This window comes from Rhizobium sp. RU36D (assembly GCF_900176345.1).
Lineage (GTDB): Bacteria > Pseudomonadota > Alphaproteobacteria > Rhizobiales > Rhizobiaceae > Allorhizobium.
Map to the genome: position 1 here is coordinate 55,310 of NZ_FWXU01000007.1, position 57,671 is coordinate 112,980.

At 61.1% G+C, this 57,671-nt stretch carries 48 protein-coding genes and 1 riboswitch (2 of these 49 running past the window's edge); of the genes, 28 read left to right on the plus strand and 20 right to left on the minus strand.

What is annotated here, in order from left to right:
- Nucleotides 1-110 carry the start of an HAD family hydrolase gene (locus B9A97_RS10740; protein WP_244564180.1) on the minus strand. 583 nt of this gene lie to the left of the window's left edge, so the window shows 110 of its 693 coding nt (coding positions 1-110); the start codon lies at nucleotides 108-110; its stop codon lies off the left edge, out of view.
- A 154-nt stretch (nucleotides 111-264) separates the two neighbouring features.
- Between B9A97_RS10740 and rpiA the strand changes: the two genes are divergently transcribed.
- The 3 genes from rpiA to gor all read left to right on the plus strand — a co-directional run bounded on the left by rpiA (nucleotide 265) and on the right by gor (nucleotide 3,071).
- Nucleotides 265-963, plus strand: a complete 699-nt coding sequence (rpiA, locus tag B9A97_RS10745) for a ribose-5-phosphate isomerase RpiA (RefSeq protein WP_084365332.1) — start codon at nucleotides 265-267, stop codon at nucleotides 961-963.
- Nucleotides 964-981: 18 nt separating this feature from the next.
- A complete protein-coding gene (locus tag B9A97_RS10750; protein WP_084365333.1) occupies nucleotides 982-1,563 on the plus strand; it encodes a DUF2059 domain-containing protein in 582 nt (193 codons plus the stop codon).
- 119 nt (nucleotides 1,564-1,682) lie between these two features.
- A complete protein-coding gene (gene gor / locus B9A97_RS10755; protein ID WP_084365334.1) occupies nucleotides 1,683-3,071 on the plus strand; it encodes a glutathione-disulfide reductase in 1,389 nt (462 codons plus the stop codon).
- Nucleotides 3,072-3,134: 63 nt separating this feature from the next.
- On the opposite strand, the gene B9A97_RS10760 is transcribed toward gor, so the two are convergent.
- Nucleotides 3,135-4,463, minus strand: coding sequence for a TadE/TadG family type IV pilus assembly protein (locus B9A97_RS10760; protein ID WP_084365335.1), 1,329 nt, complete (start codon nucleotides 4,461-4,463; stop codon nucleotides 3,135-3,137).
- Nucleotides 4,464-4,849: 386 nt separating this feature from the next.
- Here B9A97_RS10760 and B9A97_RS10765 point away from each other — a divergent pair, with 386 nt between their 5' ends.
- A complete protein-coding gene (locus tag B9A97_RS10765; protein ID WP_084365336.1) occupies nucleotides 4,850-6,229 on the plus strand; it encodes a class II 3-deoxy-7-phosphoheptulonate synthase in 1,380 nt (459 codons plus the stop codon).
- A 144-nt stretch (nucleotides 6,230-6,373) separates the two neighbouring features.
- On the opposite strand, the gene B9A97_RS10770 is transcribed toward B9A97_RS10765, so the two are convergent.
- Together B9A97_RS10770 and B9A97_RS10775 are read right to left on the minus strand one after the other, a co-directional pair.
- A complete protein-coding gene (locus B9A97_RS10770; protein ID WP_244564181.1) occupies nucleotides 6,374-7,126 on the minus strand; it encodes a hypothetical protein in 753 nt (250 codons plus the stop codon).
- A gap of 279 nt (nucleotides 7,127-7,405) precedes the next feature.
- On the minus strand, nucleotides 7,406-7,927 hold the full coding sequence (locus tag B9A97_RS10775) for a DUF1003 domain-containing protein (protein WP_084365337.1): 522 nt from the start codon (nucleotides 7,925-7,927) through the stop codon (nucleotides 7,406-7,408).
- Nucleotides 7,928-8,099: 172 nt separating this feature from the next.
- Here B9A97_RS10775 and B9A97_RS10780 point away from each other — a divergent pair, with 172 nt between their 5' ends.
- The 3 genes from B9A97_RS10780 to bluB all read left to right on the plus strand — a co-directional run bounded on the left by B9A97_RS10780 (nucleotide 8,100) and on the right by bluB (nucleotide 11,662).
- Nucleotides 8,100-9,776, plus strand: coding sequence for an NAD+ synthase (locus tag B9A97_RS10780; RefSeq protein ID WP_084365338.1), 1,677 nt, complete (start codon nucleotides 8,100-8,102; stop codon nucleotides 9,774-9,776).
- A 32-nt stretch (nucleotides 9,777-9,808) separates the two neighbouring features.
- Nucleotides 9,809-10,636, plus strand: a complete 828-nt coding sequence (locus B9A97_RS10785; protein WP_084365339.1) for a TolB family protein — start codon at nucleotides 9,809-9,811, stop codon at nucleotides 10,634-10,636.
- A gap of 44 nt (nucleotides 10,637-10,680) precedes the next feature.
- Nucleotides 10,681-10,889: riboswitch (cobalamin riboswitch) on the plus strand.
- Nucleotides 10,890-10,972: 83 nt separating this feature from the next.
- Nucleotides 10,973-11,662: a 5,6-dimethylbenzimidazole synthase gene (bluB, locus tag B9A97_RS10790; protein ID WP_244564182.1), complete on the plus strand. Its 690-nt coding sequence runs from the start codon at nucleotides 10,973-10,975 to the stop codon at nucleotides 11,660-11,662.
- A 15-nt stretch (nucleotides 11,663-11,677) separates the two neighbouring features.
- On the opposite strand, the gene B9A97_RS10795 is transcribed toward bluB, so the two are convergent.
- The 4 genes from B9A97_RS10795 to B9A97_RS10810 all read right to left on the minus strand — a co-directional run bounded on the left by B9A97_RS10795 (nucleotide 11,678) and on the right by B9A97_RS10810 (nucleotide 16,948).
- A complete protein-coding gene (locus B9A97_RS10795; RefSeq protein ID WP_143530410.1) occupies nucleotides 11,678-12,778 on the minus strand; it encodes a DUF2865 domain-containing protein in 1,101 nt (366 codons plus the stop codon).
- A 166-nt stretch (nucleotides 12,779-12,944) separates the two neighbouring features.
- Nucleotides 12,945-13,589, minus strand: coding sequence for an acyl-homoserine-lactone synthase (locus B9A97_RS10800; protein WP_084365342.1), 645 nt, complete (start codon nucleotides 13,587-13,589; stop codon nucleotides 12,945-12,947).
- Between the two features lie 120 nt (nucleotides 13,590-13,709).
- A complete protein-coding gene (locus tag B9A97_RS10805) occupies nucleotides 13,710-14,438 on the minus strand; it encodes a helix-turn-helix transcriptional regulator (RefSeq protein WP_179145266.1) in 729 nt (242 codons plus the stop codon).
- 197 nt (nucleotides 14,439-14,635) lie between these two features.
- Entirely contained in the window at nucleotides 14,636-16,948 is a 2,313-nt protein-coding gene (locus B9A97_RS10810; RefSeq protein WP_084365344.1) for an NADP-dependent malic enzyme, read from the minus strand.
- A 322-nt stretch (nucleotides 16,949-17,270) separates the two neighbouring features.
- Here B9A97_RS10810 and B9A97_RS10815 point away from each other — a divergent pair, with 322 nt between their 5' ends.
- The 6 genes from B9A97_RS10815 (at nucleotide 17,271) to B9A97_RS10840 (ending at nucleotide 23,680) form a co-directional block, all read left to right on the plus strand.
- Nucleotides 17,271-18,119, plus strand: a complete 849-nt coding sequence (locus B9A97_RS10815) for a UDP-2,3-diacylglucosamine diphosphatase (protein ID WP_084365528.1) — start codon at nucleotides 17,271-17,273, stop codon at nucleotides 18,117-18,119.
- A gap of 149 nt (nucleotides 18,120-18,268) precedes the next feature.
- Entirely contained in the window at nucleotides 18,269-19,507 is a 1,239-nt protein-coding gene (locus tag B9A97_RS10820) for an MFS transporter (RefSeq protein ID WP_084365345.1), read from the plus strand.
- Nucleotides 19,508-19,702: 195 nt separating this feature from the next.
- Complete coding sequence (locus B9A97_RS10825; RefSeq protein WP_244564193.1) at nucleotides 19,703-20,779, plus strand: ABC transporter permease; 1,077 nt, start codon at nucleotides 19,703-19,705, stop codon at nucleotides 20,777-20,779.
- An 8-nt stretch (nucleotides 20,780-20,787) separates the two neighbouring features.
- Nucleotides 20,788-21,612, plus strand: coding sequence for an ABC transporter ATP-binding protein (locus B9A97_RS10830; RefSeq protein WP_084365347.1), 825 nt, complete (start codon nucleotides 20,788-20,790; stop codon nucleotides 21,610-21,612).
- Between the two features lie 5 nt (nucleotides 21,613-21,617).
- A complete protein-coding gene (locus B9A97_RS10835) occupies nucleotides 21,618-22,988 on the plus strand; it encodes an MlaD family protein (RefSeq protein ID WP_084365529.1) in 1,371 nt (456 codons plus the stop codon).
- Nucleotides 22,989-23,122: 134 nt separating this feature from the next.
- Nucleotides 23,123-23,680, plus strand: coding sequence for an ABC-type transport auxiliary lipoprotein family protein (locus B9A97_RS10840; protein ID WP_084365348.1), 558 nt, complete (start codon nucleotides 23,123-23,125; stop codon nucleotides 23,678-23,680).
- Nucleotides 23,681-23,976: 296 nt separating this feature from the next.
- Here the strand turns inward: B9A97_RS10840 and B9A97_RS10845 are convergent, their stop codons facing one another.
- Nucleotides 23,977-29,706, minus strand: coding sequence for an apolipoprotein A-IV repeat region-like domain-containing protein (locus B9A97_RS10845; protein ID WP_084365349.1), 5,730 nt, complete (start codon nucleotides 29,704-29,706; stop codon nucleotides 23,977-23,979).
- Between the two features lie 475 nt (nucleotides 29,707-30,181).
- Between B9A97_RS10845 and B9A97_RS10850 the strand changes: the two genes are divergently transcribed.
- Both B9A97_RS10850 and B9A97_RS10855 read left to right on the plus strand, forming a co-directional pair.
- Nucleotides 30,182-30,550: an Hpt domain-containing protein gene (locus tag B9A97_RS10850; protein WP_084365350.1), complete on the plus strand. Its 369-nt coding sequence runs from the start codon at nucleotides 30,182-30,184 to the stop codon at nucleotides 30,548-30,550.
- Nucleotides 30,551-30,794: 244 nt separating this feature from the next.
- Nucleotides 30,795-31,115 carry a 2Fe-2S iron-sulfur cluster-binding protein gene (locus tag B9A97_RS10855; RefSeq protein ID WP_084365530.1) on the plus strand — a complete coding sequence of 107 codons (321 nt, stop codon included), beginning with the start codon at nucleotides 30,795-30,797 and terminating at the stop codon, nucleotides 31,113-31,115.
- Between the two features lie 291 nt (nucleotides 31,116-31,406).
- Here B9A97_RS10855 and B9A97_RS10860 read toward each other — a convergent pair whose 3' ends face one another.
- The gene (locus B9A97_RS10860) at nucleotides 31,407-32,012 is read right to left on the minus strand and encodes a DUF922 domain-containing protein (RefSeq protein ID WP_179145267.1); all 606 of its coding nucleotides are present in this window, start codon (nucleotides 32,010-32,012) and stop codon (nucleotides 31,407-31,409) included.
- A 100-nt stretch (nucleotides 32,013-32,112) separates the two neighbouring features.
- On the opposite strand from B9A97_RS10860, the gene folP reads away from it, so the two are divergent.
- The 3 genes from folP to folK are packed head-to-tail and all read left to right on the plus strand — an operon-like array spanning nucleotide 32,113 to nucleotide 33,873.
- Nucleotides 32,113-32,985, plus strand: coding sequence for a dihydropteroate synthase (gene folP, locus B9A97_RS10865; RefSeq protein ID WP_084365352.1), 873 nt, complete (start codon nucleotides 32,113-32,115; stop codon nucleotides 32,983-32,985).
- An 11-nt stretch (nucleotides 32,986-32,996) separates the two neighbouring features.
- Complete coding sequence (folB, locus tag B9A97_RS10870; RefSeq protein ID WP_084365353.1) at nucleotides 32,997-33,365, plus strand: dihydroneopterin aldolase; 369 nt, start codon at nucleotides 32,997-32,999, stop codon at nucleotides 33,363-33,365.
- Nucleotides 33,349-33,873, plus strand: a complete 525-nt coding sequence (gene folK, locus B9A97_RS10875) for a 2-amino-4-hydroxy-6-hydroxymethyldihydropteridine diphosphokinase (RefSeq protein ID WP_084365354.1) — start codon at nucleotides 33,349-33,351, stop codon at nucleotides 33,871-33,873. Before folB ends, folK begins: the two co-directional genes overlap by 17 nt.
- 15 nt (nucleotides 33,874-33,888) lie before the next feature.
- Here folK and B9A97_RS10880 read toward each other — a convergent pair whose 3' ends face one another.
- The 4 genes from B9A97_RS10880 to B9A97_RS10895 form a co-directional block, all read right to left on the minus strand.
- Nucleotides 33,889-34,434, minus strand: coding sequence for a hypothetical protein (locus tag B9A97_RS10880; protein WP_084365355.1), 546 nt, complete (start codon nucleotides 34,432-34,434; stop codon nucleotides 33,889-33,891).
- Between the two features lie 119 nt (nucleotides 34,435-34,553).
- Complete coding sequence (locus tag B9A97_RS10885) at nucleotides 34,554-35,633, minus strand: YcjF family protein (protein ID WP_084365356.1); 1,080 nt, start codon at nucleotides 35,631-35,633, stop codon at nucleotides 34,554-34,556.
- Nucleotides 35,630-37,099 (minus strand): YcjX family GTP-binding protein, encoded by a 1,470-nt coding sequence (locus tag B9A97_RS10890; RefSeq protein ID WP_084365357.1) that lies wholly within the window; start codon nucleotides 37,097-37,099, stop codon nucleotides 35,630-35,632. The genes B9A97_RS10885 and B9A97_RS10890 overlap by 4 nt, the downstream gene beginning before the upstream one ends.
- A 69-nt stretch (nucleotides 37,100-37,168) precedes the next feature.
- Nucleotides 37,169-37,678 carry a SixA phosphatase family protein gene (locus B9A97_RS10895; protein WP_084365358.1) on the minus strand — a complete coding sequence of 170 codons (510 nt, stop codon included), beginning with the start codon at nucleotides 37,676-37,678 and terminating at the stop codon, nucleotides 37,169-37,171.
- A gap of 286 nt (nucleotides 37,679-37,964) precedes the next feature.
- Between B9A97_RS10895 and dksA the strand changes: the two genes are divergently transcribed.
- The gene (dksA, locus tag B9A97_RS10900; protein ID WP_027489173.1) at nucleotides 37,965-38,384 is read left to right on the plus strand and encodes an RNA polymerase-binding protein DksA; all 420 of its coding nucleotides are present in this window, start codon (nucleotides 37,965-37,967) and stop codon (nucleotides 38,382-38,384) included.
- Between the two features lie 268 nt (nucleotides 38,385-38,652).
- On the opposite strand, the gene B9A97_RS10905 is transcribed toward dksA, so the two are convergent.
- Nucleotides 38,653-39,822 (minus strand): flagellar biosynthetic protein FliO, encoded by a 1,170-nt coding sequence (locus tag B9A97_RS10905; protein WP_084365359.1) that lies wholly within the window; start codon nucleotides 39,820-39,822, stop codon nucleotides 38,653-38,655.
- Nucleotides 39,823-40,191: 369 nt separating this feature from the next.
- Here B9A97_RS10905 and B9A97_RS10910 point away from each other — a divergent pair, with 369 nt between their 5' ends.
- Nucleotides 40,192-42,813: a cell cycle histidine kinase CckA gene (locus tag B9A97_RS10910; RefSeq protein ID WP_084365360.1), complete on the plus strand. Its 2,622-nt coding sequence runs from the start codon at nucleotides 40,192-40,194 to the stop codon at nucleotides 42,811-42,813.
- A 204-nt stretch (nucleotides 42,814-43,017) separates the two neighbouring features.
- A complete protein-coding gene (locus B9A97_RS10915; protein WP_179145268.1) occupies nucleotides 43,018-43,710 on the plus strand; it encodes a helix-turn-helix transcriptional regulator in 693 nt (230 codons plus the stop codon).
- Between the two features lie 53 nt (nucleotides 43,711-43,763).
- Here B9A97_RS10915 and B9A97_RS10920 read toward each other — a convergent pair whose 3' ends face one another.
- Genes B9A97_RS10920 through B9A97_RS10935 form a run of 4 tightly spaced genes read right to left on the minus strand, consistent with a single transcriptional unit; the run spans nucleotide 43,764 to nucleotide 47,805 of the window.
- Nucleotides 43,764-44,687, minus strand: a complete 924-nt coding sequence (locus B9A97_RS10920) for a pseudouridine-5'-phosphate glycosidase (RefSeq protein ID WP_084365362.1) — start codon at nucleotides 44,685-44,687, stop codon at nucleotides 43,764-43,766.
- Nucleotides 44,688-44,715: 28 nt separating this feature from the next.
- On the minus strand, nucleotides 44,716-45,660 hold the full coding sequence (locus B9A97_RS10925) for a carbohydrate kinase family protein (RefSeq protein ID WP_084365363.1): 945 nt from the start codon (nucleotides 45,658-45,660) through the stop codon (nucleotides 44,716-44,718).
- Nucleotides 45,661-45,718: 58 nt separating this feature from the next.
- A complete protein-coding gene (locus B9A97_RS10930; protein WP_084365364.1) occupies nucleotides 45,719-46,885 on the minus strand; it encodes a DegT/DnrJ/EryC1/StrS family aminotransferase in 1,167 nt (388 codons plus the stop codon).
- Nucleotides 46,882-47,805: a GDP-L-fucose synthase family protein gene (locus tag B9A97_RS10935; RefSeq protein WP_084365531.1), complete on the minus strand. Its 924-nt coding sequence runs from the start codon at nucleotides 47,803-47,805 to the stop codon at nucleotides 46,882-46,884. Before B9A97_RS10935 ends, B9A97_RS10930 begins: the two co-directional genes overlap by 4 nt.
- Before the next feature lie 363 nt (nucleotides 47,806-48,168).
- Between B9A97_RS10935 and recA the strand changes: the two genes are divergently transcribed.
- The 3 genes from recA to B9A97_RS10950 all read left to right on the plus strand — a co-directional run bounded on the left by recA (nucleotide 48,169) and on the right by B9A97_RS10950 (nucleotide 53,645).
- Nucleotides 48,169-49,257 carry a recombinase RecA gene (gene recA, locus B9A97_RS10940; protein WP_084365365.1) on the plus strand — a complete coding sequence of 363 codons (1,089 nt, stop codon included), beginning with the start codon at nucleotides 48,169-48,171 and terminating at the stop codon, nucleotides 49,255-49,257.
- A gap of 153 nt (nucleotides 49,258-49,410) precedes the next feature.
- The gene (gene alaS / locus B9A97_RS10945; protein WP_084365366.1) at nucleotides 49,411-52,071 is read left to right on the plus strand and encodes an alanine--tRNA ligase; all 2,661 of its coding nucleotides are present in this window, start codon (nucleotides 49,411-49,413) and stop codon (nucleotides 52,069-52,071) included.
- Nucleotides 52,072-52,397: 326 nt separating this feature from the next.
- The gene (locus tag B9A97_RS10950; RefSeq protein WP_143530411.1) at nucleotides 52,398-53,645 is read left to right on the plus strand and encodes a GGDEF domain-containing protein; all 1,248 of its coding nucleotides are present in this window, start codon (nucleotides 52,398-52,400) and stop codon (nucleotides 53,643-53,645) included.
- 234 nt (nucleotides 53,646-53,879) lie between these two features.
- Here B9A97_RS10950 and B9A97_RS10955 read toward each other — a convergent pair whose 3' ends face one another.
- On the minus strand, nucleotides 53,880-55,094 hold the full coding sequence (locus B9A97_RS10955) for an NADP-dependent isocitrate dehydrogenase (RefSeq protein WP_084365368.1): 1,215 nt from the start codon (nucleotides 55,092-55,094) through the stop codon (nucleotides 53,880-53,882).
- Between the two features lie 230 nt (nucleotides 55,095-55,324).
- On the opposite strand from B9A97_RS10955, the gene B9A97_RS10960 reads away from it, so the two are divergent.
- The 4 genes from B9A97_RS10960 to B9A97_RS10975 form a co-directional block, all read left to right on the plus strand.
- Nucleotides 55,325-55,852, plus strand: a complete 528-nt coding sequence (locus tag B9A97_RS10960) for a hypothetical protein (RefSeq protein WP_084365369.1) — start codon at nucleotides 55,325-55,327, stop codon at nucleotides 55,850-55,852.
- 34 nt (nucleotides 55,853-55,886) lie between these two features.
- Nucleotides 55,887-56,429, plus strand: a complete 543-nt coding sequence (locus B9A97_RS10965; protein ID WP_084365370.1) for a hypothetical protein — start codon at nucleotides 55,887-55,889, stop codon at nucleotides 56,427-56,429.
- 47 nt (nucleotides 56,430-56,476) lie between these two features.
- Nucleotides 56,477-57,031: a hypothetical protein gene (locus B9A97_RS10970; protein WP_084365371.1), complete on the plus strand. Its 555-nt coding sequence runs from the start codon at nucleotides 56,477-56,479 to the stop codon at nucleotides 57,029-57,031.
- 78 nt (nucleotides 57,032-57,109) lie between these two features.
- A protein-coding gene (locus tag B9A97_RS10975; protein ID WP_084365372.1) for an RNA methyltransferase crosses the window boundary here: on the plus strand, nucleotides 57,110-57,671 show its 5' portion. Its footprint extends 281 nt past the window's final position; only the first 562 of its 843 coding nucleotides appear in the window; its start codon is at nucleotides 57,110-57,112; its stop codon lies beyond the right edge, outside the window.

Below are 57,671 nucleotides of genomic sequence, written 5' to 3' on the forward strand. Positions count from 1 at the left end.
ACGGGCTCAAGGCTGGCCGCGGCAATCGTGTGGTTCAGGCTGGCCATCAGGTCGGGGGCGGTGTCCACCAAGGTGCCGTCGAGGTCGAAAACGATGATCGGATCAGCCATTTGCCTTTGGTCTCCTGGACGTTTGCACGGGGCTTCGGCGTTAGGGTATGGCCGGAAAAAATGCAACGGCTTTGGCGTCATCAAAGGGGCTTTCGTTTGCGTCGGGAGCCGTGTAAACAGCATCACGATCAAAACAGACGGGAGTTGCAGGCGCATGGACGCCCGCCAAATGAAGATCAAGGCCGCAGAGGCGGCACTCAATTACGTTGAAGATGGCATGAGACTGGGCATCGGCACCGGATCGACCGCCGAGGAATTCGTCCGTCTCCTCGCGGAGAAGGTGGCGGCTGGCCTCAAGGTCGAGGGCGTTCCGACATCGGAGCGCACCGCGCGGCTGTGCCTGGAACTCGGTGTGCCGCTGAAGTCGCTGGACGAACTTCCCGAGCTCGACCTGACGATCGACGGCGCCGACGAGGTTGACGGAGCGCTGCGCCTGATCAAGGGCGGTGGCGGTGCCTTGTTGCGTGAGAAGATCGTTGCTGCGGCCTCGTCGCGGATGATCGTGATCGCCGACGAGTCCAAAGTCGTGCCGACGCTCGGCGCATTTGCCCTGCCGGTGGAGGTCAATCCCTTCGGTTTGACATCCACCCGGATCGCCATCGAGAAGGCCGCGGAAAAGCTCGGACTTTCCGGCGAACTGCGCCTGCGGGGAGGGGATGACGAAGTCTTCACCACCGACGGCGGCCATTACATAATCGACGCATCTTTTGGCCGCATTCCTGATGCAGAGGCCTTGGCAATCGCATTGAATTCCATACCCGGCGTCGTCGAACACGGGCTGTTCATCAACCTGGCCACGCTTGCCATCATCGCCGGTCCGGCGGGAGCGCGCGTGATCGAGGCAAAGCACTAGACAGGAGCACTGAGTTTCATGTTCAATTCGAAGCGTTTCGGCGGCGTTGCGACGGCCGTCATCGTTGCCGGTGGGCTGTTGTTTGCCGCTGCCGCCAAGGCTCAGGAAATTCCGGAAGCGCATCTGCAGGCGGCCCGCAGTGCAATCACCGCACTTGGTGTGACCAACCAGTTCGACGGCATCCTGCCGAACCTGGCTGAAGGTTTGAAGGCGCAGCTGATCCAGGCCTATCCGAATTTCCAGGACGAGATCTTCAAGACGGTTGACTCCAAGGCCCTGGAACTTGCCGGCCGCCGCGGCGATCTGGAGCGGGAAGCCGCTTTGGTCTATGCCAAGGCCTTTACGCCGGAAGAACTCAACGCAATCGCAGCCTTCTACACCAGCGATGCCGGCAAGAAGCTTCTGACGGATGGACCGATCGTAACCCGCGAACTGGTTCGTGCAGCTGAAATCTGGGCATCCGGCATTCGCCGCGACCTGGAAAACAGCACGAACCAGGCGATGCTGGCGATTGCTGGCGCAAGTGCCCCGGCCGATGCAGCGGCCGGTGCCGGTCAGGCGCCTGCTGCTCCGGCCGAAGCGCCCGCACCGAAGCCCTGATCATCATAGCTTCAGTATTTTGAAAGCCCGGAACGCCCTTCCGGGCTTTCGCATGTCTGCTGCAGCGCCTATATGCGTTGCTATTGCATCCCCGTTACGAATTATCCCAGGAGCCTCCCATGCCGACATTCGACTATGATCTCTTTGTCATCGGCGGCGGATCTGGCGGTGTCAGGGCAGGGCGCGTCGCGGCGTCGCTCGGAAAGCGCGTGGCGATTGCCGAAGAATACCGGTTTGGCGGCACCTGCGTTATCCGCGGCTGCGTACCGAAGAAGCTATTCGTCTATGCCTCCCAGTATCACGAGCATTTCGAGGATGCCGCCGGCTATGGCTGGACCGTCGGTGAAAGCCAGTTCGACTGGAAGGCACTGGTCGCAGCCAAGGACCGGGAAATTACCCGGCTGGAAGGCCTGTATCGCCGCGGTCTTGAGAATGCGGGCGCCGAAATCATCGAAAGCCGCGCGGAACTGGCTGGTCCCAACAGCGTGCGCATCGTGAAGACGGGCCAGATCGTGACGGCCGAGCGGATCGTGATCGCCGTCGGCGGCGGACCTAATCCGCATGCATCGCTGCCGGGCTATGAACTGTGCATCTCCTCCAACGAGGCCTTCCATCTGGAGAGCCTGCCGCGCTCGATCCTGATCGCAGGCGGCGGCTATATCGCCGTCGAGTTCGCCAATATTTTCCATGGGCTGGGCGTCGATACGACGCTGATCTATCGCGGCAAGGAGATCCTTTCGCGCTTCGATCACGACATGCGCCAGGGCCTGCATGAGGCGATGGAAGCCAAGGGTATCCGCATCATCTGCCAGGATGTGATCACCAAGGTGGAGAAAATGGCGGCCGGCGGATTGCATGCCGAGACCAAGAACAGCGGCACGCTCGCGGTTGACACTGTCATGCTAGCACTGGGTCGCGATCCCCATACCGTTGGGCTCGGCCTTGAGACGGCCGGCGTGAAGCTCAACGAGCGCGGCGCCATCATCGTCGACGAGTATTCGCGAACCAATGTGCCGAATATCTTCGCGCTTGGCGACGTGACCGATCGGGTGCAGTTGACGCCGGTGGCCATTCACGAGGCCATGTGTTTCATCGAGACCGAATACAAGAACAACCCGACCTCGCCTGACCATGACCTGATTGCCACGGCCGTGTTCTCGCAGCCGGAAATCGGCACGGTCGGTCTTTCGGAAGAAGAGGCCGCCAAGCGCTACCCTGAAATCGAAGTCTATCGCGCGCAGTTTCGTCCGATGAAGGCAACGCTTTCGGGTCGTGCGGAGAAGATGATCATGAAGCTGGTCGTGAATTCCGCCGACCGCAAGGTGTTGGGCGCCCATGTGCTGGGCCATGATGCCGGCGAAATGGCGCAGCTTTTGGGTATTACCTTGAAGGCCGGTTGCACCAAGGATGATTTCGACCGCACCATGGCCGTTCATCCCACGGCGGCCGAGGAACTGGTCACCATGTACAACCCCAGCTACCGCATTCGCAACGGCGAACGGGTCTGAGGACAAGATGACGAAACCGAAAACGGGCGCCGCGGCGCCCGTTTGAATTTGGTCTGTCGAAACTCAGCTGGAAATGCGCGGGGTGCTGACGATCTTCTGGAACAGCGCCGTCATCGCATCCGAGATACCCTCGCTCGGGCTCACCTCGAAATAGAAGCCGGGGCTGGCGCAGGATTCCATGTTCTTGGCGATCTCGCTCTGGAACGGCTTGATCCAATTATTGTACCAACCGTTCTTCGGCAGCGGCAGGTAGGTAGTGTAAAGCACCGCGACCTTGATGCCCGCATCCTTCAGCGGCTGGCAGAAGGAGTAATCGATCGGCTCCTGGCAACGGGTGCCGTTGGTGGTCTTCTTTGTGCATTTGCCGGCCTTGGCGCTGTCCGTAAGACCATCCGACACGAAGAAGACGACCTTTTGCGGATCGGATTTGCTGGCGCCACCGCCACCCTTCTTGATGATCGTCTTGAGGCTGGTCATGGCTTCGTCGATGTCGGTCGCCATGTCATTGTTATAGTTCTGGTACGGGATCGTCATCAGGTCGATGGCGTCAGCCGACTTTCGTACCGCCGCCATATCGGTGGACATGGATGCCACCTGGGTCAGCTTGGTGCTTTCGGCAGAGCTACCGAAGGTATAGACGGCCATGCGGTACTGGCCGGGATAGCGCATGGTGTCGGCGGCGGTGTAGGTCAACTGCTGGGTTGCCTGGCGCACGACGTCAATGCGCATCTGCACTTTAAGGCTTTTCGCCAATGCATAGTAGTTGTTTGACTTGTCCAACTGGTGGCAGGCAAAGGCGCAGCTGTCCGACGTGTTGCGTTCCATCGTCGCGATGTCGCTGTCGGTGGCGCCAACGCCCATGGACGGCGTGTTGTCCAAAAGCATGTAGAAGTCGATATAGGTGCCGGTGTTGTACACCGCCGTAGCAGAGCCTGAGATCGTGATGTAGTTCTGGTTGATCAGCCGGAGGAAGGTCGTGGGAACCTTCGCCGTGAATTTGACCTCGGACTTGAGATCCGCACCTTTTTTGGTGACGCTGACATCAAGGCCCGAAAGGCTGACGCCCTCCGTGTCCTCGTTCTTTCCTTGGCCTTCGGCCGCAACCTGCTTGGCGGTCTGTCCCTGGAAGAACTTGCGCGCATCTTCCTCGCCAACCTTGATGACGCCGTCCTGTTCCATCTGCAGGGCAGCCAGAACGCCGACCGACTGGCTTGCGAGCGCGCCAACCGCGGCGGCATCGGCAGCCGCAAGCAGGTCGTTGCGTTGGTCTATCGCATAGCCAAAGTCGAGCGCCATCCCGACGGCGGTCAGGAGAGGCACGGTTACGAGAGCCGTGATAATGCCGAAATTGCCCGAGCGATCACGGGCGAACCGGTTTGCAGACATACGCATGCCGAAGCCTGTATTCGTTGTGATGACGATACGTCTTCATGACGTGCTACGGTCGCATCATTCGACCCATGGTCTCAGCCATATCAGGCCGCGCGTTTAGTGGAAATTAACGGGAGACATTCGGTCAAGTGGTCTTGTCATTTTGGTTAACGCATTGACTTCACTGCGTTTCCATTTGAACCATATTTTGCCCTCGACGATGCGCGACCAGCTTGGCGGTGGGCGGCCCAAAGAGCCTATAAGAAAATCCCATGTACGGACTGGTACGTGCATCCGGGAATCAGCAGCAATCTGGAAGTTCGACTTTGCAAGGTAAATATTAGGAGCTATAAGCCCCCATCCAAAACGGCCCCTTGACGGCCGCACGACGAGAGCAGGAAGAGAAGATGGCACAGAATTGGAACCCGTCCAGCTGGCGGCAAAAGCCGATCAAGCAGGTGCCGGCCTATCCGGATCAAGCCGCGCTGGCGGCAGCGGAAGGTCGTCTTTCCAAGTTTCCGCCGCTGGTTTTTGCCGGCGAAGCACGTCGCCTGACAAAGGCATTGGGACAAGTGGCCGACGGCAATGGCTTCCTCCTGCAGGGCGGTGACTGTGCCGAAAGCTTTGCGGAACATGGCGCGGACACCATCCGCGACTTCTTCCGCGCCTTCCTGCAGATGGCCGTCGTCCTGACCTTCGGTGCGCAGTTGCCGGTGGTCAAGGTCGGGCGTATTGCCGGACAGTTCGCCAAGCCCCGTTCATCCGATTTCGAGCGCCAGGGCGATGTCGAGCTTCCGAGCTATCGCGGTGACATCATCAACGGCATCGAGTTCAATGAAGAGTCGCGCATTCCGAATCCGGAGCGGCAGATCATGGCTTACCGCCAGTCCGCCGCGACGTTGAACCTGCTGCGTGCTTTCGCGATGGGTGGCTATGCCAACCTGGAAAACGTGCATACCTGGATGCTGGGCTTCGTGAAGGACAGCCCGCAGGCCGAGCGCTATCGCAAGCTTGCCGACCGTATTTCCGAAACCATGGACTTCATGAAGGCCATCGGTATCACCTCGGAAAACAACCCGAACCTGCGCGAAACCGACTTCTTCACCAGCCACGAGGCGCTGCTTCTGGGCTATGAAGAGGCTCTGACCCGCGTCGATTCGACGTCTGGCGATTGGTACTCCACATCAGGCCATATGATCTGGATCGGCGACCGCACGCGCCAGGCGGATCATGCGCATGTGGAATATTGCCGCGGCATCAAGAACCCGATCGGATTGAAATGCGGTCCGTCGCTCCAGGCCGACGATTTGTTGAACCTGATCGATATCCTGAACCCGGCCAACGAGTCCGGACGCCTGACGCTGATCTGCCGCTTCGGTCATGACAAGGTGGCCGACCATCTGCCGCGCCTGATCCGTGCGGTCGAGCGGGAAGGGCGCAAGGTCGTCTGGTCCTGCGATCCGATGCATGGCAATACGATCACGCTTAACCAGTACAAGACCCGTCCGTTTGACCGGATCCTGTCGGAGGTCGAAAGCTTCTTCCAGATCCATCGCGCGGAAGGGTCGCATCCCGGCGGCATTCATATCGAGATGACCGGGAATGATGTGACCGAGTGCACCGGTGGTGCGCGTGCGGTGACGGCCGAGGCTTTGCAGGATCGCTACCACACCCATTGCGACCCGCGCCTCAATGCCGATCAGGCGCTCGAATTGGCCTTCCTGCTGGCAGAGCGGATGAAGGGCGGTCGTGATGAAAAGCGCATGATGGCGGCCGCAAACGGCTAAGCATGATGTGGTCGCGGCGATCGAAAAGGTCGCCGGACCTGGTGCAGCTTAGAAATACTTTCTGGAACGGGTCGGCAATCTCAGCCGGCCCGTTTTTCAATGCCGGCTCTTTGACGTGCTAGTGATCAGCCTATATCGGGCGTATCAGGCTGATTGCCAGCTTCGGAGCCCGGGGTTTTCAATCCTGGCGATGGCGTAGTGATAGGCTTCGTCCAGGGCGGCAAACTTTGCGGCCTGCCAGTTAAAATAATCATGCAGAAACTGCCGGGATAGCCACATGTTGCCGCGACGACGCGGCAGTTCCCAGCCGATCAGCCCTTCCGATTCCGCCTTCTGGAACATGCGTTTCAGATTGGTTGCCGACAGGGTGTATTTTTCGCTGATCGTTGAAAGAGCAAATGGCGCGATCTCGACGCGTTCTGCATTGGGGTCATAATGCTCGATGCGGGTGATCAGGTCGTGGAGCACCATTCCACCAAAGTCCGACCAGAGGAAGTGCCCGATGGTTTCCGCCGGCTCCAGCCAGACGTCATCGTTCATCAACATGGCCGCAGCGCGCGGTTGGGCAATGCGGAAGATGCGCTCGTCCGCCTGGCAGCTCGCCTCTCGATTGCCGCCGTCAAGCTTGTCGAGGCAGGCCATATGGCCCTGAAACCAGCTTTGCATGGCCGTAAAGCTGGCTTCCGTGGTCTCGAGCACCCTCACTCGCCGGTCTGGAATGTCTGGGACATCACGAAGAAACTTGTAAGCGACAAGCTCCGCGAGATAGGCCGTCGCGGTATTGCGACTGGCTGCCCCAAGCTTCATCACGGTTTCAATGAACCGTGTCGCCGTCAGTCCGGACAGCGGGTCATCCGGTTGTCTCTGCAGCGACAGGGAAAACAGCGCGTGGGTCATCAGCCATTTGCGATGCGACGCCTTAAGCCGAGATAGTCGCGGGCTTTTGTCGTGTATGGCAATCAAATGGCCTGCTATCCGCCGCTCGATTGCGGGGAAATCAGCATGGGTCAGGATCTGCTGGCGTGACATCGGTCCGCGGACCAAATCATGTTCACTGTTCAGTTGATGCATGTGCATGAGCCCAAGGGCCATTCTTTCGCTTTTGCCGCGCCGTCAGCGGCAGCATACCGACCCATATATAGGTGCTACACGATCCCGGTGAAGATATCATTGCTGTTATTCGTGTCGTTTTGCCAGCTGATCCAGCTGCAGCTTGATCTCGGCCAGTTCCTTCAGCACCTGCATGTCGATCTTCTGGTGGAGGGACAGGACCTCCAGTTCGGCCTTCAGGTTGACCTCATAGTCCTTCTGCGCCTCGAGCCGATCGCGTTCCGCCTGGCGGTTCTGCGACATCATGATGATCGGTGCCTGGATGGCTGCCAGCATCGACAGGATCAGATTTAGAAAGACAAAGGGGTAGGGGTCGAAGGCATCGGCCGCCAGCAAGTAAGTGTTCGTCACCGCCCAGACGACCAGGAACAGGCCGAAGCTGATGATGAAGCTCCAAGAACCGCCGATCCGGGCGATCGCATCGGCAAGGCGGTCGCCAAAACCGGCTTCGGCCCGAATCTGGGCATTGATATCGGTCGCCACGGTACGCCGCTCTACAGCCCGACGCAGGACCATGCGTTCGGTTTCGCCAAGCTCCTTGCCATCGGTATCGAGATGTTTGTGCAGTTGATCTGGCGATATCGGCATGGGCGCCCCACTGGTTTCGGTGGCAGATGGCATATTCCACGGAGCGCCAAACTGACAATAACATTCTGCCGGGACAATGAAGGCCGGGATGAGGTGTGGGGCTTGCGGGAGGAATTGCCGATGCTGCCATCATTTCGTTGCTCAGGACCGCGCGGCGCGCTATTTGGTGCACATGACCGAAAACACACGCTCCGACATTCTGCGCATCGCGACCGCCCAGTTCAATCCCATTGTCGGCGATGTCGCCGGCAATCTCGCCCGCATTCGCGAAGCGCGCCGCGAGGCCGCGTCGCAAGGGGCCGACCTCTTGTTGATGACGGAGCTCTTCATCTCCGGCTACCCGCCGGAAGACCTTGTGCTGAAACCGTCCTTCCTGGCGGCCTGCCTGTCTGCTGTGGAGGAGCTTGCGACCGATACGGCGGATGGTGGTCCGGGTATCATTGTCGGCTTTCCGCGCCAGGGTGATCTGGGCAGGCACAATTCGATTGCGGTGGTTGACGGAGGCCGGATCGTGGCGATCCGGGACAAGGTCGATCTGCCGAATTATGGCGAGTTCGACGAGAAGCGCGTCTTCGTGGCGGGAGAGATGCCGGGTCCGGTGAATTTCCGCGGCGTGCGCATCGGCATTCCGATCTGCGAAGATATCTGGGGTGACCTCGGGGTTTGCGAAACCCTGGCCGAGTCAGGCGCCGAAATGCTGCTGGTCCCCAATGGCTCGCCCTATTACCGCGGCAAGGTCGATATCCGCCACCAGGTGGTGCTGAAGCAGGTGATCGAGACGGGCCTGCCGATGGTCTATGCCAACCAGCTTGGTGGACAGGACGAACTGGTTTTTGACGGCGCGAGCTTCTGCTTCAATGCCGACAAGACGCTGGCCTTCCAGATGAGCCAGTTCGAGGCGACGCTGTTCATTTCCACCTGGCGGCGCGAGAGCGATGGCTGGCGTTGCGATCAGGGGCCGCTCTCCCATATTCCCCAGGGAGAAGAAGCCGATTACCGCGCCTGCATGTTGGGCTTCCGCGACTACGTCAACAAGAACGGCTTCAAGAGCGTGGTGCTCGGGCTGTCCGGCGGCATCGATTCGGCCATCTGCGCGGCGATTGCCGTGGATGCGCTTGGCGAAGAGCGTGTCCGCACCGTCATGCTGCCCTATCGCTACACCTCGGAGGAGTCCTTCACCGACGCTGCCGCCTGCGCCAAGGCGCTCGGATGCCATTACGACATCGTGCCGATCTCAGAGCCAGTGGAAGGGTTTCTGTCCTCGCTTGCGGATATGTTCGAGGGCACCGAAGCGGGGATCACGGAGGAAAACCTGCAGAGCCGTACCCGTGGTACGATCCTGATGGCGATCTCCAACAAGTTCGGCTCGATGGTCGTCACGACAGGCAACAAGTCGGAAATGTCCGTTGGCTATGCGACGCTCTATGGCGACATGAATGGCGGGTTCAATCCGATCAAGGACCTCTACAAAATGCAGGTCTACGCCCTGTCGGCCTGGCGCAACACGCATGTGCCACCGGGCGCTCTCGGACCTTCAGGCGAGGTCATTCCGGCCAATATCCTGTCCAAGGCACCTTCGGCCGAGCTTCGCCCCAACCAGACCGACCAGGATTCGCTGCCGCCTTATCCCGTGCTGGACGATATCCTGGAATGCCTGGTCGAGAAGGAAATGTCCGTCGAGGATATCGTCGAGCGTGGCCATGACATCGCGACGGTTCACCGCGTGGAGCATCTGCTCTATCTGGCGGAATATAAGCGCCGGCAGTCGGCGCCGGGCGTGAAGATCACCAAGAAAAACTTCGGGCGCGACAGGCGCTATCCGATCACCAACAGATTCCGCGACCGCTGAGGCGGCCGTGGCGACACCGGGGAGGGTGTGGCATGCGCAGTTCGGTCGAGATCTTCAATATCGATACCCGCGAGACACGGGTGGTTTTCCAGACGGAGCTTCTGATCGAGGCGCCGAACTGGACGCCTGATGGTGCGGCCTTGCTGGTCAACGGCGATGGCGGGTTATACCGGCTGGCGCTTGATGGCCTGCCACAGCTTCAGCAGATCGATCTCGGCTTCGCCACGCAAATCAACAACGACCACGGCATTTCGCCCGATGGCATCCAGATCGTGATCTCGGACAAGGTGGAGCACGGAAAATCCTGCATTTACGTGCTGCCTTCCGCAGGCGGCGTGCCGCGGCAGGTTACCGCGCTGACGCCATCCTACTGGCACGGCTGGTCTCCCAATGGACAGACCCTTGCCTATTGCGGCATCCGCAACGACCTCTTCGACATCTACACCATTCCGGTTGATGGCGGCGAGGAGACGCGGCTGACCCACGGCGAGGGACGGAACGACGGACCCGACTATTCGCCCTGTGGTACATGGATCTACTTCAACTCCAGCCGCACCGGCCTGATGCAGATCTGGCGGATGCGCACCGATGGCTCGGAGCTGGAGCGGCTGACCCATGACGACCTTGGCGACTGGTTCCCGCATCCTTCGCCCCGCGGCGACAAGGTATTGCTGATTTCCTATGCTCCTGATGTCTTCGACCATCCGCGCGACCGCGATGTGTTGATGCGGCTGATGAACCCCGATGGTTCGGATCTCGAAACCCTGTTCCCGCTGTTTGGCGGGCAGGGATCGATCAACGTGCCGAACTGGTCGCCCGATGGCAGCTCGTTCGCCTATGTTCGGTATTTTCCGGTCTAGATTTTCGATGTCGCATTCCTGGCTTGCCTGCCTCTGACACGCTGATAAACATGTCAACGTCAGGTGCCGGCTCGAAAGAGCAGGAGAATCGGGAATCCGGCGCAAATCCGGAACGTGCCCAACGCTGTAAGGCGGATGCCTGGCCGCACAGGTTCCCCGTATGAGGGGCCGGCCACTGGTTCACGAAACCGGGAAGGCTGCGGCCGGCAGGTGATGCCAAGTCAGAAGACCGGCCTGATGCTGATAGGTTTGGCCCGCGTGGACGGTGGGCGAGGCCGCAACAGGGCTTGCCACCGATGCCCGGTGGCGAGGCTTCAGCTTATGGGGTTATCTAGATTGTCCGACCAGTTTCATCGCCACCTTGTCGCGAGCAGTGCCTTTTCGGAGGATGACCGTGAGGCCGTCTACCGTGCCATCATGACGCGGCGCGATGTGCGCGACCAGTTCCTGGATGATCCGGTGCCGGACGACGTGTTGCAGCGCCTGTTGCAGGCCGCGCATGCGGCGCCGTCCGTGGGCTTCATGCAGCCTTGGAATTTCATCGTGGTGCGCAGCGCCGAGCGGCGGGAAGCGGTGTGGCAGGCGTTCAGCAGGGCGAATGACGAGGCCGCCGCGATGTTTGCCGACGAGCAGCAGGCGCGGTATCGCTCGCTGAAGCTTGAGGGTATCCGCAAGGCGCCTGTCGGCATCTGCATCACCTGCGATCCCGATCGCGCCGGGCCGTTGGTGCTGGGACGGACCCACAACGCTCGCATGGACAGCTATTCCACCGTCTGTGCCGTGCAGAACATGTGGTTGGCAGCCCGTGCCGAGGGTATCGGCATCGGCTGGGTCAGCATTTTCCACCAGCAGGATTTGCGCGACATCCTCGGCATTCCCGAAAGCATCGAGATCATCGGTTGGTTTTGCCTCGGCTATGTCGATGCGCTCTATGACCAGCCGGAGCTGGCGATCAAGGGCTGGCGTCAGCGCCTGCCGCTTGAGCAACTGGTCTTTGACGAAGCCTGGGGCAGGTCACGCGGATAAAGACTTGGCACCAAGCTATTGCTGCAGCGGCTGCGGTCCCGGTGACGCGGGGTTTCGCAGGTCTATGCTGCTGGTTTCAGCCGGCAGGAAGGCGGGGCCGACGCGCCGAACCTTTTCGCGGCTCGGGTCATAGGCACGTTCCTGAGGCTGTGGGATATCGGACTGCGCCTTGGCGGCGGGCTCCATGGTGCCACGGATCTCGGTGATGGCCGAATAGCTTTGCTGCGGCTCGTCCTTGGGCTTCTGGGATTGCAGCACGCGGCGGTGATAGTCCGCCAGATTGCAGCTGCAGGCAGGCTTTTCGCCCGGCGGACGGCTCAGATAGGCGAAGGCGTTCGGCAGGCTGCGATAGGGCTCGCCGGTGACCGCCGATACCATATCGGCGCTCTCCTGCGTCAGCAGCTGGTGATAGAACAGCTCGGTCGAGGTGCCCGGGCACATCTGGCTGCACTGCTCCGCGTCGCGGCGGAAGTTGAGTGGCGAGGCCGCGGATGAAATTGGGAAGAACGAACCGTCGCAGGTGCTGACGCACATGGTGCGCAATTGCCCCTGGCGGCTGCCGTCGAGGTTCGCTTCTGGGTGTGGTAGGGTGTATTCTCTACCGATCGCTGCCGTCTGGGAGAAATCCGGTACCGAGGTCAAGGCACGCGGCAGCTGCGGGCCCTGCATTTGCCTTGGCGCAAGGGTCACCTCGCTGGTCGGCTCGGCATTGCAGCCATTGGTATCGAGTGCAGCGAGCAGCCGCGAACGCGCGGGACCGCCTGATATCGTTCCGAGCAGCGCGTCGCGCTTTTGCGTCAGGATGCGCTTGTTGTCTTCCATGCGCTGAAGCGCGGTCGACAGCTCGTTGCAGGCGTTCTTGCCGTCGCTGCCATAGGTAATGATGCTGCCGCCGCAGTTCAGGCGCTGCATGTCCTGCCGCGCCTTCCGGATCTCGAAATTCTGCTTTGTGACGGCACTCGAATAGCGGCGGGCTTCGCGGCTGTTGGATGTGACGACGGGTGCAGAGGCGAGACTGGCGCGCAGCTTGTCGCAGATCACCGAGGCTTGCGCCTCGATCGTCTGGCAGCCGAGAGCGGCCACCAAGAACAGCGCTATCCGTCGACCTTGCGTCACGCGGTCTTCCCCATTGCGGCATCGAGCGGGATTAGTTTTCAGGCGTCATACACCCAACATTATGTCCATTATAGGGGCAAGCGGATGGCGCGCCAACAGCTTATGCTGATTTACCTTAACACGATCACGTGTCGGTTTTGACAGGGCGCGCCATTGTCTGCTTGGATCAGGCTGCGTGCAGTGCCTGCAGGCGGACCGGTTCGGCGACGACCGAGCCGTCGATATCCGCGACAGCCTTCATGCGGGACAGCAAGTCTTCATCGACCTGCCAGGCGATCGCGACGGCAAAGACCGAGCCGATACGGCGGGGGTCACTGATCCGTTCCCCGGGGCATCCCATGCGACGGAACATGCGCTCCAGGAAGACGTCGGTGACGGTGACGATATGGCTGAGGCCCGAGGCAATGCCGAGTTCGCCGACGCCGCACATGAGTTCGGCCGCCGCCATCGTCACCTGGTTGGAGCCGCGATCCTGCGAAATCTCAGGCTCGATGCAAAAGCGGCTGGATTCCCAGATGGCCGCGCTGCGGATCTCCGGCTTGTCCCCGAGAAGGCTCGGGAATGTATCGTCCAGCATGTTGGGGCCTAGGGTCGGCAGGAGCCGCAAGGCGCCGCGCAGGTCGCCGGTATGTTCGTCGTGGGAGAGAACATAGGTCGGATTGGCATCGTCGTATCCGTCGATCTCGTAGTCGCCCTGGATGGCGACGTCCCATTTCAGGAGATCGTGAAACACACGTTTGCGCAGCCTGAACATCTGATCCAGGGCGGCGGCATGGCGGTCGCGATTGGCAGTGTTTACGATTGTTATCATTGGAGAACTCCCGATTGTGTTGCGGGAGCAAAATGAAATTGTTAGGAAAATATTGATACTGGCGGTAGCGACAAGTTGATAATGCAATTATAAGTAATATATGTGAGTATTTAAGAATTTTCAGGGGCGGGCGATCAGGCCTTCCCAGATGGCCTTGGCGACAGCCTGGGCATTGGTAACCACATCAAGCTTGCGTCGGGCGTTAGCCATGAAAAACCGCACCGTGCGCTCGGAGATGCCAAGGATAGCGGCGATTTCCCAGTAGCTTTTGCCCGCAGCCGCCCAAGCCAGCGTTTCGCGCTCGCGCTCCGTCAGCCCAGGCGTCTCCCTGGCGCCGCCCGATGTGCGTCCGTCCAGCAAGGCCGCGTGGAACTGCGCGGCCAGCGCCTGGATGTCGCGGCCGTAAAGACGGCAGAACTGCCGCCAGTCCCGATGGGTCGATGCCATGCTTATCGACAAGAGCGCCGAGCGTCCTGCCCTTGATGGCAATGGGAAGGTCAATCCGTCCTCGGGAAGCCCAAGCTGGCTCAAGCGTGCGGCGATCAAGGCTGCCTTTGGCTCCATAGCGATCAGCCGGTTCCAGTCGAGTGGCCGCACGGCATTGGTCGCGGCCGATAGGACTGACGTCAGCAAGGGCGTGCCCAGATCCGCCAAGGCGGCCGCCTGCTGTCTGGTCAGTGTGTGATGCAGCCGATTGATCTGCATGGACAAGGGCGACAATCTCGCATCGACATAGATGACCTGGGCAATGCCGTAGGTGTCTTGGAGCCTGTGGAAGAAGTCGTCGGGGTTGGGCAGTTTTTCGTTTTCGAGCCAGTCCAGCAGATCGAAATATCGACTTTGGCTCATCGCCGCCCTCATGAATCCATGGGTTTTAACTTGGGCGGCGGCAGAAGGTATGTCCAGTGCAATCATCGGGCATGGCGTGGCATGCGGCGTCCGTGCACAATTTCTATTGTTGGTTTACCTGCGCGTTGGGCATGGCGAACCGGCCTCATGAAAAGCAGCGGCGGATCGAGATCAATCCGCCACTCGCTCATCTGTTCTCAAGCGATCTGCGATGCCTCGACCACGGCCAGCGCCGCCATGTTGACGACCCCGCGCGAGGTGACTGAGGTGGAGAGGATATGCGCCGGCATCGCGGCTCCAAGCAGGATGGGGCCGACATGCAGTGCATCCATCATGGTGCGGACGATGCCGAGGGAAATGTTGGCGGCGTCGAGATTGGGGAAGACCAGGAGATTGGCTTCGCCGCTCAGCGTGCTGTTGGGCATGGCGCGCTTTCGCAAGGTTTCCGACAGAGCGGAGCCGCCCTGCATTTCGCCGTCCACTTCCAGCTCCGGGGCACGTTCGCGGATCAGCTTCAATGCATCGCGCATCTTTCGGGCGCTGGCGGAATCGCGGGATCCGAAATTCGAATGCGACAGCAGGGCGGCCTTAGGGTCGATGCCGAAGCGGCGGATTTCCTGGGCCGCTAGAATGGTCATTTCTGCGATCTCGGCGGCTGATGGATCTTCGTTGACGAAGGTATCGGTGAAGAAGATCGCGCCGCGCTGGGAAATCAGGAGGCTGAGGCCGGAAAGGGCGCAAACGCCCGGCTTCTTGCCGATGATCTGGCTGACATCGCGCAGATGCCGGTCGAAGCCGCCTTCCACGCCGCAGATCAATGCATCGGCCTCGCCGCGCTTTACGGCAAGGGCTGCGATGACCGTGTTGTTGGTGCGTACGATGGTGCGGGCTGCTTCCGGGTTGATGCCGTCACGCCCCACAAGGGCGAAATAGTCGTCGACATAGTCGCGGTAGCGCGGATCGTCTTCCGGGTTGATCAGTTCGAAATCGGTGCCGGGGCGGATGCGCAGGCCATAGCGCTGCAGCCGGGTCTCGATGATCTGCGGACGGCCGATCAGGATCGGTTTGCCGGTGCCTTCTTCGAGCAGCACCTGGGCGGCGCGCAGTACCCGTTCGTCTTCGCCTTCGGCGAAGATGACGCGCTTGTTGCCGGCAAGGCGGGCCGCTGTGAAGATCGGCTTCATCACGAAGCCGGAGCGGAAGACGAAGCGGTTCAGGGTGTCGAGATAGGTGTCGAAATCGGCGATCGGCCGGGTCGCGACGCCGCTTTCGGCGGCAGCCTTGGCCACAGCCGGAGCGATCCGGAGGATCAGCCGGGGGTCGAAGGGCGAAGGGATGAGATAGTTCGGTCCGAAGGTCGGCGATTCCCCTGTATAGGCGCGGGCAGCCACTTCCGAGACTTCTTCGCGTGCCAGCGCGGCAATGGCGCGCACGGCCGCCATCTTCATCTCTTCATTGATGGTGGTGGCGCCGCAATCCAGTGCGCCACGGAAGATATAGGGGAAGCAGAGGACGTTGTTGACCTGGTTAGGGAAATCGGAGCGACCGGTGCAGATCATCGCATCGGGGCGGGCAGCGCGGGCCTCTTCGGGCATGATTTCGGGCTTCGGGTTTGCCAGCGCCATGATCAGCGGGCTGGGGCCCATGCGGGCCAGCAATTCCGGCTTCAGCACGCCGGCGGCGGAAAGCCCCAGGAACACGTCGGCGCCGTCGATGCTCTCGGCCAGCACGCGCTTGTCGCTGTCCTGGGCGTAGATTTCCTTCCACGGGTCCATCAACTCGTTGCGACCCTTGTAGACAAGGCCCTCGATGTCATGGACCCAGATGTTCTCGCGTTTGGCACCGAGCGTGACGAGCAGGTTGAGGCAGGCCAGTGCTGCGGCACCGGCGCCCGACGCGACGATTTTCACGTCCTCGATCTTTTTGCCGGCGAGTTCCAGGCCGTTCAGGATGGCCGCTGCAACGATGATGGCCGTGCCATGCTGGTCGTCGTGGAAGACCGGGATGTTCATTTTCTCGCGCAGCTGTGCCTCGACCTCGAAGCATTCCGGCGCCTTGATGTCTTCCAGATTGATGCCACCGAACGTCGGTTCCAGCGCGGCGACCGTCGACACCATGGCCGGCACCGTGGCGGCGTCGATCTCGATGTCGAAGACGTCGATGCCGGCGAACTTCTTGAACAGCACGGCCTTGCCTTCCATGACCGGCTTGGAGGCCAGCGGACCGATATTGCCAAGACCGAGCACGGCGGTGCCGTTCGACACCACGGCGACCAGGTTGCCGCGCGCCGTATAATCGGCTGCGCTATCGGGATTGTCGCGAATGGCAAGGCAGGGTGCGGCGACACCCGGCGAATAGGCAAGCGCCAGGTCTCGCTGGTTGCCGAGCGGCTTGGTGGCCTGGATCTCGAGCTTCCCGGGGCGGGGATAGCGGTGATAAAACAGCGCCTGCTCATCCAGATCCGCGGATGCGGGAGTAGGCTGCGTCTTGTTCACTTCCGGAGCGTTCATCGGGGTCCACCAGTCTCGTCAATCGGGCTACGAATCCTTGAATACACGAAATGGCGTCAAGGGGGAGTATGCACGCCGCCGAAGGGCGGGATTTGACTGATCAAATCGTTGTTGCAGCGCGATGTACTGGACGCATATGCGTCACCGTCTGCGACTTACTGCCAGGTTTATTGCCGTCCGTTTCAAAATACTGGCCGCATCAGGTCTGCTCGCAGAGGGAGGATTCCCGGCCTGCCGCGACAAAATTCCGGTCATGTCATCATCCTGAAACAAGAGTCTGGTCTTGGAAACGCAGTTTGAAGGACGTGAAAGGACCACGCCGGTGAGCGGGCAAGGCGAGATCAAGCATTTCAGGACGTTGTTCATCTCGGATGTCCATCTCGGGTCCAAGGCCGCAAAGGCGGATTTTCTTCTGGACTTCCTGCGCATTCACGAAGCCGACACCATTTTCCTCGTGGGCGATATCGTTGATGGCTGGCGCTTGAAGCGCAGCTGGTACTGGCCGCAGGATTGCAATGACGTGGTGCAGAAACTGCTGCGCAAGGCGCGCAAGGGGACGCGCATCGTCTATATTCCCGGCAATCACGACGAGTTTCTCCGAGGCTTTCCGGGAACCCATTTCGGCGGCATCGAAGTTGCCGAGCGGATGATCCACGAGGCCGCGGACGGCAAGAAATATCTGGTTCTTCATGGCGACGAGTTTGACGTCGTGGTGCGCAATGCCCGGTTGCTCGCCTATCTCGGGGACTGGGCCTATGATGCGGCGATTTCGATCAATCTGGTCCTGGCGGCCATCCGCCGCAAGCTCGGCATGCCGTACTGGTCCTTCTCTGCCTGGGCCAAGCTGCAGGTCAAGCAGGCCGTCAATTTTATCGGCGAGTTCCAGAACGTGGTGGCCGAGGAGGCGCGGCGCAACCATGTCGACGGCGTAATCTGCGGCCATATCCACCATGCCGTGATGGAAGATATCGACGGCATTCATTACATCAATACCGGTGACTGGGTGGAAAGCTGCACGGCCATTGCCGAGCATCACGACGGTCGCTTCGAACTGATTTCCTGGGGCCACATGATCAGCGCAAGGCAGAAGCCCAAGCTGAAGGCGGTGCCGCTTGCCCTGCCCAAGCCAAAGGAGCACGCGGCCGAGGACGTCGAGGCGCAGGTTGCCTAAAGGGCCAGCCACTCCCGATGGTATCAGGTTGCTGACGAATTGTGTCAGTTACCGCTAACATCGTGACCGGCGGGGCTGCCTTGGACATAGGAATGCCGCAAGGAGGGTGCTAAGTTCAGCACCATATTCCGAGCCGGATTCTCCTTCCCATGACTGCTCATGTTCCGTCCGCCTTTTATGGCGCGCCGCCAGCCTGGTTTCGGCTGAGAAGCGCTCTTGGCTTTTGCGTGCCGATGTTGACCAGCGGCGTTATCCTTCCTTTCGTTCCTGTATGGCTGAAGCATCTCGGATTTGCGGAAGGCGAGATCGCCTTGGTGCTGGCCGTGCCGATGGTTGCCAAAGTCCTGGTAGCACCCGTCGTGGCGGTCTTCGCCGATCGGCTCAAGGAACGCAGCACGGTGCTGGTTTGGTCCGCGGGCCTTTCCGTGCTGCTGACATTGTGCCTGTTGTCGGTCGACAGTTTCTGGGTGGTCCTCTTGCTCTACAGTCTGCTGCAGGCCGTGTTTTCGCCCTATATGCCGGTGGTCGAGTCGGTTCTGATGACTGGTGTCAGGCGCTGGGGATATGATTACGGCTCCATGCGGCTCTGGGGATCGCTCGGCTTCGTACTGTCGACGCTGGTGGCCGGCTGGGTCATCGGGCATGCCGGTGCCGATGCGGTCATGCCTCTGGTGCTCGGCGGGTTCGTCCTGGCTGTAGCGAGCGCGCTTGTCGTGCCGCGTACTGGCAATGTGCGCCGCCCCGTCGCGATCCGGCCAAGCGAGACAGCGGATGCCGCGAGCAGGGTTTCGTCGCGGGAAGGCAGCCTGATCCAGTTGCATCTGCAGATGCTGTTGATCGGTGCCTGCCTGGTGCAGTCGAGCCATGCCATGCTCTACGCATTTTCCTCCATCTATTGGCAGCAACTTGGCTTTTCCGGTACGGCGATTGGCGTGCTGTGGAGCGGCGGGGTGGTGGCGGAGGTGCTGGTCTTCGCCGTCAGCGGACGCCTGCTGAAGCGTCTCGGCCCCTGGACGATGGTCCGTTTCGGTTGCGCGGTTGCGGTCTGCCGATGGCTGCTGTTTCCCCTGCCGCTGGGGCTCACCGGCTACCTTCTCCTGCAATTCACCCATGCGTTCACCTTCGCATTCGTGCATCTAGGTATCCAGCAGCGCATCGTGGAAGCCGTGGGGGAGGCGCATGAGGCGTCGGCGCAGGGTAACTACTTCTTCTACAACGGCGCCTTCATGGCGCTCTGCACGCTGGCGTGCGGGCCGCTCTACCGGCATTTCGGCCAGAGCGGCTATCTGTTCATGGCCGGACTTGCGGCCGTCGGGCTCCTGGTGGTGATCGCCGCCTGGTATATGCTGCCGGGTGGACCGGTTTCCGGTGGAAAGAGGCGTGCCTGACCGCTGCCGGCCATCGAACGTGTTGCTTCCAGGCGACGTCACATGGTTAATATCGCGTGAGGGGGTGTAAGTGGAGGGCACTGTTCCTATACTTACCATCCGACCGTATCGCTGACCTCTGAAAGTTACCGGGATTTGAACGCATCTCCCCCCCAGACACCCGGCCTTAAAACCGAAACGCTTTCCGGCGGTGCGGTGCGCGTGTCTTTGTCCGGTTCCTGGCGAAACGACCGAATTTCCTCAGTCCTGCCGGAGATCGAGCGGATCCCGGCCCCGGGCGCTTCGCTGCAGATCGATCTTGGCGCCGTGACCGACATGGACATGGCAGGAGCCTGGCTGGTGCGTCGGCTGGTGGAGCGGGCCGGTGGCCAGGCGGAGCTTGTCGGCGGGAACAGTGTTTTTTCCGAGTTGATCAATGCCTTGCCGCATGAGGTGACGCCGCCGGGACGCTCGTCGGCATCACGCGGATCGCTGTTCGAGCGCATGTTTGCCCCTGCCGGCAAGGCTGTGTTCGATATGGGATCGGACTTTGCGGCGATGATGCATGTGCTCGGTTCCGCGGTGCGCGGGGCGCAGTTGAAGCTTGGTCGCAGTGGCGGGGTTTCGCCAGCCTCGGTCGTCAACCAGCTTGATCACATGGGCGTCAGGGCGGTGCCGATCATCGTGCTGATGTCCTTCCTGATCGGGGCGATCATTGCCCAGCAAGGGGCGTTCCAGCTTCGATATTTCGGGGCGGAGATCTTCGTGGTCGATCTGGTCGGCATTCTCCAGCTGCGCGAGATCGGCGTGTTGCTGACGGCCATCATGATCGCAGGACGTTCCGGCAGCGCGATCACAGCGGAAATTGGCTCGATGAAGATGCGCGAGGAAATCGACGCCCTGAAGGTCATCGGCCTCAATCCCATCGGCGTACTGATTTTCCCGCGCCTTGTGGCCCTCACCATCGCCTTGCCGCTCCTGACCATCGTCGCCAACTTCGCCGCCTTGGGTGGCGCGGCGATCGTGGCCTTTGTCTATTCCGACATCACCTTCGATACATTCCTGTCGCGGCTTCACGAGGCGGTGGATTATTCGAGCGTCGCCTCCGGTATGATCAAGGCGCCGTTCATGGCCCTGATCATCGGCATCGTCGCGGCGGTGGAAGGCATGAAGGTCGGCGGCAGTGCCGAGTCGCTCGGCAGGCACGTCACGGCATCCGTGGTGAAGTCCATCTTCGTGGTCATTCTGGTAGACGGGCTTTTTGCCATGTTCTACGCGGCCATCGATTTCTAGGGGATGGAATGATGGAAGCGGTTGCAGCCAGCAGAGACAATCAAGAACGCGACACGGTGCTATCGGTCCGCGGCCTGACCGTGGGGTTCGGCAGCAAGATCGTACTCGACAAGCTGGACCTCGACGTCTATCGCGGCGAGATCCTCGGCTTTGTCGGTGCATCCGGCGCCGGCAAATCGGTGCTGATGCGAACGGTGCTCCGCCTCCTGCCGCGCCGCGCCGGCACGATCAGCATTCTCGGCGCCGATTATGACCAGGTGACCGACGCCGAGCGGATCAGCCTCGATACGCGGCTTGGCGTGCTGTTCCAGCAGGGTGCCTTGTTTTCCTCGCTGACGGTGAAGGAAAACATCCAGCTGCCGATGCGGGAATATCTGGATCTTCCGCAGTGGCTGATGGATGAACTGGCTCATCTCAAGATCAAGCTGGTTGGCCTGCAGCCCGATGCTGCGGATAAATATCCGTCAGAACTGTCCGGTGGCATGATCAAGCGTGCTGCGCTGGCCCGCGCACTTGCGCTCGATCCGGCGCTCGTCTTCCTCGACGAGCCGACCTCGGGGCTGGACCCGATCGGCGCTGCAGAATTTGACGATTTGATCGCCCAGTTGCGCGACACGCTGGGCCTGACGGTCTATATGGTAACCCATGACCTCGACAGTCTGTTTTCGGTTTGCGATCGCATTGCCGTTCTCGGAGAGAAGCGTGTCTTGGTGGAAGGAACGTTGGACGATATGCTGGCCTGCGACGATCCATGGGTGAAGACCTATTTCAGAGGCAAACGCGCTCGCATGATCGTGCGGTCTGACCGACAAAGCCCGACGGAAAGTGATTGAAGTCCATGGAAACTAAAGCCAATTACGCCATTGTCGGCTTTTTCACCCTCGTTGTGATCGGCGCTGCCTTCGGTTTCGTCTACTGGATGGCCGAGTTCGGTCGTGGCGGACCGGTGGCGCAGCTGGCTATCCGTATTCCGGGTTCCGCCAACGGGCTCAGCATCGGTTCGCCGGTACGGTTCAACGGCATTGCGGTTGGCTCCGTGCGCAGCCTGTTCATTGACCGCGATGACCCGAAATTCTCGGTGGCCTTCACCGAAGTGCGCGCCGACGCGCCGATCACGGCCTCCACCAAGGCAGCCCTCGAGATCCAGGGTCTGACGGGGGCGGCCTATATCGAACTTTCCGGCGGCAATGCCGGCGAGGAAAACATCCTGACCAAGGCGATCAATAGCGGCACGACCGCCGTCATGGTCGCGGATCAGTCGAGTGTTACCAACCTGCTGGCCACGGCCGACAGCATTTTGAAGCGTGCGGATGGCGCCATCGGCGAATTGCAGGGCTTCATTGAGGATTCCCGTGCACCGCTGACCAATACCGTGAAAAACGCGGAAACCTTCTCCAAGTCACTGAGCGACAATGCCGATGGGATCGACAAGTTTCTCGAAAGCGTCGGTGCGCTTTCCGAGACGGTGACCGGGCTCTCCGGGCGGCTCGACTCAACCCTTGCCTCGGTCGAGGACCTGATCCGAGCCGTGGACGCCAAGAAGGTCGACCAGATCCTTGCCAATACACAGACAGTGACCGGAAATCTCGCTGACGCATCGGGCAAGGTTGCAGGGGCGATCGACAACTTCAATAAGGCTATCGATACCTATCGAGAATTCGGCGTGAGCGCAGAAAAGGCACTGGCGCGGGTTGACGCTCTGGTGGCTGCGGTCGATCCGCAGAAGGTGGGCAAATCCATCGACGACATCTCGGTTGCAACAGGCGATGCGCGTGTGGCCATCGCCTCCTTCGCCAAGCTGGGGGATAGCATTGGCAATCGGCAACAGGACATCGATCAGGCGATTTCCGACTTTACGCAACTGGCCAACAAGCTGAACAACGCTTCAAGCCGCGTGGACGGCATCCTGGTCAAGGTGGACGAACTTCTGGGAAGCGACGATACCAATTCGCTCTCTGTCCAGGCGCGCGAGACCCTGGCCTCCTTCAAGACCCTTGCCGAGAACCTGAATTCAAGAGTGGGGCCGATTGCGGCCAACTTGGAGCGGTTTTCCGCAACCGGCTTGCGTGACATCCAGACACTGGTCAACGATACCCGCGGCACGGTTCGCAGCCTGAATGACGCGATCTCGAATTTTGACCGTGACCCGCAGCGCCTGCTGTTCGGCGGCGACAGCGTCAAGGAATATGATGGGCGGGTGCGCAGATGAGAGGCTTGGACAGCGTGACAGGCGTAGCGGCGACAAATGAGGCATCCATGGCGTCTTGTAGTGGTCTGGGAGTATCCCACGGACGCGGTCGGTTGAGGGCAAGGCTCTCCCGCGCGGCCTCCGTTGGCCTGCTAATGGCAGCGGTTGGGTTCGGCGTTTCAAGCTGCAGCACCGCCAAGAACGACACCTTCGATCTGGCTGCGTCGACCGCAGAGATTTCAAGCGCCAAGTCGGCGCGCAACCGGCAGATCCTGGTTCCCGATCCGACGGCCTTAAAGGCGCTGGACAGCGAGCAGATCGTCATCCGTGTTTCGAGTTCGGAACTGCAATATCTGGCCAGCGCCCAGTGGAGCGATCGACTGCCGCTGATGGTGCAGTCGAAGCTCATCGAAGCGTTCGAGAATTCCGGCAAGCTGGGTGGCGTGGGCAAGCCAGGGCAGGGACTCGCGATCGACTTCCAACTCGTGACCGATATCAGGGCGTTCGAAGTGGAGGCCTCCGGCAACCGGGCCGTGGTCGAGATCTCGGCCAAGCTTCTCAACGATCGCAATGGCACGGTGAAGTCGCAGAAGGTGTTCCGTGCCGTCGTGCCCACGCGCGGCTCCGGCAATCCGGCCTTCATCGCAGGCCTCGATGCTGCCTTTGCCCAGGTCACCGGCGAGATCGTCGCCTGGACGCTGTCCAGCATCTGACGGCCTGCCATCGCCATATCGTCAAAAGCTGTTCGTGACGGACTCCGTCTGGACGGCCGGAGCAATTCTGTCTGATACAGAGCTTGGCGATCTTCCGTTTTCCAATGGATGACGTCCCGAAGACGCTCTCATGGACTTTCGGTCCTTCGCGGTGCAGGCGCACCGGGGACCGCCATGCCAATCCGTATAACTCGCAGCCAGCCTGTGGGCGCAACTGTTTGCAGGCAATCGCAGAATCGAAAAGGGCCGCTGCATTACGCAACGGCCCTTGAGCTTTCTGTGCCGGCGTCAGGCTATCAGTTGAACCGACCTGCCGCGTGTGCCAGCATCGTATAGACCTTCCCGGTATCGGAGGTCAGGTAGGACTGGGTGACGGTCTTGTCCCGGTCCGTCCGAGCCACATCCGACAGCAGCTTTTCGAAATCGGCGATGTAGCGGTCGACGGCCGTGCGGAATTCCGGCTCGCGATCGTATTTGCGCTTGATCTCGTCGAAGGTCTGCTGACCCTTGAGCGTGTAGAGGCGACGGGTAAAGACGTCGCGCTCACCACGCTGGTAGCGGCGCCACAGATCCACCGAGGCATCGTGATCGATCGCGCGGGCGATATCGACGGACAGTGAATTCAGCGACTCGACCATGTGACGCGGATTGCGGGTATCGGTCGTGCGCGCCTGTGCCGGTGCCTCGGCAGCCGTCCGTGCGGGACGCGCCTGCACGTCGTCGAGATCGTCGCGGGATGCGCCGCGCAGAAGGTCGCTGATCCAGCCGCCATTGGCCTCGTCCCGACGGGGGGCGGCAGGCGCGGGCGGCACGATCGGCTGAGCCGCCACCTGGCGTTCCAGGCCAAAGCCGCCGCGAAGACCGAGGGTGTCAGCCTGTTGTGCAGGCGCTGCGACCGGTGCAGCGGCCTGAGGGGCCGGCTGACGACGCGGTGGCTCAACCACCCGTGCAGGTGCTGGGGCAGGTGCAGGCGCCGGAGCGGCGGTCTGAACCGGTGGAACCGGACGCGCCTGCGGCTCAGCCACTTCAAGCGCCTGGGTCGAGCGGCCGACCAGCTGGGAAATATCCTGCAGGGCGCGGATCTGCTCAGAGACGGCGCGGCGCATGGCGGCAGCGCTTTCCTTTGCCTCTTCCGGCAGGTCGAAGGCACCGCGCTTCAACTCGTTGCGGGTCAGGTCGAGTTCCTTGCGGATGTCCTCCGCCGAGCGGCGGATTTCGTCGGTTGCGCCAGAGAAGCGGCCCGATGCTTCCTCGACAGCCTGGCGGATGGCCTCGCGCATCTGTGTCGCGGCGCTGTCCGACCGGCGGCCGACATCGCCGAGCAGCTTGTCGACGTCCGACAAAGATGCCGACAGACCACCGCGCAGGCGGTTTGCCAGATCGCCGGCGCGCTTTTCTGCTTCCGACAGGGTCTGCTCGATCGAACGATTGGCCTCTTCGCCCGCCGACAGCAGCGAGTTGCGCATGGAGTCGGCGGTCGACTGCGCCTGCTTTTCGGTATCGGTCAGGATCTGGCCGATATCCGAGAAGGAGGTCTGGACGCTTTGGCGGAGATTGCCGGCGACCTGCGACGAGCGCTGCTCGGCGCGGTCGAAGGCTGTGTCCACCATCGACGTCAGCGAACGCATGGTCGTCTCGATTTCTTCCGAACGCTTGACCAGACCGACGGAGAGGTCGCGCAAGGCCTGCTGGCGTTCTTCCATCGTGCCCGCCAGGTTGGACTGGGCGACGCCGAGGAGTTCGGATGCCTGTCCCAGCACGCGGGAATGCTCGCCGAAGCGGCTGACGATGCTGCCGACCTGAGCCAGGGCCTCGTTCGACACTTCCGACAGCTTGTCCAGCTTGCCATCCAGCAGGCGGCTTGACGTGGACAGCATGTCGGCCGCCTGGGCGGTCGCCTCGGCGAACCGCGCCGTGGTCGCGCCGAAGCTTTCATCAGCGCGAAGCATGTTCGTGGCGGCTTCCTCGATGAGGTTCGCGATATTGGCGTTGCTGCTGCCCAGCCGTTCAACCAGGCCGCCGACGCTGGCGGTCAGGCTGCCTTCGACGGCACCGATGCGCTGCGAGGCCCATTCCGCACGGGCGGCGATGGCTTCCAAGACGGCGTCATTCTCATTGCGCAGGTGCTCGGCGCTTTCGCGGGAGACGCTGGCAATGCGGTCTGCGGCGGAGCGGCCGAGGTCGCTGAATTCCTCGACGGCCGGACGGACCTTCTCGTCGATAATCCGGGCAAGCTCGGTAGAGCGGCCCGACAGCATGGCGTTGAGTTCGCGGGTACGCTCGTCAAGAGCCGTGCGAATGGCGTTGCCGCGGGCGGCCAGGGCCTTGTCCACGGAGTCAAGCGTGGACGACAGCTCTTCGGTGTTTCCGGCAATCGCGGCGCGGATTGCGGCCGTGCGGTTTTCCAGCTCCGAGCCGGCGCTGGAGACGATGTTGCTGATGCGGGCGACCTGGTTTTCGACCAGGCTGCTGGCCTCGGTCATCTTGTTGGCAACGGTCGTGCCGATCTCGGCAAAATTGCCGGCGATCGCATCGGCCTGGCCAACAAGGCGGGTTTGCGTCTCGGTGATCCGGCCGACAACCTCTTCGGAGCGCTCGACCATGATGCGGCCGAACTCTTCGCCCTGCGCGGTGATGCGCTCGGCAAGTTCGGTATTGCGGGCAGCGATCTGGTCCGCCAGTTCGGCATTGCGGGCGCTGAGCTGAGCGGCAAGCTCTTCGTTGCGGGCGTTGACCTGCTGGGTGAAATCCGCACTGGCGCGGTTCAGGCGCTCGGTCGAGCGAGCGGCCTCGATATCCATTTCCTGAGCGGCACCGGCAACGGCATCCCGCAGTGCGGATGCCAGGCCTGCGGCCTTGCCCTCGATGGTGCGGTTGACGTTTTCGAGGCCGATATTGAGCGCGCGGTCCATGGTGGAGAGGCGCTCGTCGATCTGGGCTGTCCGGCTGTCAAAGGTCCCGACGACGCGTGCGGCGCCATTCTCGACCACATCCGAAATCCGCATGGCGGCTTCCTGGGTCGCACGCTCCAGTTCGCCGACCTTGTCGGTGAGGCGCTCGGCGAATTTCTCGCCTGCATCGCCAACCCTGATATCCACGCCATCAAGGCCATTCTTGATGCGGTCTTCCAGGGTGCCGAGGCTCTGCTCGATCTTGGTGCTGGTGTCGTCCAGACGACGGGCCATGGCGCCAACGGAGTCCGCCACCTTCGACGAGAAGGTTTCCGCGCTGTGCGTGATTTCGCCGGCGGCTTCGCTCATCTGACCGGCAATCATGCCGGCGGTGCCACGCAGGCGTTCGTCCAGGGCCTTGCCGCTGTCGTCGATGGTGCGACGCAGGTTGTCGCTGTGGTCCTCCAGCGTCAGCTCCAGCATGCCCGTGCTTGCGGCGATCGAGGCACCGATCGATGCACCCTGCTCGGACAGGGTATGCGAAAGCTGCTCGCGTACCTCCTGCAGGGTGGAGGAGAGTTCCTGGGTGCGTGCATCAAGCGTCGAGCGGATGCGCTCCTGATTATCGGCAAGTGTGTTTTCGATCCGGTCGGCACCGGCACCGAGGCTGGCGCGCAGGGCGTCCGAATGGCTGGTCAGGGACTGTTCCAGCACCTGCTGGCTTTCGCTGTAGGCTGCACGGATCGTGTCAGCCTTGTCGGCGAAGGCGGCCTCGATGCGCTGGTCAGCGTCCGACACGGTGTCGATGATGAGCGCCGTGCGATTGTCGAGGACGCTGGCAAGACGTCCTTCGGTTTCGCTCAGGGCAGATGTTAGGCCGCTCGAGCGCTCGGCCAGGATGCCGTCGATGCGGCGCTGCTTCTCGTCCAGGCTCGATGCAAGCGCATCCGAGCGGGAAGCAAGCGTCTGATCGATAAGGCTGAGGCCGCTCTCCAGCGTGTCCGTCATCGTCTGGGAGCGACCGGCAAGGGTTTCGTCCAGGCGGCGATATCCACCATCCAGGGTATCGGCAATAGCCTGCGACCGGGACGACAGGCTGTCGTCGATCCGACGCTGGTTGGTGTCGAGCGTGTCGAAGATAGCCTGGGAGCGGGTCGACAGCGTCTCGTCGATGCGATCATGGCTGGAATCCAGCGCCGTGATCAGCGAGAGCGAACGATCCATCAGCGTTTCGTCGAGGCGCTCGTGATTGGCGTCGAGAATGCCGGCCAGCGACTGGGAGCGTTCGTTGAGCGTCTGCTCTATCTTCTGATGCGCGCCGCTCAGGGTATCGTTCAGCGCGGCCGAACGATCGTTCATCGTGGTTTCCAGGGCGGTGCGTGCTGCCTCGAAGTTGTCGTTGACCTCCTGGGCCTTGCCGGCAACGATCTGGGCGATTTCCTCGGCGCGGCTTGCCAGCGCGCTGTCAAGAAGCTCCTGGCCGGTGCCAAGGGCCGTCGCCAGGGCGAAGGACTGGTCGGTGAGGGTCGAGTCAAGACGCTCGACATTGGAGCTCAGGATGCCGTCGATGGCATCCGTGCCGCTGCCGATCGTGTCGTTGATGCGGCTCAGGCTCTCGGCGAGCTTGCTGTCCAGAGTGCCGGCGCGCTGGTCGAAGGCGGTGGCGAATTCGGCAATGCGTTCGTCGAAGGCCGTGTTGACCTGGCCGACGGTGGCCTGCAGGCGGTCTTCGAAGAGGCCGGAACGCAGGTCGAGATCCACGATCGCGTCATCCGCCGTGGTCTGCAGGCTCTGGCGGAAGGTTGCGGCACGGCTGTCCAGCGCGTCGTTGAGTTTCTGCAGGACGCTGTCCAGTGTCTCGGAAATCTGCAGCTGGCCGTTGATCAGGCCTTCGCTGATATCGCGGCTGCGGTCGTGCAGGATCTCGTTCAACTGGCGGGCGCGCTCGTCCAGAGCAGCGTTCAGCTTTTCGCTGTTGCTGTCGAGCGAGGAGGCGCGGGTCTCGAATTCCAGCAGCAATTCCTCGCCGCGCTGGGCAAGCGTCCGCGTCAGCACCTGCATCCGGGTATCGAATTCGGTCGACAGGGAGAAAGCAGACGCGCTCAGGGTCTGGACGAGGTTGTCGGTCTTCTGGGACAGGATTGTGCCCAGATTGGTCGCAGCCGCGTCCGATTTTTCCATCAGCGCAGCTGCTCGGGTGTCCAGCATGGTGGCGACGGCTTCGCCCGATGTGCTCAGGCGGACCGTTATCTCTTCCGTGGCGACCCAGAGGTCGTCCTTGAGTTGGTCATGGGCGCCAATGATCGAGGAGCGAATACGCTCGGCGTGGTTGACGATCGCGTCACGCTCGGCACCGAGTTCCTGCACCAGGCTGCGAACCCGCATCTCGTTGTCGGAATAGCTGCGCTCAAGCGCGGTGACTTCAGAATGCACCAGGGTTTCGAGCTCGGTCGCTCGCGCAATGGTCCGCTCGATGCCCTCGTTCATGGCCGAGACTTCGCGGCGAACCGCCTGGCCGACGGTCATGATCCGGTCGGAGGCAACGGTTTCCGGCTCCGCCAGACGCAAGGCGACTTCCGCCATCGAGCGGGCGGCGTTGCGCAGCTCATGGGCGCGCGCCATCATGATCGAGAAGGCGAAGAAGACCAGGATCGGCACGATGGTGCCGACGCCGATCGCGACGATACCGGGCATCGCGGTCAGGTCGGATACCGACGCGTTCTGCAGCATGTCGCCGTAAAGAAGGTAGGTCAAGGCGGCGGCACCGGCGACCCAGGCCACGGAGACGAGCGTGGCATTGCGCAGCGCGGCGCGGCCTGCGGCGCCTTCGATCGACTTCATCAAGGCGGAGGAGTTGCTGCGGCGCGACGTGTCGTTGGCCGGTTCGAAGCTGGAGCTGCGCGGCGAAAGGTCAGAGCCGGCAAGGTCGCCGTTCCTGCCACGCCGTTCGCCACTCTGCTTGACGGAGCCGCTACGCTGACTTGAAGTGTCCGACACTCTGGCCTCCGGTGCGCCTGACGCCGACCGCTTGCGGGGCGCCTGAATCTCGTTTTCGTCGAAGTCGATACTCAGGGCCGCTTCAAGCGCCTCAAAGGCGTTTTCGTCTATAGACCCACTCGTCTTCTTGTTCGCCATCGGATTACGCCTCGCTACGCTTATCCAACCGGATTGCCTGCTCCCACGTCCGCCACTGGGCGCACGGCATCAACCGGTCTTCAAGGACAAGCTCTCCCACCGCCACGGGGAAAACATTATCCCATATTCACACCAAACCGGAACTCGCTTATATGAGCGGCAAAGCAGATGTTTTCGCACCCATGCTCCGGTCTCGGGCCAAGATATATACCTTCAGCCCAATTTATCCGTATCGTAGTGACACATCCAAAGAAAGCTTACAATTAACCGCCCCGGCCAAACCGCCTTGCCTGCCAGGGTTGTTAACACATTTTCAACCTTCGTAAGTGGCCAAACGCCTTGCTTTAGAAGGGTTTAACGGATGTTAACCACGTCTTTAAGTTTTCGCCGCCAGGCGCCCCGGATTTAACGGTATGGCGAGTGCGACAGCCCAATATCGGTCCACCAATGAAAAACAAAAAAGGAAAATTGGACCATGGCATCGCCGAACATCGCATTCAACGCTCCCGAACTGGACGCCGCCCGCTGTCCCTCCCAATCCCGGCCGATCGATCTCGTATATCTGGCGACCCAGACGAAGGGTGACAAGGAAGCCGAGATGGAAAATCTCCAGGCCTTTGCGCGCCAGGCGAGAGCCTGTCTCCAGAGCATCGGCACCGGTGAACTGGATGTCGCCCGCGCGGCCGTACATCGGCTGCAGGGAGCAGCATCGGCCGTTGGCGCCTTCCGCGTCAGCGCTGCGGCATCGGCTGTCGAGAACGAGGGTGTCGACGCGGCTCGCCTGGCTGCCGTGGGGGCTGCCGTTATCGAGGCACAGAATTTCATCCTGAAGCTCTGCCGCTGAACCGAGCGGCCGATGATCGCCTGAGTTTTTGCATTGCGCAAAAATGTGACGGACGGCGCTGCGCCCTTGATTGACTGCCTAGACAATTTATCGGAAGAGTTGGCGGTTTAATCGGGCGCGCAATGCCTGAAGACCCTGTGAAGGCAGTGTCGACACTGGGCGCCTTGTCGGAGATCAGGGCGGCATTCCGCGGCGAGCCATGGGTTTCGCCGCAAGGGCCGCCGCAAGTTTGGACGAGCATTTCATGACCCAACTGACGATCGTCGCTTTTGACGGCACGCGTTACGACCTTGCTGTCGAGAATGGCTCGACCGTGATGGAAAACGCGGTGAGAAACTCTGTGCCCGGCATAGAGGCCGAATGCGGCGGTGCCTGCGCCTGCGCCACCTGTCATGTCTATGTCGATGAGGCGTGGACCGAGAAGGTCGGAAGCCCGTCGCCGATGGAAGAAGACATGCTGGACTTTGCCCTCGATGTTCAGCCGACGTCCCGGCTCTCCTGTCAGATCAAGATCAAGCCAGAACTCGACGGCTTGGTCGTACGCGTTCCCGAGCGCCAGGCCTGATTTCTCACTACTGGATAAGATTTGACGAAAAAAGCCTCGCTCTTCGATGAACGACGAGCGAGGCAGGAGGGCGCATCGCCAACAGGCGAGGGAGGAACACCTGCGGCACCTGGATGCGCCAGGAGAACGGGAACAAACGTCTACGCCACGCGATCAATGTTGATCACAGGTATAAATGCATCTTTTAGCAAGTGCTATTGTAAGAAATTGCCGGTTATTCACAGGGAACCGCGCAAGCTTCGCGCATGTTTTGCGGCTTTATTGCCCTTACGCCACGCTAGATTTGGGGGCTTACTTAGCGTGAGTTTGGTCCCAATCTGACATCCAGAAGTTTATCCACAGCCTCTCGAAATCTGCGCTTTCGTTTAGGTCAAACCGCCGTTGGTCTAGGTCATGATTCACAAGCGTTTGGGCGGCAAGGACATCTTTAGCGTCTTCCAATTCTTTGCATGTACGTCGCGGCCGCAAATCGAGAATCGCTTTTTCCAAGGCCTTGCCGTGCATCAGAGCAATTTGAACATGATGCTCTTCATGTAAAAGACTCTCCCTTGACAACGCGTCCCATGCCAGACCTAGCCTCTCATCCGCAAGTTCTCGATCTTTCCAGCGAGGCAGAATGATGTGCGCGTCCACAATTACGCGCGCAGATTGCACGACGCAACGTCCACCACTCTCTGCCGAGGTGTAGTCCCCCCCGAAACTGGTTTTCGTCACACCAGGATGACGTTCGCCGTCGGGTCGTATAAGAGGGCCATGTCGTAAAATCTCTTTGAGAAGATCGTCAGCTGTGTGTCCGCTGATGTCGAAATAGGTGATCGTCTTATTTAGTACAGTGTCTGCGGCTACCTCGTCGAATCCGGTTGCTGCAATCCCCAACGCGATGATCGTTGGGAGCATGCTGGGCACTCGTCGCATCGGCTGGTTCCGTTGTGTTGTATTCCTGCTGACCTTGGGGCATAGCCGTGGCCAGTGCAAGCACGGTTGGAAGGAAAACATCATGGAGGACCATGCTTCGGTGGCAGGAATCGGCGAAACTCTCTGGGAGGTCGCTCACGGCCTGCACTTAAGCCTTGGTGACCGGGGCCGGTTGATGGCCATCATCAATGTCACGCCGGATTCGTTTTCCGATGGCGGTCGCCACGGCTCGACCGAAGACGCCGTGGCCCATGCCCTGCGCTGTGCTGCCGAGGGCGCCGACATCCTGGACATTGGTGGTGAATCCACACGGCCGGGTGCCGATCCTGTCGATGCCAGGGAGGAACAGGCGCGGGTCCTGCCGGTTATAGAGCGGCTGGCTAGGGAGACAGGCGTTTTGATTTCGGTCGATACCTACAGGGCGGAGACGGCCCGCCTGGCGGTTGCCGCGGGCGCCCACATAATCAACGACGTGTTCGGCCTGCAACGCGACCCTGAAATGGCCGATGTTGTCGCGCAAACGGGCGCAGGGGTCTGCATCATGCATACCGGTCGTGACCGGCAGAAGCTGCCCGATGTGATCGAAGACCAGAAGGCCTTTCTGGCGCGGTCGCTGGAGCTTGCCACCACGGCTGGCGTTAAAAAGTCCTCCATGGTCCTCGATCCGGGATTTGGCTTTGCCAAGGAGACGATGGAGGAAAACCTGGAACTGCTGCAGCGATTCCATGAGCTACAGGCGTTTGGCCTGCCATTGCTGGCGGGTACGTCGCGCAAGCGGTTTCTAGGCTCGCTGACGGGCCGCGAGGCATCCGAGCGGGATGCCGCGACGGCCGCATCCACCGTGCTGCTCCGGCTTCAGGGAGCGGCGATTTTCCGCGTTCACAATGTCGCAATCAATCGCGACGCGCTGGCCGTGACCGATGCTATGGTCGTGGCGAGGCGTTCGCCAGCATGAGGAGTTTCGGCATGCCCGAGACCTACAAGATCACCATGAAAAACTGCGCGTTCTTCGCGCGCCACGGGTTTCACGAGCAGGAAGCCTTTCTCGGGCAACGCTTCTTCGTCGACGTGGAACTGGATGTTACGGCCGGTTCGACCCTTGAAACCGATGAAATCGAGGGGACGGTGCATTATGGCGAAGCCTTCACGCTGATCGAGAAGGTGATGACCACGACGCGGCGGCGGTTGATCGAAACCCTGGCCATGGATGTTGCAAAGGCGCTTTGTGCCAACTACCCGATGATCCGCCGGGCCTATATTACCGTCCGCAAGCCCAGTGCCCCGATCGAGGGCATACTCGATTATGTGCAGGTGAGCGTTGAGCATTTCAACTGAACGGGACTGGAGCGTCGCGACCCTAGGCCTTGGCGGCAATATCGGCGACCCCGTCTCTGCCATGGCCAGGGCACTGACAACAATCGACGGGCGCGAGGATTGCCGCGTGACGGCGGTATCGCGCCTCTATCGCACGCCCCCCTGGGGGAAGACTGATCAGGCCGACTTCTTCAACAGCTGTGCCTTGATTAAGACGCGGTTGGAGCCGCAGGCTTTGCTTCGGCTTTGTCTCGATATCGAGCGGGACATGAAGCGTGTGCGGGACGAACGCTGGGGGCCGCGGACGATCGATATCGATGTGCTGACCTATGGCGAGATCGAATTTGCGGCTGACGATCTGCAGATCCCGCATCCCCGCATGCTGCAGCGTGGTTTCGTGCTGATGCCTTTGGCCGATATCGGTCGCGAGATTGTCGTTCAGGGAAAGACGGTCGCCGCTTGGCTGGAAGAGGCCGATGTCAAGGGCATCGAAACCGTCGATGACGCCACGGACTGGTGGCGCCGATAGGGGCTGGCTTGGATCTCAGTTCTGGATTGCGCCGGTGGCCATGGCGTCGGCCTGGCGGTTGAGGCGCAGTCCGATGACCGGGATCATGCGATCCTCGACCTTGACGGAAATGGTGATGTTCATCGCCGTGGGATCCTGGATGCGTGCGACCATGGCACCGTCGAGCTTGGCGCGGTTGAGGCCGACGACCACCTTGTCGCCGCTGACCTGGCCGGAAACGATATCCAGTCCCTTGCCTTCGGCGCCATCCAGAAACTGGCCTTCATAGCTGCTGCCGACCTGGGAAATTTCGGCGGACATCGGCTGGCTGAAGACGCCAACGCGGCAGGTGCCGTCAAGCTTAATGCCGGTTGCCTTGCCCGAAGCGGGCTGGCCCGTCAGGTTGCAGGTGAACTTGGTGCCCTTGTACTTGCCGGCAACGATTTCGCCCGGACCGGTCCAGACACCCGCCACCTGCTCGAAGAATTTGCGATCGCGCGAGGCCGCGTCTGCGGGGCCTACGGGAGCCAGCATGGCGAGGGCGGCAAAACCGCCGATGAGCTTGAACAGACGAGACGACATCGATTGACCCTGGCGCGCTATAACGAGAAACACGAAATCACCCTAGCGTAATGTGGTTAATGCTTTCTTGCCGTTAACCATATCAGTTTCTCAAGGCAATGGCCCCCGATAGGCCAAATTTACTCGTTACTATCTTTGTTGCCGCCGGAAAGGCCCGATGTCAAGTCGCCCATGAAGTCGCCGATACCGGGGCGCCTGAGCGCGATGAACGGCAGGGGACGGCAGAGATCCATGGCGGCGATGCCAATGCGGGCTGTCATCAGACCGTTGATAACCCCTTCGCCAAGTCTTGCCGAAAGGCGCGATGCCAGTCCGTGACCCAGAACCTGCTGGGCCAGGCTATCGCCGACGGCAATGGACCCGGTGACCGCGAGGTGGGCCAGGACATCGCGCAACAGCCGCAACTGGCCAAGGCCTCCAGGCCTTCCGCCGTAAAGCTCTGCCATCGACCGCACGAGACGGACGACCTCAAACAGGACATAGGCGAGATCCACCACGGCACGCGGACTGACGGCCGTGACCACCGATACGCGCTTGGCGGCACCCAGGATCAGGCCACGCGCACGAATATCGAGCGGCAGCAGCAGTTCCCGTTCTGCAAGGGAGAGCAAATGCGGGGCGTCGATGATGTCGTCCTCGGTTGCCTTCAGCACGTCGCGCCCGCGCGCCGTCTCCGGCCGGTGGGCAATCAGGCTCGTGAGCTTGGCGACAATCGCCCGCGCCTCCGGCGTTCGATGCTCCGAGGCCGCAATGACGGCGTCGGCCTTCAATGTCTGCACCGCCTCAAGCCGGGCAATGCACATCATTTCCCTGATGATGAAGATTGCCAGGGCGCCAAGCGCGATCGCCACGACGGCCAGTGCTACATAGCCAAGCCAAGGCGCACGGCTGTAGAGATCGCGCACCAGCGCATCGACCCAGAGCCCGAAGGCCAGCGACAGCAGTATGGAAAACGCGCTGATAGAGAGCTTCAGGAAAGAGAAGCGGCGGCGCCGCGGTTCGGCAAGCGGGATCTCGGGAAGATCTGCCAGGCCGGAAAATGGATCCTGCTCGTCGGGGGTCACGATGACGCCACCATCGAAGCTGCGCGGTTTGCGTCGCGGCGGGTCCGACTTGGGCGAGGCGGCGCTATCGACTTCCAGGGAAAAGGCAGCCGGGCTGCGCTTGGGGCCTTGCGGCGGCTTGGATGCGCTGCTCATGCGAGGCGATCTCCCAGAAGAAACTGCAGGGCTCGGTCGAGCCGGATATGCGGCATGGCGATCGTTGCACCGCTTTTCTCGATGAGCGGGGGCCGGAACCTGACGATGTTGAGATCTGGTAGCGGATCAGGCCCACCCCCAGCTTCCAGATCGCGGAAGAAACTCTGCGGGTCAGTCGGCAGGTCGCCCGGGAAAACCGCCGTCTTGCGATTGCCGTCGAAGCGCTCGTTGCCGATGGTTTCGCCAGCCATCGGTGTGCCGACGATGACCGGCAGGGCTTCGCCATTCTGGTTGACGGTGGCTTCGCGTGTAGCCCGCACCGATGCCAGCGCCATCACCTCAATCCCGGCGCCGGCCATGCCTATGGTGTGGATCGCCCTGTCAACGATGCGACGCGTGATCGCCTGCAGCCGGTCATGGCTTTCGTGGTGAAGGTGATCCGCCTTGGTAGCGGCGACCAGGACCTTATCGATGCGCCGGCCGAGCAGCGCGCTCAGAAAACCGTTTGATCCGGGGCGGAAACAGGCGAGCACATCCGCCAGCGCCCGTTCCAAGTCCTGCACTGCCTCTGGGCCGCGATTGATCGCCTGGAGCGTGTCGATGAGCACGATCTGACGGTCGAGCCGCGCGAAATGCTCGCGGAAGAACGGCTTTACCACCACGGACTTGTAGGCCTCGTAACGCCGCTCCATCATGGCCCTGAGCGAGCCGCGTCGGGCGGGGGTGTCGGACATATCGGGCAATGGGGCGAAGGTGAGGGCAGGCGAGCCTTCCAGATCTCCCGGCATCAGGAAGCGGCCGGGCGGCAAGGTCGACAGGGATCGTTCGTCGGAGCGGCAGGCGCGCAAATAGGTGGTGAAACTTTCGGCCAGTCGACGGGCCAAACCCTCGTCCGCCGGGCCATCGAGATCCGCTGCCGCAGCGAGCGCCAGCCATTCGCCCGAAAGCTCAGCGCGGGTGCCGCTGCGCGCCAGCGCGACGGTGTTGGCGCAGAAAGTGTTGTAGTCCTGGCCGAGCAGCGGCAGGTCGAGCAGCCATTCGCCGGGATAGTCGACGATATCGACGGACAATCTTCCGGGCGAGAACATGCGGTTCCAGCCGCTGGCGCTGCGAAAGTCGATGGTCAGCCTGAGTTCGGAGATTGCCCGAGTCGACTGGGGCCAGATCCGGTCGTTCACCAATGCGGAGATGTGATCCTCATACTGAAAACGAGGGACAGCATCGTCCGGCTGCGGCTCAAGCCGTGTGCCTGAAATTCGATCGGATTGCCGCGCCTCGAACAGGGGCAGCCTTCCGCCGTGAAGCAGATTGTGAACCAATGAGGAAATGAACACGGTCTTTCCGGCGCGAGACAGCCCGGTCACGCCCAAGCGCAGCGTCGGATTGACGAGGCTTGCCGCGCGATCGGAAATGTTGTCGAGGGCAATCAGTGCCTCATCGGTGAATGACGTAATTGATGGCGGCACTTTCTTCCTTCCGATGGTTCCGGCCCAATATAGGCGTTGCGTCCTGCGGAAAAAAGGCTGGCTTTCACGTCATCGCGCAAGGAAATCGGTAAGCCGCCAGGAATGCCGGCTATCCGGTATCGGTTCGCCGGCATGGTCGATAACCGCGAAGCCCGCAGTCGGGTAACCCTCGGGCACGGCCTCTCCCAGGGCGGTCGGGCCAATCAGCTCTCCCAGGATTTCCTCAATTGCCGGATTGTGACCGATCATCAGCACGGATTCTATGTTCGAAAGCGTGGCCAAGATCTCGAAATAGGTATCTGTTGGGCAATTATAGAGTTCGTCGATAAAGCGGAACTCCAGGTCGCCCGGGAAGGCGCGACGCACGGCTTTCGCCGTTTCCCGGCACCGAACGGCGGTGGAACTGATCACGAGGTCAGGCCGGTAGCCTTTGTCCGCTGCCCTGTCTGTTACGATTTCCGCCTCGGCATAGCCCTCGTCGTCAAGGCCGCGATCGAAATCCCGCTGGCCGGGCGTGGCCCAACCCGATTTCGCGTGACGCAGGAGATAAATACGGCCGGGCGGAGGCGACAGGTTCATCGGGCGATCGTCCCATGGGTATAGGGTTTTGCAATGAACTAGCGTCGTTCGGGGAGGCGCGTCAACCGGCTGTCGAGCCGGCCGGGCCATATCTTCGAACTGTGGCGGGCTTCAGGCGAATCAACCAGGCATTGCGTCGCCGCTGAAAAATTAAGCATAAAAATTAACCATTTAGCTTAATTATATGACAGATTTAAAAATGCCTTAACGCGCGGCATAAGGCTTGAATCACAGCTATTGAAGGTCTATACACCCCCGCATTGAGATGTTCTTCAGGAGAATCGCGTTGAGTGAGAAGATCAATCTTAGCAACTATGTGCTCTCGGAAGACGAAGAGTTCATGAATGCAAACCAGCGGGCTTATTTCCGTGCCAAGCTCATCGCATGGAAAAACGACATCCTCCGGGAAGCCCGCGAGACCCTTGGCCACCTCGCAGAAGAGAGCGCCAACCATCCCGACCTCGCAGACCGAGCCTCCTCAGAAACCGACAGAGCCATCGAACTTCGCGCCCGTGACCGTCAGCGCAAGCTGATTTCCAAGATCGACGCCGCCCTGCAGCGCATCGATGACGGAACCTACGGCTATTGCGAGGAAACCGGCGAGCCGATCGGCCTGAAGCGTCTTGATGCTCGACCGATCGCCACGTTGTCGATCGAGGCCCAGGAGCGCCACGAGCGGCGTGAAAAGGTCTACCGGGACGAATAACTGACGAATTGAAACGGGACGGCGCAAGCCTCCCGATTTTTGTTTGTGCCGTTGTGCAAGGCGTCGGTGAAGCGTTGCCTCGGCACGATGAGGCCGTCGCGATCATGCCTCCAGTTCCATAGGGACGCAGCTTGCGCAGAGCCCTGTGACGTCTGTAACACTTTGGCGATGTCCATTATCCCATTGAGCGCGCAGGCTTAAGGCCCGTTCTTTACAGGTGCCGGCAAGCCTGCTCGATCTCTCCTGTGCGCTGCGTCTCGAGCGAGGATTATTTTTCCCGCTTTGTCGACATCTCGCCGAAGATGCGCGCGATTTCATTTTGTAGATTGGGCTGACCGCTTTTTGCTCCTGACGCCGCTGCTGGGCGCGTCGCTGCCGGCGAGGGGCGCGACGCCGTGCTTGGCTGTGGCCTTGCGGCGGGTTGGGCTGCAGGCCGGGCGGCCGATGCTGCGGCTGGCCTGCGCTCCTCGATCGGGCGTGGGGGCGCCAGGTCGGCAGCCGTGCGCCGTGGTTCGGCTGCGCGGCCTGTTGGCAGCGGTGGTGCGACTGGCCTTGGCGGAGCGACGGTTGGGCGGGGCAGAGGCGGCGGAGCGGCGGCGCGCGCCGGTGTCAGCGCCGCCTGCTGCTCGGCGGACATCTGCATGGCCATTTCCTCCTCCAGCACGCGCGCGAAATCGCTGGCGGAGAAGGTTTGTGCCGGTGTCGCGGCCGCAGGCGCAGGACGCTGCGGGCGGGCTGCTGCCTGCGTCTCGATGGGAAGAGATTGTGCGGCTCGCTGCGTGACCGGTGCAGGCTCCGGCTCGGAGAACACACGTTCGCGCGATGCCTCCAGCAGGTCGGCTAAATCCTCTTCTTCGGTCGTATCGTCAGCGAACTCGTCGTAGAAGAAGCTGTCGGTTTGCTGGTCGGAGGTGTCGCCGGCAACGGCAACCGGTTCCTCCCTGCGATAGGCAGCAGCCGGCGGCTGGCGGGTGGCTTGCCTTGCCGGTGATGCCTGCATGGGCGGTGCTGCCGCCGCTACCTCCGGCGGACGCCTGGGTTCAGCCCTCGGCAATGCCGGGGCAGGTGGCGGCATTTCGGCGACCGGCCGTTGCGGTGCCGCGGCAATCTGATGACGCGGATGATCGTCGGCATCGGCGGCATAGCCATCCGCCTCACTGATCCGGCTCTCGATCACCAGATCGGTAGGGCCGCCGATCATGATCAGGTGTTCGACATTATCGCGGCGGACAAGGACCAGGCGACGGCGTGCATCCACGGCGGTCGCATCCAGGACCTGCAGGCGTGGCATTCTGTTGCGGTTGCCACGCATGAAAGGCGAAGGCGAGCGCTTCTTCAGGAACCACATGACCAGGACGAGACATGCCAGCGCGAGCAACACGCCGATGGCCGCGACGAAAAAGCGGCTGCCATATGCGCTCACCAATTCATCAACCATGGATCCCCCTGGCGCGGCGGCGTGTCCGGCTGGACCCCGTCGCTTGGCTATTCATTAGAGTGTTGCACAAGACCGCCGAGGGACCCGTTTGCGATTCCCGCATGCGCCACCATTGCAAGACGATAAAAAACGACTTTAGGTTTGGTTGCAAGGCACTGTTTTTCTTGTCCCAAGTTCGCTTCGAATGGCGGCCGATCGGTGGAACTGCCGGTATTGCCACGCGATTCCTTGGGATAGCCGCGTCTGGGGGAGCAATTGGAGGTCGAAGCGCTTTTTGCGATTGATGCAAATTGGTAAGGAGAAATGGACTGGGTTGATTCTGGGGCAGCCGTCAGGGCCGCGCGAAACCAGTCCGAACAAGAGGCGTAGATGACGAGATTGCAGCAGGCCGGCGACGGGGAAGGACCACTGATCGACCGGGGCGCACGCTCCGGTACCGCGATCCGTATCGTGCTGCTTGCCGTGGTGCTGCTTGCCGCGGCCGCCGCCTTCGTCTTGTTCAAGGATCAGTTGGAAAGCGAAATCGTTCTCGGCCTGCTCGGCATCCTGGCGATGGTCGGCATCTTCTTTGTCGTCTCGGCCGTTATCGGTTTCGTTGAAGTGATGCCGCAATCGCAGTCCGACACGTTGGCGCGCCGTTTCCTGGCGAGCCAGCCGGAGGGCTTGCTGATTGCGGACGAGCAGGGCCGGGTCGTCTATGCCAATGCTGCTTTCGGCCGCATGACGGGCGCCCGGTCCGAGGCTGATGTGCAGACGCTGGAATCGCTGCTTTCGCGCCACAGGGAGTCGGGAGAAGCGCTCTACCGCCTGACAAACGGCTTGCGGGAAGGGCGCAACGGCTCGGAGGAGTTCCGTCTCATCAAGCCGCTCGGTCCCATGAGCAGCGCCGGATCGGGTCCGCACTGGTATCGGCTGAAGGCGCGCTCCCTGGTTGAGGACAAGCAAGACAAGCGAAAGCTTTTCGTTTGGCAATTGACCGACATCACGACTGAACGGGATGATCAGGAGCGCTTTTTCCGCGAACTGCAAAGCGCCATCGACTATCTCGACCATGCGCCTGCCGGGTTTTTCTCGGCGGGTCGCAAGGGAGAGATCTTCTATATCAACGCCACGCTGGCGGAATGGCTGGGCGTGGATCTCACCCAATTTTCGCCAGGCTCGCTGTTCGTCGGGGATCTGGTTGCCGGGGAGGGCATGGCCCTCATCCAGTCCATCCAGGCGGAGCCCGGCTTGGAAAAGACGGAGACGGTCGATCTGGATATGCGCCGCACCAACGGGCAGATCCTTCCCGTCCGCATGGTTCACAAGGTGCGCTCGGCCCGTGATGGCGCCCCCGGCGAGAGCCGCACGATCGTGCTGGCCCGGCCGCAGGAGCGCGAGAGCGAAAATTCTGCCTCGGCCGCCTCGATGCGGTTTACGCGCTTCTTCAACAACACGCCGATGGCGATTGCGTCCGTAGACGGCGAGGGGCGGATTCTGCGCACCAACGCCCCGTTCCTGAAGCTGTTTTCCGACATCGTTTCCCGTGATGACATCGACCGGGGTGAGCATTTCCGCATGGTCGTCCATGAAAGCGACCGCGAGGCCTTTGCCCAGGCATTGTCGGCGGCAAAGAACCGCCAGGTGGATATTCAGCCGATCGATTCGCGCCATCCGCAAAACGAGGTCCGGCATTTCCGCTTCTATGTAAACGCGGTGATCGACCAGAGCGACGAGGCGCCCGAAGAGGCGGCCATCGTCTATGCGGTTGAGGTCACGGACCAGAAGGCGCTCGAGACGCAGATGGCCCAGACCCAAAAGATGAATGCCGTGGGCACGCTGGCGGGCGGCATTGCCCACGACTTCAACAACGTGCTGACCGCCATCCTCTTGTCTTCGGACCACCTGCTGCTTCAGGCGCGGCCGGCCGATTCCAGCTTTGCCGACCTGATGGAGATCAAGCGAAATGCCAACCGTGCCGCCGTGCTGGTGCGGCAACTCCTGGCCTTCTCGCGCAAGCAGACGATGCGTCCTTCGGTGCTCAATCTGACTGACGTCATCGGCGATCTCAGGATGCTGGTGGACAGGTTGATCTCGGGCACCAACGTCAAGCTGCGCGTGGACTTTGGTCGCGACCTTTGGCCCGTCAAGACTGACCTGTCGCAATTCGAGCAGGTGCTGATCAACCTCTGCGTCAACGCACGCGATGCGATGCCCGAGGGCGGGACGATCACGATCAGCACCCACAATATCGACGCCGGGCAGGTGAATTCCTACGGCTATCGCGGGTTGCCCGAAGAAGATTATGTCCTGGTTGAAGTGGCGGATACCGGCACCGGTATTGCGCCTGAGATCATGGACAAGATTTTCGAACCGTTCTTCACCACCAAGGATGTCGGCAAGGGGACCGGTCTAGGGCTTGCCATGGTCTATGGCATCGTCAAGCAATCCGGCGGCTATATCTATCCCGAATCCGAGGTCGGCAGCGGCACGGTGTTTCGCATCTTCCTGCCGCGGCATATCGTCGAGGTCCAGCCGGAAGCCCCGGTCAGCGCCCTGCCGGCGGATGGCTCGGCCGAAGCCGGGGCCGCCGCTGGTACCGCCGCCAATTCGGAGGCTGCGACTTCCACCGATCTTACCGGCAAGTCCGCTGTGGTGCTGCTGGTGGAAGACGAGGAAGCGGTCCGGCGTGGCGGAAAACGCATGTTGGAAACCCGCGGCTATACGGTTCACGAGGCGGGCTCCGGCGTCGAGGCGCTTGAGATCATGAAGGAGTTGGACGGCGCGGTGGACATCGTCGTGTCCGACGTCGTCATGCCGGAAATGGATGGGCCTTCGCTGTTGCGGGAATTGCGCAAGGACTATCCTGACCTGAAGTTCATCTTTGTCTCAGGCTATGCCGAGGATGCCTTCGCCCGGAACCTGCCTGCAGACGCAAAGTTCGGCTTCCTGCCCAAGCCGTTTTCGCTGAAGCAACTGGCGGTCGCGGTGCGGGAAATGCTCGATGGCTGATTTGACAATCATCATCTAACACGCGTAAGCTTCTAACTATCGGATATGTCGACTACTTTCGTTCGCGAGAGGCAAGCTGCCTCTCGCCCCCTTGAGCGATCGGCATGAAGCGTGCTCGCATGGGACCCTCGGGCTTTCATGTGCAGCCAGGTCAAAAACTGCATGCCAGAATCACATAACTGGGCTGAAATACAGGACAGGGCCATGGCCGAGTTGCAGCAGGCCCAGAGCCTTGAGGCACTGCGTCCTGTCATTTCGAGCATCGCCACGTCTTTCGGCTTTCGTTTCTACAAGGTCTACAAGTCGCCGATCCCGGCTGTCGGGTCGCTGCGTGACTTGCTGCTGCTGACGGATCTTCCGGATGCCTTTATCGAAACGTTTGATACGATCGGCTACACATCGGACGAATTGGCCAGGATGCGTTTCGTCAACCGGTCTCAGCTGACGGAATGGACAGTCGACCATCTGTTGGAACCGGCGGATAGCGGAAAGAATGAAAGGCTGCTCGACCTCCTGGGTCTCTACGGCATCGACCGCGGTGTCTATGTCAACATCGCGCCCGTCGATGGTCCTGTCCGTATCCTGAGCTTTTTCGGCCGGAGGGATCCGCTGCCGGTTCAGGTGGCTGAACATCTGACGGTGCTTGCGGTGCAGGTGCTGCATCACGTTAGCCGGATCCAGATGCGTCGGGAATGGGACGATGCAGGGCTGACCAGCCTGGAGATCGAATGCTTGCTGCTGGCCTCACAGGGCCATGAAGCCCACGAGATCGGCCGGCGTCTTGGGCTTTCCGGCCGAACCGTGCTCTATCTCGCAAATTCGGTCTGCTCGAAGCTAAAGGTCTCGACGCTGGACCAAGCGGTAGCCGAAGCTCTGCGCTGCGGCTTTATCACGTGATCCACGTGCATCGCCCGACCCGCAAGGAATTCGGGAGATGCACCGTCATGGGATCACACCATGGCGACGGCGATTTCTGCAGCTAGCCGTGCGTTGTTCTGCACCAGCGCGATATTCGTCTTGAGGCTTCGCCCGTCCGTGAGATGGAAGATATTGTCCAGGAGGTAGGGCGTAACCGTCTTGCCTGACACACCCTCGCGATCGGCATTGGCCAGCGCGCGGCTGATATAGATCTCCATCTCCTCCCGAGCGATCTCGTCGTCTTCCGGCACCGGATTTGCGATCAGCATGCCGCCATCAATCCCCAGATGGCTGCGCATCTTCTGGAAATTGGCAATTGCAGCCGGGCTAGCCAAAGACAAAGGGCTTTTCAACCCTGATTGGCGCGACCAGAAGGCCGGAAAATCCTCGCTGTCATAGGTGACGACCGGCACGCCGCGGGTCTCCAGCACTTCCAGCGTCTTGGGGATATCGAGGATGGCCTTCGGGCCTGCGGACACCACGATGACCGACGTCCTAGCGAGCTCTTCCAGGTCCGCGGAAATGTCAAAACTCTCTTCCGCGCCGCGATGAACGCCGCCAATGCCGCCGGTGGCGAAGACGGAGATGCCGGCCCTGGATGCCGCAATCATGGTAGCTGCCACGGTCGTGGCGCCATGGCGGCGCTCGGCGATGGCAAAAGCGAGATCGGCCCGGGACAGCTTCATCACGCCGGTCAGTTGCGTCAACTGTTCGATCTGTTCGGGTTCCAGCCCGATATGCAACACACCCGAAATCACGGCGATGGTGGCCGGGACGGCGCCGGCATCCCTGACGATAGCCTCGACGCTACGCGCCATTTCCAGATTGCCGGGATAGGGCATGCCATGGGTGATGATGGTGGATTCCAGCGCGACCAAGGGCGCACCACGCGTCTTTGCGGCAGCGACTTCGCGGGAAAACACGATTGGGAGCGATGGCGAGACAGGTCTGGTCATGATGGTTCCGTTCGATATGGTCTGCCAGTCATGACAATATTTCCGGCTGGGGAACAAGAGCCATCGTCGTCTTGAGCAGGTCCGCCGTCATATTCTCTGCCGTCGCATTGTTTGACTGGATGGTCAGCGCTGCCGAGGCCGTACCCATCCGTAGCGCCTCTGCCAGCGTCAGGCCCTGGCGAAAGGCCGAAAGCATCCCGGCCGCCATGGCGTCACCGGCGCCGGTGACATCCTCGACCCCTTCGATCGGCGGCGGCACGAGCCTCACCACATGATCGCCCTGAAAGGCAATGGCAGCCCGTCCACCGGAGGTGACCACGCCAGCCTGAAGCCCCGTCTTTCGCAACAGGCCGGGCCAATCTTCCACGGTTTGGGCGCGGCTGCCGGCAAGGGCTTCCGCCTCTGCGGCATTCATGAACAGGAACCAGAGACGGTCGAGCGCCGGCCGCAGGCGTTCGACCTTGGCTGGGGAGATGGCGATGGCAGCCAGCGGCAGTTTTCTTGCCGTCGTTGCCTCGGCGAGCGCCATAAGCGTTTCGGCTGAGTAGTTGGCGTCGCACAAGACCATGGATGCCTCGTCCAGCGACTGTCGCACCGCACGCACGCGAAAACGCCGCGGGGTGAACAGGCGGTAGAGATCCATGTCGGCAATGGCCACCACGAGATCACCCGAGGCATCCAGCACCGCCGTATAGCTGGGGGTCGCCCTGTCCAGGAAGATGACGGGCCGGTCGTCGATGCCGGCAGCCTCTGCCGCAAGCGACACGGCATCCCCTGCCGCATCACCGCCGCGCGGCGCGATCAGCCGCACGGAATGGCCCAGGCGGCTCAGCGTTCGCGCGGCATTGAAGCCGCCGCCGCCCGGCTCCTCAAACCAGCGTCCGGGATTGCTGGCGCCCATCACGGTCGTGCCATCGACGCGCCCGCGGCGGTCGATATGGGCGCCGCCAAAGACGAGGATTGGTCCGGTCATGCTGTGGCCTTTTGGTTCGCCGAATGCGTCACGGCGAGATGGAGCGATGCAACGCCCGTCATTGCGTCAGCAGGGCGTGGACCTGGTCGAGCTTGTGACGGATGTCGACCTGATGGTTGCCGATGAAGAAACCGTGGGTATCGACCCGTTCGGCCGCATCAAGGCTTCCCGCGATCTCATAGTCGAAGAAGCGGATGACGGCATTCTTGACGAAGTTGCCGGCGACGATCGGCCTGACATCGACTTTCTCGGCTCGCAGCCGGGCGATGACCTCGGCACGGGTGAGCGGGCTGTCCGGCTTGATCGTCATCGCAAAGCCGAACCAGCTACTTTCCCCGGTCTCCTTTTGTATGGCGATATGGGGATGGTCGGCAAACAGGCCCTGGAAGTGGACGCCATTTTCTCGCCGTGCCGCAATGAAACCCGGCAGCTTGCGCAACTGGTCCTGACCGATGGCGCCGCTCATTTCCAGCGGCCGGACATTGTAACCCGGCAGAACGAACTTGAACGATTCCTCGAACGGATCGTCGCTCTTCTCCCCCGTCACGTGGTTGACCTTCGGCAGGTTGCGGGTCCAGCCATGGGCCCGCAGCGACAGCAGCACGTGGTAGATCTCCTCGTCGTCGGTGACGATGCAGCCGCCTTCCATTGTGGCAATGTGATGGGAGTAGAAAGAGCTGAACGTCCCCATCAGGCCGAAGGTGCCTGCCTGCCGGCCGCCAAAAGTCGCGCCCATGGATTCGCAATTGTCTTCCAGGATCGTGATGCCGCGATTGCCGACAATGCGCTTTATGGCAGAGAAATCATTGGGATTGCCAAGCAGGTTGACGAGGCAGATGGCGCGGGTTCGGTCGGTGACGGCGGCTTCGAGTTTCTTCAGGTCAATATTGAGTGTCAGCGGATCTATATCGACAAAAACCAGCTTCAGGCCATATTGCTGGAAGGGGAAATAGGTGGTCGACCAGGAGACCGCAGGAACGATCACCTCGTCGCCGCGCTTCAACCGGGGATTTTTGGTGTAGAAGAGAGCGGCGACCATCAACAGATTGGCAGTCGAACCGGAGCTGACCATCAGCGCATGGCGTGAGCCGAAAAAGCTGGCGAACTGCTGCTCGTAGGTGGCGACCTCGGCGCTCATGCTGAACATGCCACTGTCCACAACCCGCTGGATCGCGGCATATTCCTTTTCGTCCCAGGTGTCTGTCGCCAGCGGCAAGTCGATCATTGGCCTCTCCCGTCTTCGTAAAAGGCAAGCGTAGCCCTCAGGCCTTGTTCCAAACCTGTCCTGGCCTGCCAGCCAAACGCCTTCAACCTGCTGATGTCGACGAGCTTGCGGCGCATGCCCGATGGCTTGCTCAGGTCGTGCACGAACTCGCCGCGATAGCCGAGAATGCGGGCAATTTCCCGGTAGTAGTCATTGATCGAGCGATCGACGCCGATACCGACATTCATGTCCTGCGGCAGGTCTTCAAAGCGATCGATGGCGGCGAAGATGAAATCGGCCAGATCGCCGGCATACATGAATTCGCGCCGCGCTTCGCCGTCTCCCCAGATCTCCACCGTACTGGCACCGGTATTGACGGCAGAATGGATCTTGGCGATGACGGCCGGGATCATATGCGCCTTCAGCGGGTCGAACTTGTCATGCCGGCCATAGAGGTTGCAGGGAATGATGGTTCGATAGAGGAAGCCCGGATCCTCTTCCGCGATGTAGGTGCAGAGCTTGGCGCAGGCGATCTTGGCCAGGGCATAGCCCTCATTGGTCGGCTCCAGCGCGCCGGTCAGCACGGTTTCCTCCCGCAGCGGATTTTCGCCCGCGCGTGGATACATGCAGGAACTGCCGATATTGAGCAACCGTCTGACACCGGCTCGGCGCGCGCCCATGATCAGATTGATGCCCATGGTCAGATTGTCGGTGAGGAACTGCACGGGAGCTGCCATGTTGGCGCCGATGCCGCCGACCGTTCCGGCAGCATGAATGATGAGATCGGGCTTCAGCGACCCTAGATAGGCGTCGACCGCTGCGGCATCGGAAAGATCAAGCTCTGACCGCCTTGGCGCGACAAGCTCAACGGCCTGCGCGCGCGCATGCTCCTGAATGTTGCGGCCGACCATGCCGGACCCGCCGGTCAACAATATTCTCATCCTGAACCCATTGCCTTGGCCGACCGAAGAATCACCGGCGCCGCTGCCATAAAGAGCATGGCGGACCCGGAGCGTCAAAGGGCGCCGGCGTCGCTGTCCTGGGTCGTATCGAGCACCTATCCGTGGTGGCAAGAGGGGACGAATCGATCATTGACATGACGACGACCGACGAGGCGTAGCAGGCGATTTTCCACAGGGCAGGCGGTGTCGATGTCGGCGTAAAACGAAAGAAGAACACGATCCGGATTTTGTAGACAAGGCAATGCCTTAATTGCCTCTTGCCAAATGAGAACAAAAGCGGTACATAACCGACATCAGCTGCTTCATTGCTTGTGCGGCTTCAATAACCTAAAGGTGGACCCAATGGCTCAGAATACGTTGCGGCTGGTAGAGGACAAATCGGTGGATAAAAGCAAGGCATTGGAAGCGGCTCTCTCTCAGATCGAGCGCTCCTTCGGCAAGGGCTCGATCATGAAGCTCGGCGCCAACGAGACGGCGGTCGAGACGGAAACGGTCTCCACGGGCTCCCTGAGCCTCGATATCGCGCTCGGCATTGGCGGCTTGCCGAAGGGACGTATCATCGAAATCTACGGTCCGGAAAGCTCGGGTAAGACGACGCTCGCGCTGCAGACGATCGCGGAGGCCCAGAAGAAGGGCGGCATCTGCGCTTTTGTCGACGCCGAGCACGCGCTCGATCCGGTCTATGCCCGCAAGCTGGGGGTCGACCTGCAGAACCTCCTGATCTCCCAGCCCGATACCGGCGAACAGGCGTTGGAGATTACCGATACGCTGGTGCGCTCCGGCGCAATCGATGTTCTGGTGGTCGATTCGGTTGCGGCCCTGACGCCGCGCGCGGAAATCGAAGGTGAAATGGGCGACAGCCTGCCGGGTCTTCAGGCGCGCCTGATGAGCCAGGCGCTGCGCAAGCTGACGGCGTCGATCTCCAAGTCGAATTGCATGGTGATCTTCATCAACCAGATCCGCATGAAGATCGGCGTGATGTTCGGCTCTCCGGAAACCACGACGGGCGGTAATGCGCTGAAGTTTTATGCGTCTGTTCGTCTCGACATCCGCCGCATCGGCGCGGTCAAGGATCGGGAAGAGGTGGTTGGCAACCAGACCCGCGTGAAGGTGGTCAAGAACAAGATGGCACCGCCCTTCAAGCAGGTCGAATTCGACATCATGTATGGCGAAGGCGTGTCGAAGACCGGGGAACTGGTGGATCTGGGCGTGAAGGCCGGCATCGTCGAGAAGTCGGGTGCCTGGTTCTCCTACAACAGCCAGCGCCTGGGGCAGGGCCGCGAAAACGCAAAGATTTTCCTGCGGGACAATCCGGCCCTGGCACAGGAGATCGAACTGGCTCTGCGTCAGAATGCCGGCCTGATCGCCGAGCGCTTCCTGCAGAACGGCGGTCCCGATGCCAATGACGGCGATGGCGCCGACGACGCGTAATCGGTTTTTTCCGGTTCGGAAATTTGGAACCGGCCATGCATCGCAAGATGTGTGGCCGGTTTTCTGTTCCTTGGCTGGACAGGTTCCGTGGCGGACGATAAAAGCCAGTGGTTTTGAAGATTATCCGGTTTCCGGCGGCATTGAGGGCATGACATGAGCGGCGTTAATGATATCAGGTCGACCTTTCTCGACTACTTCAAGGCCAATGGGCACGAGACTGTCGCATCGAGCCCACTTGTGCCACGCAATGACCCGACCTTGATGTTCACCAATGCGGGCATGGTGCAGTTCAAGAATGTCTTCACCGGCCTGGAACACCGCCCATACACTACCGCAGCGACCGCCCAGAAATGCGTGCGCGCCGGCGGAAAGCACAACGACCTCGATAATGTCGGTTACACCGCCCGCCATCACACGTTTTTCGAGATGCTCGGAAACTTTTCCTTCGGCGACTATTTCAAGGAACGGGCGATCGAACTCGCCTGGAACCTGATCACCAAGGAGTTCGGCATCGACCGCAACCGCCTGCTGGTGACCGTCTATCATACCGATGATGAGGCATTCGGACTGTGGAAGAAGATCGCCGGACTCACGGACGATCGCATCATCCGCATCCCCACGAGCGACAATTTTTGGGCGATGGGCGATACCGGCCCTTGCGGCCCGTGCTCGGAGATTTTCTACGACCATGGCGACCATATCTGGGGCGGACCTCCAGGCTCGCCCGAGGAAGATGGTGACCGCTTCATCGAGATCTGGAACCTGGTTTTCATGCAGTATGAGCAGGTGACCAAGGAAGAGCGGATCAACCTGCCGCGGCCTTCGATCGATACCGGCATGGGCCTGGAGCGCGTAGCGGCGCTGTTGCAGGGCAAGCATGACAACTATGATACCGATCTGTTCCGCGCTCTCATTGAGGCGTCCGTGGAACTGACGGGGGTGAAGGCTGAAGGCGAGCGCCGCGCCAGCCACCGCGTCATCGCCGACCATCTGCGGTCCTCCGCCTTCCTCATCGCGGACGGCGTTCTTCCATCGAATGAAGGCCGTGGCTATGTGCTTCGCCGCATCATGCGCCGTGCCATGCGCCATGCCGAACTGCTTGGCTCGCGCGAGCCGCTGATCTACCGGCTCCTGCCGGTTCTGGTGCAGCAGATGGGTCGTGCCTATCCCGAACTGGTGCGCGCCGAACCGTTGATCTCGGAGACGCTGAAGCTTGAGGAAAACCGTTTCCGCAAGACACTTGAACGCGGCCTGTCCCTGCTGTCGGATGCCAGCTCCAATCTCTCCAAGGGCGATACGCTCGATGGCGAAACCGTCTTCAAGCTGTACGACACCTATGGCTTCCCGCTGGACCTAACGCAGGATGCGCTGCGTGCGCGTGGCATCGGCGTCGATATCACCGGTTTCAACGACGCGATGCAGCGGCAGAAGGCCGAGGCGCGGTCCCATTGGGCTGGTTCCGGGGACAAGGCGACCGAAACGATCTGGTTCGAACTGAAGGAGCGTCTCGGGGCCACGGAATTCCTGGGTTACAGTGCCGAGACGGCCGAAGGGCAGGTGCAGGCCATCGTGCGCGATGGCGTATCGGTGGACGCCGCGTCCGAAGGGGATCAGATTCAGGTCATCGTCAACCAGACCCCATTCTACGGCGAATCCGGTGGACAGGTCGGCGATAGCGGCACGATCTCCGGAGATTCGGTTTCGATCGAGGTAACCGATACCCAGAAGAAGGGCGAGGGGCTGTTCGTTCACCAGGCGGTGGTGCGCCAGGGCAGCGTCAAGGTCGGCGATGCCGTTTCTCTGACGGTTGACCACGCACGCCGGTCGCGCATCCGGGCAAATCACTCGGCCACCCATCTCATCCACGAGGCCCTGCGTGAATTGCTCGGCACCCATGTGGCGCAGAAGGGCTCGCTGGTCACGCCGGACCGCCTGCGTTTCGACATTTCCCATCCCAAGCCGATCTCGGGCGAGGAGTTGAAGATTGTCGAGGACATGGCCAATGCCATCGTCCTGCAGAATGGCACGGTGACAACCCGTCTGATGAGCGTCGACGATGCGATCGCTGAGGGCGCGATGGCGCTGTTCGGCGAAAAATACGGCGACGAGGTTCGCGTGGTGTCGATGGGCACCGGCATTTCGGGCGCGAAGTCCGGCAAGCCGTATTCGGTTGAATTGTGTGGTGGCACCCATGTTTCGGCGACGGGTGAAATCGGCCTGGTCCGCCTTCTCTCCGACAGTGCCGTGGGTGCCGGCGTGCGCCGCATCGAGGCGGTGACCGGCGAAGGCGCCCGTGCCTATCTTGCGGAGCAGGACGAGCGCATCAAGGCGCTTGCCACCTCGCTGAAGGTGCAGCCGGGTGACGTCGTGTCGCGCGTCGAGACCATGGTGGAGGAGCGTCGCCGCCTGGAGCGCGAACTGGCTGATGCCAAGCGCAAGCTCGCCATGGGTGGCGGTCAGGGCGGTGGACAGCCCGCTGTAGCCGAGGTGGCAGGCGTCAAGTTCGTTGGCCGCGTTCTGGAAGGTGTCGAGCCCAAGGACTTGAAGGGTCTGGCCGATGATAGCATGGCCGGGATCGAATCGGGCGTCGTGGCGCTGATCGCGGTCGCTGCCGATGGTAAGGCCAGTGCCGTTGTCGCTGTCAGCCAGGATCTGGTGTCCCGCTTCAGCGCTGTGGATCTAGTTCGCGTTGCGTCTGCAGCGCTCGGCGGCAAGGGCGGCGGTGGCCGCCCCGACATGGCCCAAGCCGGCGGCCCTGACGGTGCGCAGGCAGAGGCAGCGATCGCTGCGATATCACGCGCCATGGCTGGCTAATTTTGGCAGGCGGGTGGCAGTCTATCGCCGCCCCTTGGCAGCCGCTTGAATGCCGGCAGAGATGAGGCTCGGTGGTAATCGTTTCGAGCCAACAGGAGATTGCGCGGGTCTGCGATCTCTAGGGCATGTCGCGCAAAACTGTGGAGCGGTTTTGCGCGACAGACTGAAAATACACGAGAATAAAGCTTCGAGAGCGGATCTGAAAGATCGCGACACGCTTTATGGACCCGTTCGACATGGAGCCCGTGATGCTGGCCGGGTTTCATCTTTGCGATTTATTCAGCGTTCGCTGTTAGAAAATTGGCGTTCTGCGTAGGGCTTTGGTGTTGATAGAGCTTTTTCATATTCCGACCCTGATGCTCTGCTTCTTCACGGGCTCGGCAATCGTCGCCACCTTCGTGACGGCCATGTGGGTCAAGGAGCGGCACCGGTTGGACCTGCTGAGCTGGTCTGCCGCATTTTGGATCGGTTCCATCGGCATCTTCTTCCTGGCCTTCCGCAACGTCGCCCCTGCATGGTTTTCGATCGGCCTTGGCAATCTGTTCGCTGTGGCGAGCCCCGGCCTGTTCCTGGTCGGCCTGCGGGCTTTTGATGGAAGGCGGCCGCATGCGTGGCTGGCCTTGCCGGCCCCGATGATCTGGGGCGTGTTGTATTTCGGTGTTCCGGCCTTCACCAACGATATCAATGCACGCATTGTCTTGGTTTCCGTGATGGTCAGCGTGCTGTCGGTGGTCATCGCCCATACCGGCTGGAAAGGCCGCCTCGCCGAGGCGTCGATGGCCCGGCATGCGGTCATCTGGTTCTTTGCCTCCCACGCGCTTGTCTATCTATCCCGCATTCCCCTGGCCTATTATCGGCCGCTCAAGGAAACCGACAGCTTTTCGCCGGCCGGCTGGTTCGGCTATTATACGTTTGAACTTTACGTACATGCCCTGTTCGCCGGCATGGCGATTTTCGTCTTGGTCCGGGAGCGCGTGGAGCGCGCCTATCGCGCCGCCTCTGAATCGGATCCGCTGACGGGCATCCTCAATCGCCGCGCATTCCTGGCCCGCTCCCAGGTTTCGATGGCTGCTGGTGGTGGCGCGTTGGTGCTTGTCGATCTGGATCACTTCAAGCGTATCAATGACAGTTACGGCCATCCTGCTGGGGATGCTGCCCTTTCCACCTTCTGCCGCTGGGTCGAGCTGGAACTATCGCCGCAGATGATCTTCGGACGGATCGGGGGTGAGGAATTCGCGCTGTGGCTGCCCCGCCATAGCGAAGAGCAGGTTGCCGGCTGGTGCGAAAAACTCAGGTCGAAGATTTCCATGGGACGTGTGGAGACCGACCGCGGTTCGTTCGGTTTCACCGTCAGCATGGGCGCTTGCGCGGACCTGCTGGCCGAGGGCTCGATGGAACTGGCCATGGGCGTCGCAGACCATGCGCTCTACATGTCGAAACGCAGCGGGCGTGACCGGGTGACCGTCATCCGCGCTGCGGATGGTGTCGACCGGGCCGCAGAAGCGCTGGGCGCCCTGACAGCCACCCCGCCGCAGTCGGCGCTCTCAGGCGTCGCTGCCGTTCGCCTCGTCTAGGTCTGTCCGAAAGGCAGGCTATCCCGGTCCTGCTCATATTTCACGAGCATCGCGATCATCAATTGCGTCGGTGGGTGCCCGGCGGCGTTGTTCTACCGGACGTGACGTGCCTTTGGCTGCAGTCATCACGTGACTCTGCATGCGTGTCTGATTGCCGGCGCGCTCAAACCAGCCACGAAAAAGGCCACCCCTGCATGGCAAGGGTGGCCCTCAACTTCGATCCTGATTTGGCTATCAGGCAGCCATGGCAGCCTTGAGATTTTCGTCGACCTTGTCGAGGAAGGCGGTGGTCGAGAGCCACGGCTGGTCCGGGCCGATCAGAAGCGCCAGGTCCTTGGTCATGTAGCCGGCTTCGACGGTATCGACGCAAACGGTTTCCAGCGTGGTGGCGAACTTGGCCAGTGCGGCGTTGTCGTCCAGCTTGGCGCGGTGTGCGAGGCCACGGGTCCAGGCGAAGATCGAGGCGATCGAGTTGGTCGAGGTTTCCTGACCCTTCTGGTGCTGGCGGTAGTGGCGGGTCACGGTGCCGTGGGCCGCTTCGGCTTCTACGGTGCGGCCATCGGGCGACAGCAGGACCGAGGTCATCAGGCCGAGCGAGCCGAAGCCCTGGGCAACGGTGTCGGACTGGACGTCGCCGTCGTAGTTCTTGCACGCCCAGACATAACCGCCGGACCACTTGAGAGCGGAGGCGACCATGTCGTCAATCAGGCGGTGTTCATAGGTGATCTTGGCTTCGTCGAACTTGGCCTTGAATTCGGTCTGGTAGACCTCTTCGAAGATGTCCTTGAAGCGGCCGTCATAGGCCTTGAGGATGGTGTTCTTGGTCGACAGGTAGACCGGCCACTTGCGCATCAGGCCGTACATCATCGAGGCACGAGCGAATTCGCGGATCGATTCGTCGAGGTTGTACATGGCCATGGCAACGCCGGCGCTGGGGGCGTCGAACACGTCCTTCTCGATGACCTGGCCGTCTTCACCGACAAACTTGATCGTGAGCTTGCCCTTGCCGGGGAACTTGAAGTCGGTTGCCTTGTACTGGTCGCCGAAAGCGTGACGGCCGACGACGATCGGCTGGGTCCAGCCGGGAACCAGGCGCGGGACGTTCTTGCAGATGATCGGCTCGCGGAAGATGACGCCGCCCAGGATGTTGCGGATCGTGCCGTTCGGGCTCTTCCACATCTGCTTGAGGTTGAATTCCTTCACGCGGGCTTCGTCCGGCGTGATGGTCGCGCACTTGATGCCCACACCATGCTTCTTGATCGCATGTGCTGCGTCCACGGTGACCTGGTCATTGGTTGCGTCGCGATTTTCAACCGAAAGGTCGTAATACTCGATCTCAAGGTCAAGATAGGGCAGGATCAGCTTGTCCTTGATGAACTGCCAGATGATGCGGGTCATCTCGTCACCGTCGAGATCGACGACGGGGTTGGCAACCTTGATCTTTTCCATTGGTATCCTCGCAGCTTGGGGGAGGGATGAGGGTCCCTGTTTCTTGTCTGGCAGCGCCTATAGCATTCCGCTTCGGGAACGGAAAGCGCGCAGGCTCCGCTCTAACCCGTTTTCATTGACAAAGTCATACCAACTTTGGCCGTATCGCCGGCGTTTTGCCGCCCTTGCGGTTTGCCGCCCCTCGGCTAAATTGCCATGCGCAAAATACCAGCCTTCCAGGATGCCCAGACATGAAGCTCTTCGCCGCCGCCGTCGTCCTCGCTACCGGCCTCACCATGGCCCCGGCCTTCGCTGCCGATATGACCACGCCGGTCAAGGAGTTCATCAACGTTGCGGCCGGCAACTGGCGGGAAAACAATCCGACCTCCGAAGATGTCTTTGACGAGAAACGACTTTCTCGTCTTTTCAGCGCCGATTTTGCGGCTGCCTATCGCGAGGCCTCCAAGTTCCCCGCCTATGATCCGCCGGAGGGGCAGACCACGGGCTCGCCCTTCGATTACGATCCGATCGCCGGCGGCCAGGATGGTTGCCCCTTCGAGAACATCCGCGTCGAGGATGATGGCGACGGCCAGATCGTGGCGCTGTTCAACAACCGCAAATGCCTGGGCGATGACCCGGCCAATCTGGAAGACCGGGTGCTGTTGTTCCACGTTGTCAAGGAACGCGGCCGGGCCGTGATCGATGACATGTATGTGGTCGTCGACGGGAATTCCGGTGAGTCGTTCAAGGACGAATTGAGAAAGATCGCGACTCAATGACCACGCGTCGGAACCTGTCTGCTGAGGCCTGCCCATGAATATGCTCAGGACTTTCCTTAAGGCATCTGTTATCGCCATAGTCGCGGGTCTGCCTGCCAAGGCAAACGAGCCGGTCGAGCCGGTGAAAACTCTCGTGGACATGGCGAGCTACAATGCCGGAGTGGAGTCGGCATCCGACGCCGTCTATAGCGAATACTTTTCCGCCAGCATGCTTCTCAACTATTTCAGCGAGGGGTTCGTTGATGCCTATGCGCAGGCCTTGATCGCGCTTCGCAAGGAACACGACATCATGTTGTTCGACCACGATCCTGTGCTGGGCGGGCAGGAAAGCTGCGTGCCCAAGGACGTGACCTATGATGCGCCACAAACAATAGCTGATGTCACCGTCATCAAGGTGCGGTTCAAGGCTAGCTGGTGCTACGACGGAGAGTATGAGGGCAAGAACGATGTGACCGAAGTCACATATCGGCTTGTGCAGGAAGACGACGAGGTCGGCGAAAAACGATTCTTTATCGATGACATACAGTTTGTGGGTCGCGACTCTTTAAGAGCACTGCTGCAACCGCTCGCCCGGTAATGCCGGCCTGCGACACGCATACATCAAGCCCTAAAGGAGAATGCGCAATGAGCCTTCGGTCGCTGGTCCTCATGATGGTGTTGACTGCCGGCGCGGCGCATGCCGCCGGGCCAACCGATCCGGTTGTCACCCTGATGAATGTGGCTGACGGTATCGAGGGCAATAGCGAGGCAAATGGCTATTATGACGAGGTCCTTTTGCAATCGATCTACAGCCTGAGCTTCGTCCAGACCTATCGCATGGCTGCACTCAGCGACGAACTCCTCGACATGGGCGGCATGATGACCGGCCAGGACGAGGTGGTCGTCAGCCAGGATCCCTGCGAGATGAAGGGCCTCAAGATCGTCGCCGGCAAACCGAACGCTGATGTGACGCCGGTCGAGGTTTTCTTCGACGTTTCATCCTGCTGGGGCAACAAGCCTGACATGACGAAGCCGGCGCTGTACTTCCACGTCATCCAGGAAGACGGACGTTATGTGATCGATAATTTCTGGAATGCCGATTACAACAAGGGGCAGATGTCGACATCGGTGAAAGCGCGTTTTGCCGATCTGGTGAAAAGCAATGTCGACCTGATGAGTGCCGGCGCGCCGGCGCAATAGTGCGACGCTTGCACTGACGCCCTTTGAATCTCCCCGTTTTTGTGCCAATGGGACCGCGGATTTTCAAAAGGGCAGGTCATGGCTGGCACCAATAGCGAACGGGAACTTCTGGCCGAGGGGCCGGCGATCATTCTGGTCGAGCCGCAGCTTGGCGAGAATATCGGCATGGTCGCGCGCGCGATGGCCAATTTCGGCCTGTTCGAACTGCGGCTGGTCAATCCCCGGGATGGCTGGCCTAGCGAGAAGGCCCGGTCGGCGGCATCCAATGCGAACCACGTGATCGAGCAGACGACGGTCTTCGCGACGCTGGAAGAGGCGATCGCCGATCTCAACTTCGTGTATGCGACGACGGCCCGGCAACGCGACGGGTTCAAGGCCGTGCGTTCGCCCGTAACGGCGGCGGGAACGCTGCGGCAGCGGTTTCGTGCGGGGGAGAAAACCGGCATCCTGTTTGGCCGCGAAAAATCCGGCTTGTCGAACGAGCAGGTGGCGCTGGCCGACGAAATCGTCACCTTCCCGGTCAACCCCGCCTTTGCCTCTCTCAACATCGCCCAAGCCGTGCTGCTGATGTCCTATGAATGGATGAAATCCGGCATGGAGGATCTGGAGGCGACGCCGTTCCAGGCGGTCGACCAGATGC

Excerpts from the sequence above, each read along its gene's own strand:
- B9A97_RS10970 (WP_084365371.1), top strand. The coding sequence starts at position 56,477 with ATGAGCCTTCGGTCGCTGGTCCTCATGATGGTGTTGACTGCCGGCGCG.
- B9A97_RS10880 (WP_084365355.1), bottom strand. The coding sequence starts at position 34,434 with ATGTCGTCTCGTCTGTTCAAGCTCATCGGCGGTTTTGCCGCCCTCGCC.
- B9A97_RS10810 (WP_084365344.1), bottom strand. The coding sequence starts at position 16,948 with ATGAACGCTCCGGAAGTGAACAAGACGCAGCCTACTCCCGCATCCGCG.
- B9A97_RS10960 (WP_084365369.1), top strand. The coding sequence starts at position 55,325 with ATGAAGCTCTTCGCCGCCGCCGTCGTCCTCGCTACCGGCCTCACCATG.
- B9A97_RS10785 (WP_084365339.1), top strand. The coding sequence starts at position 9,809 with ATGCGCAGTTCGGTCGAGATCTTCAATATCGATACCCGCGAGACACGG.
- B9A97_RS10800 (WP_084365342.1), bottom strand. The coding sequence starts at position 13,589 with ATGATAACAATCGTAAACACTGCCAATCGCGACCGCCATGCCGCCGCC.
- alaS (WP_084365366.1), top strand. The coding sequence starts at position 49,411 with ATGAGCGGCGTTAATGATATCAGGTCGACCTTTCTCGACTACTTCAAG.
- B9A97_RS10855 (WP_084365530.1), top strand. The coding sequence starts at position 30,795 with ATGACCCAACTGACGATCGTCGCTTTTGACGGCACGCGTTACGACCTT.
- B9A97_RS10835 (WP_084365529.1), top strand. The coding sequence starts at position 21,618 with ATGGAAACTAAAGCCAATTACGCCATTGTCGGCTTTTTCACCCTCGTT.
- B9A97_RS10850 (WP_084365350.1), top strand. The coding sequence starts at position 30,182 with ATGGCATCGCCGAACATCGCATTCAACGCTCCCGAACTGGACGCCGCC.
- B9A97_RS10830 (WP_084365347.1), top strand. The coding sequence starts at position 20,788 with ATGATGGAAGCGGTTGCAGCCAGCAGAGACAATCAAGAACGCGACACG.
- B9A97_RS10770 (WP_244564181.1), bottom strand. The coding sequence starts at position 7,126 with ATGACCCACGCGCTGTTTTCCCTGTCGCTGCAGAGACAACCGGATGAC.
- B9A97_RS10910 (WP_084365360.1), top strand. The coding sequence starts at position 40,192 with ATGACGAGATTGCAGCAGGCCGGCGACGGGGAAGGACCACTGATCGAC.
- B9A97_RS10905 (WP_084365359.1), bottom strand. The coding sequence starts at position 39,822 with ATGGTTGATGAATTGGTGAGCGCATATGGCAGCCGCTTTTTCGTCGCG.
- B9A97_RS10925 (WP_084365363.1), bottom strand. The coding sequence starts at position 45,660 with ATGACCGGACCAATCCTCGTCTTTGGCGGCGCCCATATCGACCGCCGC.
- B9A97_RS10915 (WP_179145268.1), top strand. The coding sequence starts at position 43,018 with ATGGCCGAGTTGCAGCAGGCCCAGAGCCTTGAGGCACTGCGTCCTGTC.
- B9A97_RS10780 (WP_084365338.1), top strand. The coding sequence starts at position 8,100 with ATGACCGAAAACACACGCTCCGACATTCTGCGCATCGCGACCGCCCAG.
- B9A97_RS10885 (WP_084365356.1), bottom strand. The coding sequence starts at position 35,633 with ATGAGCAGCGCATCCAAGCCGCCGCAAGGCCCCAAGCGCAGCCCGGCT.
- B9A97_RS10955 (WP_084365368.1), bottom strand. The coding sequence starts at position 55,094 with ATGGAAAAGATCAAGGTTGCCAACCCCGTCGTCGATCTCGACGGTGAC.
- B9A97_RS10845 (WP_084365349.1), bottom strand. The coding sequence starts at position 29,706 with ATGGCGAACAAGAAGACGAGTGGGTCTATAGACGAAAACGCCTTTGAG.
- folP (WP_084365352.1), top strand. The coding sequence starts at position 32,113 with ATGGAGGACCATGCTTCGGTGGCAGGAATCGGCGAAACTCTCTGGGAG.
- recA (WP_084365365.1), top strand. The coding sequence starts at position 48,169 with ATGGCTCAGAATACGTTGCGGCTGGTAGAGGACAAATCGGTGGATAAA.
- B9A97_RS10765 (WP_084365336.1), top strand. The coding sequence starts at position 4,850 with ATGGCACAGAATTGGAACCCGTCCAGCTGGCGGCAAAAGCCGATCAAG.
- B9A97_RS10750 (WP_084365333.1), top strand. The coding sequence starts at position 982 with ATGTTCAATTCGAAGCGTTTCGGCGGCGTTGCGACGGCCGTCATCGTT.
- B9A97_RS10860 (WP_179145267.1), bottom strand. The coding sequence starts at position 32,012 with ATGCTCCCAACGATCATCGCGTTGGGGATTGCAGCAACCGGATTCGAC.
- rpiA (WP_084365332.1), top strand. The coding sequence starts at position 265 with ATGGACGCCCGCCAAATGAAGATCAAGGCCGCAGAGGCGGCACTCAAT.
- B9A97_RS10840 (WP_084365348.1), top strand. The coding sequence starts at position 23,123 with ATGGCAGCGGTTGGGTTCGGCGTTTCAAGCTGCAGCACCGCCAAGAAC.
- B9A97_RS10920 (WP_084365362.1), bottom strand. The coding sequence starts at position 44,687 with ATGACCAGACCTGTCTCGCCATCGCTCCCAATCGTGTTTTCCCGCGAA.
- folB (WP_084365353.1), top strand. The coding sequence starts at position 32,997 with ATGCCCGAGACCTACAAGATCACCATGAAAAACTGCGCGTTCTTCGCG.
- gor (WP_084365334.1), top strand. The coding sequence starts at position 1,683 with ATGCCGACATTCGACTATGATCTCTTTGTCATCGGCGGCGGATCTGGC.
- B9A97_RS10895 (WP_084365358.1), bottom strand. The coding sequence starts at position 37,678 with ATGAACCTGTCGCCTCCGCCCGGCCGTATTTATCTCCTGCGTCACGCG.
- B9A97_RS10930 (WP_084365364.1), bottom strand. The coding sequence starts at position 46,885 with ATGATCGACTTGCCGCTGGCGACAGACACCTGGGACGAAAAGGAATAT.
- B9A97_RS10935 (WP_084365531.1), bottom strand. The coding sequence starts at position 47,805 with ATGAGAATATTGTTGACCGGCGGGTCCGGCATGGTCGGCCGCAACATT.
- B9A97_RS10775 (WP_084365337.1), bottom strand. The coding sequence starts at position 7,927 with ATGCCGATATCGCCAGATCAACTGCACAAACATCTCGATACCGATGGC.
- B9A97_RS10805 (WP_179145266.1), bottom strand. The coding sequence starts at position 14,438 with ATGAGCCAAAGTCGATATTTCGATCTGCTGGACTGGCTCGAAAACGAA.
- B9A97_RS10760 (WP_084365335.1), bottom strand. The coding sequence starts at position 4,463 with ATGCGTATGTCTGCAAACCGGTTCGCCCGTGATCGCTCGGGCAATTTC.
- B9A97_RS10820 (WP_084365345.1), top strand. The coding sequence starts at position 18,269 with ATGACTGCTCATGTTCCGTCCGCCTTTTATGGCGCGCCGCCAGCCTGG.
- B9A97_RS10965 (WP_084365370.1), top strand. The coding sequence starts at position 55,887 with ATGAATATGCTCAGGACTTTCCTTAAGGCATCTGTTATCGCCATAGTC.